The 54351-nt window shown below is 74.0% G+C and carries 48 protein-coding genes and 1 pseudogene; 32 read left to right on the forward strand and 17 right to left on the reverse strand.

What is annotated here, in order from left to right:
• On the forward strand, positions 1 to 1267 hold a 1267-nt coding region (locus F9B16_RS17545; protein ID WP_151541158.1), incomplete at its 5' end, for an aldehyde dehydrogenase family protein.
• 4 nt (positions 1268 to 1271) lie between these two features.
• Here the strand turns inward: F9B16_RS17545 and F9B16_RS17550 are convergent.
• Complete coding sequence (locus F9B16_RS17550) at positions 1272 to 2780, reverse strand: RtcB family protein (protein WP_151541159.1); 1509 nt, start codon at positions 2778 to 2780, stop codon at positions 1272 to 1274.
• Positions 2781 to 2921: 141 nt separating this feature from the next.
• The gene (locus tag F9B16_RS17555) at positions 2922 to 3530 is read right to left on the reverse strand and encodes a TetR family transcriptional regulator (RefSeq protein WP_151541160.1); all 609 of its coding nucleotides are present in this window, start codon (positions 3528 to 3530) and stop codon (positions 2922 to 2924) included.
• Positions 3531 to 3585: 55 nt separating this feature from the next.
• On the opposite strand from F9B16_RS17555, the gene F9B16_RS17560 reads away from it, so the two are divergent.
• Positions 3586 to 4386: a class I SAM-dependent methyltransferase gene (locus tag F9B16_RS17560; RefSeq protein WP_151541200.1), complete on the forward strand. Its 801-nt coding sequence runs from the start codon at positions 3586 to 3588 to the stop codon at positions 4384 to 4386.
• Here the strand turns inward: F9B16_RS17560 and F9B16_RS17565 are convergent.
• On the reverse strand, positions 4311 to 5612 hold the full coding sequence (locus F9B16_RS17565) for an ROK family transcriptional regulator (RefSeq protein ID WP_151541161.1): 1302 nt from the start codon (positions 5610 to 5612) through the stop codon (positions 4311 to 4313). The genes F9B16_RS17560 and F9B16_RS17565 overlap by 76 nt on opposite strands.
• A 67-nt stretch (positions 5613 to 5679) precedes the next feature.
• On the opposite strand from F9B16_RS17565, the gene F9B16_RS17570 reads away from it, so the two are divergent.
• On the forward strand, positions 5680 to 7128 hold the full coding sequence (locus tag F9B16_RS17570) for an ABC transporter substrate-binding protein (protein ID WP_151541162.1): 1449 nt from the start codon (positions 5680 to 5682) through the stop codon (positions 7126 to 7128).
• Positions 7129 to 7170: 42 nt separating this feature from the next.
• Here F9B16_RS17570 and F9B16_RS17575 read toward each other — a convergent pair whose 3' ends face one another.
• Positions 7171 to 8367: an RNA-guided endonuclease InsQ/TnpB family protein gene (locus F9B16_RS17575; RefSeq protein ID WP_151541163.1), complete on the reverse strand. Its 1197-nt coding sequence runs from the start codon at positions 8365 to 8367 to the stop codon at positions 7171 to 7173.
• Between the two features lie 293 nt (positions 8368 to 8660).
• Here F9B16_RS17575 and F9B16_RS17580 point away from each other — a divergent pair, with 293 nt between their 5' ends.
• From F9B16_RS17580 to F9B16_RS17595, 4 genes are all read left to right on the forward strand, one after another.
• Complete coding sequence (locus F9B16_RS17580) at positions 8661 to 9473, forward strand: carbohydrate ABC transporter permease (protein ID WP_225991711.1); 813 nt, start codon at positions 8661 to 8663, stop codon at positions 9471 to 9473.
• Positions 9466 to 10350 (forward strand): carbohydrate ABC transporter permease, encoded by an 885-nt coding sequence (locus F9B16_RS17585; RefSeq protein ID WP_151541165.1) that lies wholly within the window; start codon positions 9466 to 9468, stop codon positions 10348 to 10350. Before F9B16_RS17580 ends, F9B16_RS17585 begins: the two co-directional genes overlap by 8 nt.
• A gap of 40 nt (positions 10351 to 10390) precedes the next feature.
• A complete protein-coding gene (locus tag F9B16_RS17590) occupies positions 10391 to 11764 on the forward strand; it encodes a GH1 family beta-glucosidase (protein WP_151541166.1) in 1374 nt (457 codons plus the stop codon).
• Between the two features lie 117 nt (positions 11765 to 11881).
• Entirely contained in the window at positions 11882 to 15094 is a 3213-nt protein-coding gene (locus F9B16_RS17595) for an acetyl-CoA carboxylase family protein (protein WP_151541167.1), read from the forward strand.
• On the opposite strand, the gene F9B16_RS17600 is transcribed toward F9B16_RS17595, so the two are convergent.
• Positions 15027 to 15875 (reverse strand): ATP-binding cassette domain-containing protein, encoded by an 849-nt coding sequence (locus tag F9B16_RS17600; RefSeq protein WP_151541168.1) that lies wholly within the window; start codon positions 15873 to 15875, stop codon positions 15027 to 15029. The two genes, F9B16_RS17595 and F9B16_RS17600, sit on opposite strands and share 68 nt — an antisense overlap.
• Before the next feature lie 171 nt (positions 15876 to 16046).
• On the opposite strand from F9B16_RS17600, the gene F9B16_RS17605 reads away from it, so the two are divergent.
• Positions 16047 to 17405 carry an NAD(P)/FAD-dependent oxidoreductase gene (locus F9B16_RS17605; protein ID WP_151541169.1) on the forward strand — a complete coding sequence of 453 codons (1359 nt, stop codon included), beginning with the start codon at positions 16047 to 16049 and terminating at the stop codon, positions 17403 to 17405.
• Between the two features lie 6 nt (positions 17406 to 17411).
• Here the strand turns inward: F9B16_RS17605 and F9B16_RS17610 are convergent, their stop codons facing one another.
• The 3 genes from F9B16_RS17610 to F9B16_RS17620 all read right to left on the reverse strand — a co-directional run bounded on the left by F9B16_RS17610 (position 17412) and on the right by F9B16_RS17620 (position 20315).
• Positions 17412 to 18221 carry an SDR family NAD(P)-dependent oxidoreductase gene (locus tag F9B16_RS17610; RefSeq protein ID WP_151541170.1) on the reverse strand — a complete coding sequence of 270 codons (810 nt, stop codon included), beginning with the start codon at positions 18219 to 18221 and terminating at the stop codon, positions 17412 to 17414.
• 100 nt (positions 18222 to 18321) lie between these two features.
• Positions 18322 to 19014 carry an alpha/beta fold hydrolase gene (locus F9B16_RS17615; RefSeq protein ID WP_151541171.1) on the reverse strand — a complete coding sequence of 231 codons (693 nt, stop codon included), beginning with the start codon at positions 19012 to 19014 and terminating at the stop codon, positions 18322 to 18324.
• Between the two features lie 23 nt (positions 19015 to 19037).
• Positions 19038 to 20315, reverse strand: coding sequence for an MFS transporter (locus F9B16_RS17620; protein WP_225991712.1), 1278 nt, complete (start codon positions 20313 to 20315; stop codon positions 19038 to 19040).
• Between the two features lie 281 nt (positions 20316 to 20596).
• On the opposite strand from F9B16_RS17620, the gene F9B16_RS17625 reads away from it, so the two are divergent.
• On the forward strand, positions 20597 to 22600 hold the full coding sequence (locus F9B16_RS17625) for a HelD family protein (protein WP_151541172.1): 2004 nt from the start codon (positions 20597 to 20599) through the stop codon (positions 22598 to 22600).
• A 24-nt stretch (positions 22601 to 22624) separates the two neighbouring features.
• Positions 22625 to 23518 carry a DNA-3-methyladenine glycosylase family protein gene (locus F9B16_RS17630; RefSeq protein ID WP_151541173.1) on the forward strand — a complete coding sequence of 298 codons (894 nt, stop codon included), beginning with the start codon at positions 22625 to 22627 and terminating at the stop codon, positions 23516 to 23518.
• On the opposite strand, the gene F9B16_RS17635 is transcribed toward F9B16_RS17630, so the two are convergent.
• Entirely contained in the window at positions 23497 to 24093 is a 597-nt protein-coding gene (locus F9B16_RS17635) for a TetR/AcrR family transcriptional regulator (protein WP_151541174.1), read from the reverse strand. The genes F9B16_RS17630 and F9B16_RS17635 overlap by 22 nt on opposite strands.
• Positions 24094 to 24176: 83 nt before the next feature.
• On the opposite strand from F9B16_RS17635, the gene F9B16_RS17640 reads away from it, so the two are divergent.
• The 4 genes from F9B16_RS17640 (at position 24177) to F9B16_RS17655 (ending at position 27381) form a co-directional block, all read left to right on the forward strand.
• Complete coding sequence (locus F9B16_RS17640) at positions 24177 to 24575, forward strand: nuclear transport factor 2 family protein (protein ID WP_151541175.1); 399 nt, start codon at positions 24177 to 24179, stop codon at positions 24573 to 24575.
• Positions 24572 to 24982, forward strand: coding sequence for a nuclear transport factor 2 family protein (locus F9B16_RS17645; protein ID WP_151541176.1), 411 nt, complete (start codon positions 24572 to 24574; stop codon positions 24980 to 24982). The genes F9B16_RS17640 and F9B16_RS17645 overlap by 4 nt, the downstream gene beginning before the upstream one ends.
• A 135-nt stretch (positions 24983 to 25117) precedes the next feature.
• Positions 25118 to 26311 (forward strand): acyl-CoA dehydrogenase family protein, encoded by a 1194-nt coding sequence (locus tag F9B16_RS17650; protein WP_151541177.1) that lies wholly within the window; start codon positions 25118 to 25120, stop codon positions 26309 to 26311.
• Positions 26308 to 27381 (forward strand): acyl-CoA dehydrogenase family protein, encoded by a 1074-nt coding sequence (locus F9B16_RS17655; protein WP_151541178.1) that lies wholly within the window; start codon positions 26308 to 26310, stop codon positions 27379 to 27381. The genes F9B16_RS17650 and F9B16_RS17655 overlap by 4 nt, the downstream gene beginning before the upstream one ends.
• Positions 27382 to 27424: 43 nt before the next feature.
• Here F9B16_RS17655 and F9B16_RS17660 read toward each other — a convergent pair whose 3' ends face one another.
• The 5 genes from F9B16_RS17660 to F9B16_RS17680 all read right to left on the reverse strand — a co-directional run bounded on the left by F9B16_RS17660 (position 27425) and on the right by F9B16_RS17680 (position 31686).
• On the reverse strand, positions 27425 to 28282 hold the full coding sequence (locus F9B16_RS17660; RefSeq protein WP_151541179.1) for a 1-aminocyclopropane-1-carboxylate deaminase/D-cysteine desulfhydrase: 858 nt from the start codon (positions 28280 to 28282) through the stop codon (positions 27425 to 27427).
• Positions 28279 to 28923 carry an adenylate kinase family protein gene (locus F9B16_RS17665; protein WP_151541180.1) on the reverse strand — a complete coding sequence of 215 codons (645 nt, stop codon included), beginning with the start codon at positions 28921 to 28923 and terminating at the stop codon, positions 28279 to 28281. The genes F9B16_RS17660 and F9B16_RS17665 overlap by 4 nt, the downstream gene beginning before the upstream one ends.
• A gap of 44 nt (positions 28924 to 28967) precedes the next feature.
• Positions 28968 to 29522 carry a universal stress protein gene (locus F9B16_RS17670; protein ID WP_173092351.1) on the reverse strand — a complete coding sequence of 185 codons (555 nt, stop codon included), beginning with the start codon at positions 29520 to 29522 and terminating at the stop codon, positions 28968 to 28970.
• 76 nt (positions 29523 to 29598) lie between these two features.
• Positions 29599 to 31056 (reverse strand): B12-binding domain-containing radical SAM protein, encoded by a 1458-nt coding sequence (locus F9B16_RS17675; RefSeq protein ID WP_151541182.1) that lies wholly within the window; start codon positions 31054 to 31056, stop codon positions 29599 to 29601.
• A gap of 75 nt (positions 31057 to 31131) precedes the next feature.
• Positions 31132 to 31686, reverse strand: coding sequence for a hypothetical protein (locus F9B16_RS17680; protein ID WP_151541183.1), 555 nt, complete (start codon positions 31684 to 31686; stop codon positions 31132 to 31134).
• A 764-nt stretch (positions 31687 to 32450) separates the two neighbouring features.
• Here F9B16_RS17680 and F9B16_RS17685 point away from each other — a divergent pair.
• The 13 genes from F9B16_RS17685 (at position 32451) to F9B16_RS17740 (ending at position 44945) form a co-directional block, all read left to right on the forward strand.
• Positions 32451 to 33305 carry a helix-turn-helix domain-containing protein gene (locus F9B16_RS17685; protein WP_192808840.1) on the forward strand — a complete coding sequence of 285 codons (855 nt, stop codon included), beginning with the start codon at positions 32451 to 32453 and terminating at the stop codon, positions 33303 to 33305.
• Positions 33306 to 33676: 371 nt separating this feature from the next.
• On the forward strand, positions 33677 to 33919 hold the full coding sequence (locus F9B16_RS17690; RefSeq protein WP_151541185.1) for a DUF397 domain-containing protein: 243 nt from the start codon (positions 33677 to 33679) through the stop codon (positions 33917 to 33919).
• Positions 33920 to 34063: 144 nt separating this feature from the next.
• Complete coding sequence (locus F9B16_RS17695; RefSeq protein ID WP_151541186.1) at positions 34064 to 35050, forward strand: sigma-70 family RNA polymerase sigma factor; 987 nt, start codon at positions 34064 to 34066, stop codon at positions 35048 to 35050.
• 203 nt (positions 35051 to 35253) lie between these two features.
• Positions 35254 to 35919, forward strand: a complete 666-nt coding sequence (gene pcaH, locus F9B16_RS17700; RefSeq protein WP_151541187.1) for a protocatechuate 3,4-dioxygenase subunit beta — start codon at positions 35254 to 35256, stop codon at positions 35917 to 35919.
• Positions 35919 to 36485, forward strand: a complete 567-nt coding sequence (gene pcaG, locus F9B16_RS17705; RefSeq protein ID WP_151541188.1) for a protocatechuate 3,4-dioxygenase subunit alpha — start codon at positions 35919 to 35921, stop codon at positions 36483 to 36485. The genes pcaH and pcaG overlap by 1 nt, the downstream gene beginning before the upstream one ends.
• The gene (gene pcaB, locus F9B16_RS17710; protein WP_151541189.1) at positions 36475 to 37689 is read left to right on the forward strand and encodes a 3-carboxy-cis,cis-muconate cycloisomerase; all 1215 of its coding nucleotides are present in this window, start codon (positions 36475 to 36477) and stop codon (positions 37687 to 37689) included. Before pcaG ends, pcaB begins: the two co-directional genes overlap by 11 nt.
• A complete protein-coding gene (gene pcaD / locus F9B16_RS17715) occupies positions 37686 to 38486 on the forward strand; it encodes a 3-oxoadipate enol-lactonase (protein ID WP_318839244.1) in 801 nt (266 codons plus the stop codon). The genes pcaB and pcaD overlap by 4 nt, the downstream gene beginning before the upstream one ends.
• A complete protein-coding gene (gene pcaC / locus F9B16_RS53880; RefSeq protein WP_318839245.1) occupies positions 38483 to 38863 on the forward strand; it encodes a 4-carboxymuconolactone decarboxylase in 381 nt (126 codons plus the stop codon). Before pcaD ends, pcaC begins: the two co-directional genes overlap by 4 nt.
• A 14-nt stretch (positions 38864 to 38877) precedes the next feature.
• Positions 38878 to 39678, forward strand: coding sequence for an IclR family transcriptional regulator (locus F9B16_RS17720; protein WP_151541190.1), 801 nt, complete (start codon positions 38878 to 38880; stop codon positions 39676 to 39678).
• Between the two features lie 64 nt (positions 39679 to 39742).
• A complete protein-coding gene (locus tag F9B16_RS17725; RefSeq protein WP_151541191.1) occupies positions 39743 to 40903 on the forward strand; it encodes a 4-hydroxybenzoate 3-monooxygenase in 1161 nt (386 codons plus the stop codon).
• 185 nt (positions 40904 to 41088) lie between these two features.
• Positions 41089 to 41682, forward strand: coding sequence for an acyl-CoA-like ligand-binding transcription factor (locus F9B16_RS17730; protein WP_151541192.1), 594 nt, complete (start codon positions 41089 to 41091; stop codon positions 41680 to 41682).
• A 161-nt stretch (positions 41683 to 41843) separates the two neighbouring features.
• On the forward strand, positions 41844 to 44069 hold the full coding sequence (locus F9B16_RS17735; RefSeq protein ID WP_151541193.1) for an MMPL family transporter: 2226 nt from the start codon (positions 41844 to 41846) through the stop codon (positions 44067 to 44069).
• Between the two features lie 102 nt (positions 44070 to 44171).
• Positions 44172 to 44945 (forward strand): phosphatase PAP2 family protein, encoded by a 774-nt coding sequence (locus F9B16_RS17740; RefSeq protein WP_151541194.1) that lies wholly within the window; start codon positions 44172 to 44174, stop codon positions 44943 to 44945.
• Between the two features lie 16 nt (positions 44946 to 44961).
• Here the strand turns inward: F9B16_RS17740 and cphA are convergent, their stop codons facing one another.
• Positions 44962 to 47619, reverse strand: coding sequence for a cyanophycin synthetase (cphA, locus tag F9B16_RS17745; protein WP_151541195.1), 2658 nt, complete (start codon positions 47617 to 47619; stop codon positions 44962 to 44964).
• Between the two features lie 2 nt (positions 47620 to 47621).
• On the reverse strand, positions 47622 to 48455 hold the full coding sequence (locus F9B16_RS17750; RefSeq protein ID WP_151541196.1) for a cyanophycinase: 834 nt from the start codon (positions 48453 to 48455) through the stop codon (positions 47622 to 47624).
• 52 nt (positions 48456 to 48507) lie between these two features.
• On the opposite strand from F9B16_RS17750, the gene F9B16_RS17755 reads away from it, so the two are divergent.
• The 3 genes from F9B16_RS17755 to F9B16_RS17765 all read left to right on the forward strand — a co-directional run bounded on the left by F9B16_RS17755 (position 48508) and on the right by F9B16_RS17765 (position 51885).
• Positions 48508 to 49680 (forward strand): M20/M25/M40 family metallo-hydrolase, encoded by a 1173-nt coding sequence (locus tag F9B16_RS17755; protein WP_151541197.1) that lies wholly within the window; start codon positions 48508 to 48510, stop codon positions 49678 to 49680.
• 65 nt (positions 49681 to 49745) lie between these two features.
• The gene (locus tag F9B16_RS17760) at positions 49746 to 50426 is read left to right on the forward strand and encodes a QsdR family transcriptional regulator (RefSeq protein WP_192808841.1); all 681 of its coding nucleotides are present in this window, start codon (positions 49746 to 49748) and stop codon (positions 50424 to 50426) included.
• Positions 50427 to 50526: 100 nt separating this feature from the next.
• Positions 50527 to 51885, forward strand: coding sequence for an ABC1 kinase family protein (locus F9B16_RS17765; RefSeq protein WP_192808842.1), 1359 nt, complete (start codon positions 50527 to 50529; stop codon positions 51883 to 51885).
• An 11-nt stretch (positions 51886 to 51896) separates the two neighbouring features.
• On the opposite strand, the gene F9B16_RS17770 is transcribed toward F9B16_RS17765, so the two are convergent.
• Positions 51897 to 52742, reverse strand: a complete 846-nt coding sequence (locus F9B16_RS17770; RefSeq protein ID WP_151541198.1) for a siderophore-interacting protein — start codon at positions 52740 to 52742, stop codon at positions 51897 to 51899.
• Positions 52743 to 52933: 191 nt separating this feature from the next.
• On the opposite strand from F9B16_RS17770, the gene F9B16_RS17775 reads away from it, so the two are divergent.
• Positions 52934 to 53395 carry a nuclear transport factor 2 family protein gene (locus F9B16_RS17775; protein ID WP_151541199.1) on the forward strand — a complete coding sequence of 154 codons (462 nt, stop codon included), beginning with the start codon at positions 52934 to 52936 and terminating at the stop codon, positions 53393 to 53395.
• Positions 53396 to 53472: 77 nt separating this feature from the next.
• Positions 53473 to 54351 (forward strand): annotated as a pseudogene (locus tag F9B16_RS17780) (FUSC family protein); the annotation flags it as partial.

Consider the following 54351-nt stretch of genomic DNA (forward strand, 5'->3'; position numbering starts at 1 on the left):
GCCCGGCTGGGCCGCGAGCGCGCCCGCCGAGCGCGGCGCCGCCCTGCACGCGGCCGCCCGCGCGGTCGAGGAGCACGCCGACGAGCTCGCGGCGCTGGTCACCGCGGAGATGGGCAAGCCCGCGGACGACGCGCTCGGCGGAGTCCAGGCCGGGATCGGGACGCTGCGCCAGTACGCCGAGCTGGGCCCCCTGCACGGAGGCCGCAGCCTGCAGGGCGGCTGGAGCGCCGCCGACTTCATGGCCCGCGAGCCGCTCGGGCTCGTCGCCGTCATCACGCCGTGGAACGACCCCGTCGCCATCGCCTGCGGCCTCATCGGCGCGGCCGTGGTCACCGGCAACACCGTCGTGCACAAGCCGTCCGAGCGGACGCCGCACACCGGCGCGCTGCTCACCGAACTGCTCGCCGGCGCCCTGCCCGCCGGTGTCGTCAACATGGTCAGCGGCGACGGCACGACCGGCGAGGCGCTCGCCGCCCATCCGGACCTCGACGCGGTCGCCCACGTCGGCTCCACCCGCACCGGCCGCCGCATCGCCGAACTGACCGCCGGGACCGGCGCGAAGGCGCTGCTGGAGAACGGCGGCGCCGACCCGCTGATCGTCGACGCGGGCGTCGACCCCGCCTGGGCCGCCGCGCAGGCCGCCACCGGCTGCTTCGCCAACGCCGGCCAGATCTGCACCTCCGTCGAGCGGATCTACGTGCACGAGTCGGTCGCCAAGGAGTTCGTCGGCGCGCTGACCGCCCGCGCGCAGGCGCTGCGGACCGGCCCGGGCCGCGACCCGGCCACCGAGCTCGGCCCGCTGGTCGACGAGCGGCACCGCACCCAGGTCCACGAGCAGGTCGAGAAGGCGGTCGCGGACGGCGCGCGGCTCCGCGCGGGCGGCCGGATCCCGAGTGGGCCCGGCTGCTTCTACCCGGCGACCGTCCTGGACGGCTGCACCGACCAGATGGCGGTCATGGCGGAGGAGACGTTCGGGCCGGTCGCTCCGGTCCGCGGCGTCGCGTCCTTCGAAGAGGCCCTGGACAGGGCGAACCGCTCCCGCTACGGGCTCGCCGCGACCGTCCTCACCCGCGACATGGCGCACGCGCAGCAGGCCTGGCGCACCCTGAAGGCCGGCACCGTGAAGATCAACGCGGTGTTCGGCGGCGCCCCGGGAGGCGCCGCCACCCCGCGCCGGTCCAGCGGCCAGGGCTTCGGCTACGGCCCCGAGCTGCTGGACGAGATGACCGCCGTCAAGGTCGTCCACCTGCAGGCGGACGTCCCCTGAGCGATCACCCCTTGACGGTCAGCAGCGGCCGCAGCTCCGCGACCGGCGTCGCGACGCCGCCGCCCCGCAGGCTCGACACCACCGGCCCGATGTCCTTGTAGGCCCACGGCGCCTCCTGCTTGAGGTCGCGGCGCCACGCGGCCATCACGTCGGACCGCCGCGCCACCATCGGGTCGCGGTGGTCCAGCGGCGTCACGACGCGGAACTCGCGCAGGAACGCGTCGAGCTCCGCGTCGTTCCCGCGCGCCGACGCCCCGCGCGGCACCCGGCGTCCGGCGCCGTGGCACGCGCTGGCGAGCGTGCGCGGGTCGCCGTGCCCGCGCAGCACGAAGCTCGCCGCGCCCATCGAACCCGGCACGATCACCGGCTCGCCCCACATCGCGTACGGGCCGCCCGCCATCGCCTCGTGCCCGCCCGCGGGCGTGGCGCCCTTGCGGTGCACGACGCGTTCCCCGTCCTGCCAGAACAGGTTGTGCGGCGCGTCGTACAGCAGCCGCGCGTCCGCGCCGCCGCACTCCGCGGCGAGCCCGGCCCGCATCGTCAGCGACAGGAAGAACCGGTTCCCGGCCGCGAAGTTGGCGGCGTTGCCGAACGCGTCGAGGTACCGGCGGCGTGCGCGCGCGGACCGCTCGTCGAGCAGGAACGGCAGGATCCCGTTCCCCGGACGGGGAAGGCCGCTCGGCCAGCCGGCGCGCAGGGCGTCCAGGGCCGTCGTGTTGGCCTGATGGCCCAGGGACAGCGAGCCGCTGTGCACCATCGTGACGACCGTGCCGGGCGCCAGCCCCCACGCGTGCGCCGCCGCCGCGTCGTGCACCTGCGACACGTACTGGAGCTCGGCGAAGTGGTTGCCGCCGCCGATCCCGCCGATGACGCTGTCGTGGCTGGCGCCGCCCGCGCTGCCGATCCAGTCGGCGAACGCCTCGGCCGTGCCGACCGGGAAACCGGGCGCGTGCATGCGGTCCAGCGCGTCGTCGGCGTCCTCGGGGCGGACGCCCTGCCAGGGCGTGCCGCCCGCCAGCAGCAGGCCGGGCAGCCCGTCCCGCAGCAGCGCCTCCCGCTGGACGGGCGTGAGGGCGATCCGCCGCCCGCCCTCGAAGAACAGGTGCCGCAGCCGGCGCTCCAGGGCGTCCAGCCTTGGCCGGACCCTGTCGGCGCGCAGGGACGTGACCTCCAGCCGCATCCCGCAGTTGACGTCGTTGCCGACGGCCTGCGGCAGCAGCGCGTGCTCGGTCTCCAGCACCGTGCCGATCGGGATCCCGGCGCCCTTGTGGAAGTCGGGGGTGAGCGCGACGCGGGCGACGCGCGGGTCGGGGCCGTCGTAGCCGGGCGTCGCCTCGGCGAGGCGTTCCAGCGTGCGGGCGGTCTCCAGGAGCGCGAGCGCCTCGTCGACGGCGGCGTGCTCGAGCGGGACGTCGTCCCCCGCGCAGATCGCGACGGGGACGCCGTACGGGTTGGGAAGGTGAAGCCAGTGGTCGCCGGTGCGGACGAGCCGCCGGTCCTGACGTGCGTGCATGGGGGGAAGATCCTTCGGGCTGCCGGAAGGCGCGCGACGGCGCGCACAGGAAAGAAGGCCGTTTCGCGCGGAAGGCGCGACGGCCGGGGGAGCGGGGCGGAATGGCCCGCTCGTTCCTCGGGTTCAGCAGCCGCGAGGCGGTTACGACCGTACCGCGCGGCCCCCGGAGGGGCCACCGGTTTTCCCGTAGGCGCCGATGTAGCTCGTCACCATCCGGGCGATGAAGTGCGCGACCTGCTCCGGCGGGCCGGACGGCAGCATGATGTGGCTCATCGTCAGCCGGACCGCCGCGTCCGCGATCTCGACGAGCGCGTCGCGGCCCACGTCCGGCCACTGCCGCAGCGCGTGCTCGGCGAGCCGGGAGCTGGCGGTGAACAGCACCGGCTCCGCCCGCGTCGTCAGCAGCGGCAGCAGGTCGTCGCCGTCCGCGCCGGTCAGCACCGCCTTCTTCAGCTGGTCGTCGGCGGACATCTCCAGCGTGAACAGCACCGCCGCGACCACCGCCGAGTACAGGTCCTCGTGCTCGGACAGGACCTGGTCGATGCCGTCGAGGTAGCGGTCGTTGTCGCGCACGACCACCGCCTGGGCGAGGCCCCACTTGTCGCCGAACTCGTTGTAGACGGTCTGCCGGCTCACCCCGGCCGCGGCGGCGACGTCCTGCATCCGCACCGCCCGGTAGCCGCGCTCGACGAGGAGCGCGGCGGCGGCGTCCAGCAGGCATTCGCGCACCGGACGTTCCGCGCTGCTCATGAGTCGTCCTTCCGGCCGGCGGTCACCCCGCCATTATCCTTGCCCGGTGACGGAAATGGACTACCGGGCGCTCAACCGCGCGCTCTGGGACGAACGGGTCGGCATCCACGTCGCCAGCGAGTTCTACGACGTCGCCGGCTTCCGCGCCGGCGGGACGGCGCTGCGCGACTTCGAGATCGCCGAGGTCGGCGACGTGGCGGGCCGCCGCCTGGCGCACCTGCAGTGCCACTTCGGGCTGGACACGCTGTCGTGGGCGCGGCTCGGCGCGCGGGTCACCGGCCTCGACTTCTCCGAACCCGCCGTGGAGGCCGCCCGGGAGATCGCGGCCGGATGCGGCCTTGACGCCCGGTTCGTCCAGGCGGACGTGTACGACGCGGCCGCCGCGCTGGGGGAGACCTACGAGATCGTTTACACGGGCATCGGCGCGCTGGTGTGGCTGCCGGACGTGGACCGCTGGGCGCGGGTCGTGGCTGGGCTGCTGGAGCCCGGCGGTTTCCTGTACCTCAGCGAGTTCCACCCGTTCAGCGACGTGCTGGACGACGTCGAGGGCTCCACCGTCGCCTACGACTACTTCGACAGCTCGCCGCAGGTGTGGGACGAGCCCGGCACCTACACCGACGGCGGCGAGCACACCCGCAACACGCGGTCGGTGACGTTCCAGCACGGGATCGGCAGGGTCGTCAGCGCCCTCGCCGCCGCCGGGCTGCGCATCGACTTCCTGCACGAGCACGACCACACGTACTTCCAGCGCTTCGCGGCGCTGGAACGGCACGGGACGGTCTACCGGCTGCCGGAGGGCCGCCCGCGCGTCCCCCTGATGTACTCACTGCGCGCCACCCGCCCCGCGGACGGCTGAACCGGGGGCGCGGGCGCCGGGACGGCCGGCTCGCCGCCCCCGTCGAGCAGATGCGCGAGGGGCAGCGTCGCCGCGCCCACCGCGACCGCCTCCGGGCCGAGGTGGCACAGCTCGACGGAGGTCTGCGCGAACGGCTGCCGCAGCGCGTACCGGGCGGTGGCGTCCACGATCCGGCCGAGCATCCGGCCGCCGAGCAGCAGCCCCGCCCACCCCCCGATGATGATCTTCTCGGGGCTGAACAGGTTGACCAGGTCCGCGACGCCCGCGCCGAGGTGCTCGGCGACGTCGGCGCGCAGCTCCGCCGCGGCCGGCGACGGGTCGTCGAGCAGGCCGGCGAGCGCGGTCTCCTCGTCGGCGCCGGCGGGCCCGCCCGCGGCGCGGTAGCGCTCCAGCAGCGCCGCCGCGCCCACGTAGGCCTCCAGGCAGCCGAGCGACCCGCACCGGCACGGGACGCCGCCGACCCGCGACGTCGTGTGCCCCCACTCGCCGGCGCTGCCCGCCGCGCCCCGATAGGGCGAGCCGTCGATCATCACCGCGGAGCCGACGCCGGAGCCGATGAGCGCGACCACCGCGTTGCGGTGCCCGCGCCCGGCGCCGAACCACATCTCGGCCTGGCCGAGCGCGGTCGCGCCGTTGTCGACGAACAGCGGCAGCCCGGTGCCCGCGCGCAGCATCCGCTCCAGCGGCACGCCGTCCCAGCCGATCGTCTGGCAGTGCACGACCGCCTCGGGTCCGCCCTCGGCCGGGCGGTGCTCGACGACGCCCGGGACGCCGACCCCGACGCCGATGACGGTGGACGGGTCGACCGAGGCGCGCCCGGCGACGTCGTCCAGCCCCTCCAGGATGTGGCGCGCCACGGCGCGGTCGTCGTGCCCGCCGTCGCCGAGCGGCAGGTCGGCCTTGGCGAGCGGGGTGAGGTCGAGGTCGAACAGCTCGACCATGACCCGCGTCTCGCCGACGTCCACGCCGATCAGGTGGCCGAAACCGGCCGCGACCTTCAGCAGCACCCGCGGCCGGCCGCCGTCGGACTCCACGCTGCCGGCCTCCGCCACCAGGCCCGCCTCGATCAGCTCGCCGACGACGTTGCTGACCGACGCGGGGCTGAGCCCGGTCTCGCGGGCCAGGTCCTGGCGGCTGAGCGGGCCGTCGAAGTAGAGCCGGCGCAGCAGCACCGAGCGGTTGGCACGGCGCAGATCGCGCACGGTCCTGCGGCGCCGGTCCGGCATCGGGCCCCCTTTCGCGCGGCCGTGCGGCCGCGTCCCCCGAAGGTTCTCAGGTCTTGACCCCGGAATTATGTCACTGCTTAGATCACGACATGAATTAAGGGGTGACATAACTCGCCCGAGTGACGCGCCCCACTCCTACGCGGAAGGCCGAGCCGATGCGCCACCCCACCTCACCGGCGTCCGGACACAGCGCGACCCCCTCCGGCGAACCGCCCGCCGCCGCACCGTCCCGGCCGGCCTCGCCGCGGGGCTGCTGCTGGCCGCCGCGGCGGCGTGCGGCGGCGGCACGTCCTCGGGCGGCGGGAACGGCTCGCCGAAGACGCTGACCTACTGGGCCAGCAACCAGGGCGCCGACATCGCCGCGGACCAGCGGGTGCTCAAGCCCGAGCTGGCCAAGTTCGAGAAGCAGACCGGCATCGAGGTCAAGCTCGAGGTCGTCCCCTGGACCGACCTGCTCAACCGCATCCTCGCCGCCACCACCTCCGGGCAGGGCCCGGACGTCCTCAACATCGGCAACACGTGGTCGGCGTCCCTGCAGGCGACCGGCGGGCTGCTGCCGTTCGACGCCAAGACGATGGCCGAGGTCGGCGGCGCCCAGCGGTTCGTGCCCGCCGCCCTCGCCAGCGCCGGCGCCAAGGGCAAGGACCCCGCCGCCGTGCCGCTGTACTCCACCGCCTACGGGCTCTACTACAACAAGAAGATGTTCGCCGACGCCAAGCTCGACCCGCCGAAGACCTGGCAGGAGATGGTGGACGACGGGCACAGGCTCACCAAGGGCGGCGTCCACGGCATCGCGATCGAGGGCGCCAGCATCCCCGAGAACGTGCACGCCGCGTTCAACATCGGCCAGATGTACGGGGCCGACTTCTTCACCCCCGACGGCAAGCCGCAGTTCGCCACCCCGCAGGCCGTCGCCGCGATCAAGTCCTACCTCGACCTGCTCGGCACCGAGAAGATCGCCGCGCCCGGCAACGCCGAGTACTCGGCCAACCAGTCCATCAACGACTTCGCCACCCACAAGGCCGCGATGCTGATGTGGCAGACGACCACCAGCGGCTTCACCAACCTCGGCATGAAGCCCGGCGAGTGGGGCGTCGTGCCGATCCCGGCGCCGTCCCCGGCCCCGCCGGGCGGGCGGCCGATCACCTCCATGGTCGGCGGCATCAACCTCGCGGTCTTCAAGAACACCGGCAACCGCGACGGCGCGCTGAAGTTCGTGAAGTTCATGACCGGCGACGACGAGCAGAAGATCCTCAACAAGGCGTACGGATCGCTGCCGCCGGTCACCGCCGCGCAGAGCGACCCCGCCTTCGACACCCCCGACACCCGGGTGTTCAAGGACATCCTCGCCTCGCACGCCGCGCCGCTGCCGCAGGTACCGGCCGAGAGCCAGTTCGAGACCGCCGTCGGCACCGCGATGAAGGAGCTGTTCGCCGACGCGGCGGCCGGCCGCCCCGTCACCGACGACAAGATCAAGTCCAAGCTCGAGGCCGCCCAGCAGCAGATGGGCAATTGACATCCTCCCCCTCGTGGACAAGAGGGATTCCAACACGGACCACTACCTGGTGAGGAGGAGGTCGTGCCGAGGTTCACGGTTCGCCGGCCCGCCCAGCGGAGAGCCTCCCCGTGCAGCGACCGCATGTCCTGCGGCCGTGTCGCGTATGTTGCAGGCCGCGTTCACATCGGCATTGGCCCGATGCCCGCAGGCGGTGCACAGGAAGAGCGCTTGGCTCTTACGACTCTCCCTGTCGACGTGCTTGCAGGCGTTGCAGGTCCGCGAGGTGTTGCGCGGGTTGATCTTGACGACGCGTCCGGGAGCCTTGTGCGCCAGCCGCTGGGCCAGAAGTCCCCAGCAGGCCGCACGGATCGAACGGTTCAGACCGGTCTTCTGACTGACATTGCGCCCCGGCGTCTCGGCTGTGCCGCGCGCCGAGCGGGTCATGGCGACGACGTCGAGGTCTTCGATGGCGACCACGTCGAAGCGGCGAGCCAGTTCGGTAGAGGTCTTCTCGACCCAGTCCTTGCGCCGGTCGCGCGCACGGGTGCTCAGCCTCGCGATCGCGGCCTTGATCCTGGCGCGCCGCTTGGAACCCGGACGGGCACGGGAAAGTCGGCGCAGCAGCCTGCCGAGCCGGGACCGCTCGCCGTCGCGCAGATCCGGGACGGTCAGCAGAGCGCCGGTGGACAACGCCGCCGTGACCGCCACGCCGCGGTCCACGCCGACGACCTCGCCCGTGCCGGGGGCCTCGACGATTGCCGGAACGACGGCGAAGGCGACATGCCAGCGCCCGGCTCGATCCCGAGTGACACGGAACGATCTGGCGCTGTCAGGCACGGGCCGGGACCACCGAAAACGCACCCACCCCACCTTGGGCACCCTCACTTCGCCCACTCGGCGCGACAGCCGGCGCACGTCATCGGGCTTGATGGCCACGATCCGGAATCCTTCGTGCCGTCCGGCCTTGCGCCAGGTCGGGCGGCGGTGAGTGCCGGCGAAGAGGTTGCTCATCGCCTGAGTGAAGTCCTTGAGCGCCTGCTGTTGGACGATGACCGAGCCGGCGCGCAGCCAGACGAACTCCATCCGCGCCCGGGTCAATTGACGGCATTGCTCGGCGAACCCGGGTGCCGGCTGACGACCCGGCCTCCAATGCGCGTGCTGCTCACATGCCAGATTCCACACAAACCGGGCGTGCTCGCAATGCTTCAGCAACGTCCGCTCCTGAGCGGGCGTCGGCTGGAGGCGGTAACGCGTCATGAGCGGAACGTTACCGACGGCTACCGACAAAGACCGGAGATGAGAGTGCGGCACTGCGAAATGACCGGGCCATGACGCCTGCGAATGTCTCGCATGGTGGGACGCGGGTAAGTGGGGCCCGAGGGCTCCCCGGCGGGCCGGGGGTCGACGGTGAGCCGCCGGCGGGCCGGACTCGGAACCGGTCGGGTGGGCGGTTCCGGGTTCCGCCTCGGCTGCTGCCCTATCTGCTGCTCGCGCCCGCGGTGGTCGCCGAGCTGATCGTGCATGTGGTACCGATCGCGGTCGGTGTGTGGATGAGCTTCCGCGAGCTCACGCTCTTCTACATCCGCGACTGGGCGAAGGCGCCCGGCACGGGCCTCGGCAACTACCGGGTCGCCGTCGACTTCGACGCCGCCATCGGCAAGGACCTGCTGACCTCGTTCCTGGTCACGGTCGGCGTCACCGTGCTGGCGGTCGGGCTGTCGTGGCTGCTCGGGACGGCCGCCGCGATCCTGATGCAGGACCGGTTCCGGGGGCGCGGGCTGCTGCGCGCGGCGTTCCTCGTCCCGTACGCGCTGCCCGTCTACGCGGCCGTCATGACGTGGGGATTCCTGTTCCAGCGCGACACCGGCATGGTGAACCACGTGCTGGCCGACCAGCTGCACGTCACCGGTGGCGACCGGCCGTTCTGGCTGATCGGCGACAACAGCTTCTGGGCGCTGGTCACCGTCATCGTGTGGCGGTCGTGGCCGTTCGCGTTCCTGGTGCTGATGGCCGGGCTGCAGAACGTCCCGCGCGACCTGTACGAGGCGTCCGCGCTGGACGGCGCCGGGATCTGGCGGCAGATCCGGCACATCACGCTGCCCGCCCTGCGCCCCATCAACCAGGTGCTCGTCCTCGTGCTGTTCCTGTGGACGTTCAACGACTTCAACACGCCGTTCGTGCTGTTCGGCAAGGCGCCGCCCACCGGCGGCGACCTGATCTCGCTGCACATCTACCGGGCGTCGTTCCTCACCTGGAACTTCGGCACCGGGTCGGCGATGTCGGTCCTGCTCCTGCTGTTCCTGCTGCTGGTCACGGCGGTGTACCTGATCGCCACGTCGCGACGGAGGAGCGCCCGTGCATGACACCGCGACCGCCCGCCCCGGACGGCGCCGCGCGCCGACCGATCCGCCGGCCTCGTTCCGCTGGACGCGCCGGATCGTCCTGACGCTGCTGGCGGTGTTCACCCTCGTCCCGGTCTACGCGATGATCAGCTCGTCGCTGAAGCCGCTGAAGGACGTGCGGGGCGCCTTCCACTGGGTCCCCACCGAGCCGACCTTCCGTCCCTATGTCGACATGTGGTCGACGGTGCCGCTGGCCCGCTACTTCACCAACAGCGTCATCGTCGCGGGCGGCGCCACCGCGGCGTCGGTCGTCATCGCGGTCGGCGCCGCGTACGCGGTGAGCCGGTACCGGTTCGCCGGCCGCCGGGTGTTCACCGTGACGGTCCTGTCGACGCAGATGTTCCCGGGGATCCTGTTCCTGCTGCCGCTGTTCCTCATCTTCGTGAACGTCGGGAACGCGACCGGGCTCGCTCTGTACGGCAGCCGCGGCGCGCTGATCCTCACCTACCTGACGTTCTCGCTGCCGTTCTCGATCTGGATGCTCGTCGGCTACTTCGAGTCGATCCCGCGCGAGCTGGACGAGGCGGCGCGGGTGGACGGCTGCGGCCCGGTCGGCGCGCTGCTGCGCGTGATCGTCCCGGCGTCGCTGCCCGGCATCGTCGCCGTCACCGTCTACGCGTTCATGACCGCGTGGGGCGAGGTGCTGTTCGCCTCGGTGATGACCAACGACCAGACGCGGACGCTGTCGATCGGCCTGCAGGGCTACTCGACGCAGCACGAGGTCTACTGGAACCAGGTGATGGCCGCCTCCCTCGTGGTGAGCGTCCCCGTCGTCGCCGGGTTCCTGCTGCTGCAGCGCTTCCTGGTGACCGGCCTGACCGCCGGCGCCGTCAAGTGACCGCCCCCACCGCCCCGCTTCTCACCCCTGAGGGAGACCCGTGCCCATCGACGACCTGACCGCGTTCGGCCCCGACTTCGCGTGGGGCGCGGCGACCTCCGCCTACCAGGTCGAGGGCGCCGCCCGCGAGGACGGCCGCGCCCCGTCCATCTGGGACGCGTTCTGCCGCGTGCCGGGCGCGGTCGCCGGCGGCGACACCGGCGACGTCGCCTGCGACCACTACCATCGCTGGCGCGAGGACGTCGCGCTCATGGCGGCGCTCGGGCTCGGCGCCTACCGGTTCTCGATCGCCTGGCCGCGCGTCCTGCCGGACGGGGGCGGTGCCGTGAACGCGGCCGGGCTCGCCTTCTACGACCGGCTCGTGGACGCGTTGCTGGAGGCGGGGATCGAGCCGCATCCGACGCTGTACCACTGGGACCTCCCGCAGGCGTTGCAGGACCGCGGCGGCTGGCCGTCCCGGGACACCGCCGAGCGCTTCGCCGAGTACGCCTCGGTCGTCGCGGGCGCGCTCGGCGACCGGGTGGCGTCCTGGGCGACGCTGAACGAGCCGGTCTGCGCGGCCTGGCTCGGGCATCTGCGCGGCGTGATGGCGCCGGGCGTCGCCGACGTCGGGCAGGCGGTGCCCGCGTCGTACCACCTGATGCTCGCGCACGGCCTCGGCGTGCAGGCGATCCGCGCCGCGGCGCCCGGTGCCCGCGTCGGCGTGGTCCACCTGCTCACCGACTGCGAACCCGGCAGCGACCGGGACGAGGACGTGGCGGCGGCGCGCCGCGAGGACGGCCATCACAACCGCTGGTGGCTCGACCCGGTCCACGGGCGCGGCCTGCCCGCCGACATGATCGAGGAGTACGGGGTCGAGCCGCCGGTGCGGCCCGGCGACCTGGAGGCGATCGCGGCGCCGCTGGACTGGCTGGGCGTCAACTACTACCGCCGGTCGGTCAACGTCGCCGACCCGGACGGCCCGCCGCCGCACGCCCGGCAGATCACCCCGGACGGCACGCCGCGCACCGGCATGGACTGGGAGATCCACCCGGACCGGCTGGAGAGGATCCTCGTCCGGGTCACCGAGGAGTACGCGCCGCGCAGCGTCATGGTCACCGAGAACGGGTCGGCCTACACCGACACCGTGACCGGCGACGGCGCCGTCCACGACCCGGAGCGGACCGCGTACCTGGAGGCGCACCTGGCGGCGTGCGCGTCCGCGATCCGCAAGGGCGTCCCGCTGGACGGCTACTTCGCCTGGTCGCTGCTGGACAACTTCGAGTGGGCGTACGGGTACGCGCAGCGGTTCGGGCTCGTCCACGTCGACTTCGGGACCCAGGAGCGGACCGTCAAGGACAGCGGGCACCGCTACGCCGAGATCATCCGGGCGCACCGCGGCCTGTCCGCCGGGACGGTCGCGACCGGCCGCTGACCGCCCGCGCCGGGGACCGGGCGGCCCGGGGCCGTGTCCGGGCGTCGCGCGCGTCCCGCCTACAGTGAGGCTCCACCAGGCCCGTGACGGGCGGGCGCCGGGGTGAGGAGGACCGGGGTGGGCGGGATCCTTGTGGCCAACCGGGGCGAGATCGCGCTGCGGATCGTCCGGGCGGCGGCGGAGCTGGGGCTGCGGACGGCCGCCGTGCACACCCGCGACGACGCCGGCTCCCCGCACACCCGCCGCGCGGACGAGGTGCGGGCGCTGCCCGGCGAGGGCGTCGCCGGCTACCTCGACGCGGACGCGGTGATCGCCGCCGCCAAGGACGCCGGCGCCACCGCCGTCCACCCCGGCTACGGGTTCCTGAGCGAGAACGCCGCGTTCGCCGCTCGGTGCGCCGCCGCCGGGCTGACGTTCATCGGCCCGAGTCCTGAGCTGCTGGAGCTGTTCGGCGACAAGACGAGGTCCCGGGACCTGGCCCGGCAGGCGGGCGTGCCGGTGACGCCGGGCACGCCCGGGCCGGTGACGCTCGCCGATGCGGAGGCGTTCGCGCGCGAGCACGGGCCGGTGATGCTCAAGGCGGTCGCGGGCGGCGGCGGTCGCGGCATGCGCGTCGTCGCCGAACCCGGCGGCATGGCGGAGGCGTACGAGCGGTGCCGTTCCGAGGCGCTCGCCGCCTTCGGCAACGGCGACCTGTACGCCGAGAAGCACGTGCCCCGCGCCCGCCACATCGAGGTGCAGATCGCGGGCGACGGCTCCGGCGCCGTCACCCACCTGTGGGAACGCGACTGCAGCGTCCAGCGCCGCAACCAGAAGCTGATCGAGATCGCCCCGGCGCCCGCGCTGCCGCCCGGCCTGCGGGACGCGCTGCTCGACGCCGCGATCCGCATGGCCGCGCGCGTCCGCTACGCGAGCCTCGGCACGTTCGAGTTCCTCGTGTCCGGCGAGGAGTTCTGGTTCCTGGAGGCCAACCCGAGGCTGCAGGTCGAGCACACCGTCACCGAGGAGATCACCGGCGTCGACCTGGTGAAGGCGCAGATCCGGCTGGCGCTCGGCGAGGACCTGGCCGCCGTCGGCCTGGCCGCGCCGCCGGCCGCGCACGGCTGCGCCGTCCAGGTGCGCGTCAACACCGAGACGATCGGGCCTGACGGCGCGCCGCACCCGCACGCCGGGACGCTCACCGCGTTCGCGCCGCCGACCGGTCCCGGCGTCCGCGTCGACACCTACGGGCACCCCGGCTACCGCACGAGCCCCCGCTACGATCCGCTGCTGGCGAAGGTCATCGCCCGCGCGGAGGACCTGCCTACCGCCGCCGCCCGCGCCCACGGCGCGCTCGGCGAGTTCGAGATCGCCGGGGTCGCGACGAGCATCCCGCTGTTGCAGGGCGTCCTGCGGCATCCCGCGTTCACGGCGGGCGGCGTCCCGACGTCGTTCATCGCCGACCACCTCCCGGAGCTGCTGCGCAGCGAGCACCAGCGGTTCTACGTCCCGTCCGCGGAGGAGACCGCCGCGTCCGTCCGAGTCGCGCCGGACGCGCCGCCCGGCACGGTCGCGGTGGCCGCGCCGATGCAGGGCACGGTGGTGAGCGTCGAGGCCGCCGAGGGGGACCTCGTCCGCGCGGGGGCACCGGTGCTGATCCTCGAGGCGATGAAGATGGAGCACGTCGTCCGGGCGGGGGAGGCGGGCGTCGTCCGCGCCCTCGCCGCGGCGCCCGGCACCACCGTCGCGGAGGGCGCGCCGCTGCTGTTCCTCGAACCCGCCGAGGCCGGCGGCGACCACGCCGACGACGAGGCGGAGGCCGACCTCGACGCGATCCGCGCCGACCTCGCGGAGACGATCCGGCGGCACGAGATCGGGCTGGACGCGGCCCGCCCGGAGGCCGTCGCCAAGCGGCACGCGCGCGGCCACCGCACCGCCCGCGAGAACATCGAGGACCTCTGCGACCCCGGGACGTTCGTGGAGTACGGCGCGCTCGCCATCGCCGCGCAGCGGCAGCGCCGGTCTCTGGACGACCTCATCGAGCGCACCCCCGCCGACGGCATGGTCTGCGGCCTCGGCGACGTCAACGGCGGCCAGGCCGTCGTGATGTCCTACGACTACATGGTGCTGGCCGGGACGCAGGGGCACCAGAACCACCGCAAGACCGACCGGATGCTCGACCTCGCGCGGCGCCGGAGCCTGCCGGTCGTGCTGTTCGCCGAGGGCGGCGGCGGGCGTCCCGGCGACACCGACACCTCGATGGTGTCCGGCCTGGACGTGACGACCTTCCACGCCATGGGCCGCCTCAGCGGCGCGGTCCCGTCCGTCGGGATCGCGTCCGGGCGCTGCTTCGCCGGTAACGCGGCGCTGCTCGGCTGCTGCGACGTCATCATCGCCACCCGCGACGCCAACATCGGCATGGGCGGGCCCGCGATGATCGAGGGCGGCGGGCTGGGCGTGTTCGCCCCGGAGGAGATCGGCCCGATCGCCGACCAGGAGCCCAACGGCGTCGTCGACATCGTCGTCGAGGACGAGGCCGAGGCCGTCGGCGTCGCCCGCCGCTACCTGTCCTACTTCCAGGGCCCGGCCGGCGAGTGGACGTGCGACGACCAGCGGATCCTCCGGCACGTGATCCCCGAGAACCGGCTGCGCGCCTACGACGTCCGCAAGGTGATCGGGCACCTGGCCGACACCGGGTCGGTGCTGGAGCTGCGCCGCGCGTTCGGCATCGGGGTCGTCACCGCGCTCGTGCGGATCGAAGGCCGCCCCATGGGCCTGATCGCCAACAACCCGGCGCACCTCGGCGGTGCCATCGACCGCGACGCCGCCGACAAGGCCGCCCGCTTCCTGCAGCTCTGCGACGCGCACGACCTGCCCGTCGTGTCGCTGTGCGACACCCCCGGGTTCATGGTCGGTCCGGACGCCGAGCGCACCGCGACCGTCCGGCACTTCAGCCGGATGTTCGTCACCGGCGCGAACCTGAGCGTCCCGCTCGTCACGGTGGTCCTGCGCAAGGGCTACGGGCTCGGCGCGCAGGCGATGGCGGGCGGCGGGTTCAAGGCCCCGCTCGCGACCGTCGCGTGGCCGACCGGCGAGATCGGCGGCATGGGCCTGGAGGGCGCCGTCCGGCTCGGGTTCCGCAAGGAGCTCGCGGCGGCCGAGGACCCGAAGGCGCTGTTCGAGACGATGGTCGCCGCCGCCTACGAGCACGGCAAGGCGCTCAACGCCGCCACCGTGTTCGAGCTGGACGACGTCATCGACCCGGCCGGCACCCGGCGGCTCGTCACCACGGCGTTCGCGTCCGCACCGCCCACCGCGGACCGGCCGCGGCGCTGGGTGGACACCTGGTGACCGGCGCCGCCCCGGCCAGGTAGGCGGCCCGGACGCACGGATCGGCGCGGACCTCGGCGGGCGGGCCGGCCGCGATCATCCGGCCGCCGTCCAGGACGTGCAGGACGTCGCACACCCCGAGCACCGGCTCCAGGTCGCGCTCGGCGACCAGCACCGCGACGCCCTCGGCGGCGAGATCGCGCAGCAGCACCTCCAGCGCCCTGGCCCGGCGCTCCGGCAGGTCCGTCCACGGGTCGTCCAGCAACAGGACGGAGGGTTCGGCGGCCAGCGCGCGCGCCAGCCCGGTGAGGCATGCCACGCCTGGCGGCACGTCGCGCGCCGCCAGGTCGGCGAACTCGGCGATCCCTACGCGGGCCAGCAGTTCGTCGGCGCGGTCGCCTGCTTCGGCGCGCGCGCGGCGACGGCGTGCCCACCGGTCCCGGGCCGTGCGGCCGCCGTGGTCCCGCAGGGCCGCGTGCTTGCGCGCCGCTGCCCGGACGCTCTCGCCGACGGTCCGCGACCGCCACCGCTCCGGCTCCCGGGACGTCCGGGCGATCCCGCGCCGCGCGCGCTCCCGTGCCGCGCTCGCCGTCAGGTCGGCGTCGTCCAGGTGGACGGTGCCCTCGGCGGGACGGCGCAGCCCGGCGATGACGTCGCACAGGGTCGCCCTGCCCGCGCCGTCCGGTCCGACGAGCCCGGCGACCGTGCCCGGCGGGACCGTCAGCGCGGCGCCCCGGACGGCGGTCACCCCGCCGACCCGCACCGTGACGTCCGCGACCCGCAGTCCCTGAGCGGTTGACATCGGCGCCTCCCGGCCGGTCCGGTGCCCGGCGGCCCGCCTCGCGGGCCTTGTGTGATGTGGATCACTGACGGATCATCACCCTACTGAGGCGTGCGCGCGCGGGCAACGGGCGTGCGCGCGGCGGCGACAGGCGTGCCGGTGTGCGCGCGGGGCGGCGGTCGGAGGGGCGTCATGGCGGACTGGAGGACGCGGAGCCTGTGGCTGTCCCGCAGGCCCTACGAGCCCGCGCCGCCGCTCGACGGCGGCCTGGACGTGGACGTGGTCATCGTCGGCGGGGGCTTCACCGGCCTGTGGACCGCGATCCACCTCAAGGACGCCGACCCGTCCGTGGACGTCGCCGTCCTGGAGCAGCGGGTCGCGGGCTACGGCGCGTCCGGCCGCAACGGCGGCTTCGCGATGACGATGATCGGCCGCAACCTGCACGACCTGGTCCGCAAGGCCGGCCCGGCGCGTGCCCGCGCCACCCGGCTGGCGATGCGCAGCACCCTGCGCGACATCGCGGCGTTCGTCCGCGACGAGGGCATCGACGCCGACCTGACCCGCCCCGGCCTGCTGACGGTCTCGAACGGGCCGGAGCAGGACGAGCGGATCCGCCAGGACCTGGAGGCGTCCCAGCGGCTCGGCCTGGACGACCTGCGCTACCTCAGCGGCCCCGAGTGCCGCTCCCTGGTGGCCACCGACCGGATCCGGTGCGGCCACTTCGAGGAGGACGCGCTGCTGGTCGACCCCGCCGCGCTCACCCGCGGCCTGCGCGACGCCGCCGTGCGCCGCGGCGTGCGGGTCTTCGAGTCGACGCCCGTGCGCGGCCTCGCGCTGCCCGGCACGCACGTCGTGGCCCGCACCCCGGGCGGCGACGTCCGGGCGGACCGGGCGCTGCTGGCGACCAACGCCTACGCGCACGCGGTGCCCGCGCTGCGCCGCTGGCTGTTCACCATCGTCGCCTCGATCGTCGTGACCGAGCCGCTCACCGGCGAGCAGTGGAAGCGGGTCGGCTGGGACGGCGGCGCCGGCGTCGAGGACAAGCGGATCATGCCGCACTTCCACCGGCCGACCCCCGACGGCCGGATCCTGTGGGGCGGGCGCGACGCGCCGTTCGCGCCCGCCGGCCCCGACCCGCGCCAGGACCGGTCGCCGCGGGTGTTCCGGCGCCTGGAGGAGACGTTCCGCTGGACGTTCCCGCAGCTGGACGACGTGCGGATCGACCGCGGCTGGTGCGGTCCCGTCGCCGGCACCGTCAACTGCTTCGCGCACGCCGGGCGGCTCGGCCGCGGCCGCCGCGTCGTCTACGCGCTCGGCTACGCCGGCCACGGCGTCGGCCCCAGCCACCTCACCGCGAAGATCGCCCGCGACCTGCTGCTCGACCGCGGCAGCGAGCTGCTCGACCTGCCGATGGCCGCCAAGCGGCCCGTGCCGCTGCCGCCGGGCCCGCTGCGAGGGCTCGTCCTCAACGGCTCGCAGCGCGTCCTGCAGCGCGCCGACGACGGCGACGGCGGCCCGCTGACCGGGCTCGCCCTCCGCTTCCTGCAGTGACGCCCGTCAGGCCGGCTCGGCGCCGAGCGCCTGGATCCGGTCGTGCGTCCACTCCTTCACACCCGCGATGAACCCCTCGACGTCCGCCGCCTTGCCCGACGCCATCTCGGCGAACCAGTCCGGCACGTACCGCTCGAACCGCCCGTTCCCGATGAGCTCCAGCACCGCGTCGGCGACCTCCCGCGGCGGAAGTGCGTCGGACAGGTCGCTGAGCGGCGGCTCGTTGCCCGGCAGCGAGAACAGGTCGGTGTCGACCAGCGCCGGCTGGACGATGTGCGCCTGCACGCCCGTCCCGTCCAGGTCGACGGCCATGCTCTCCCAGAACGCGGTCAGCGCCGCCTTCGACGCGCCGTACGCGGCCTCGTGCGGCGGGCCGAGCCGCGCCGCGACCGACCCGATCGCGACCAGGTGCCCGCGCCCCCGCTCGATCATCCCGGGCAGCAGCGCGAGCGTCAGCCGCACCGGCGACAGGTAGTTCAGCTGCAGCACGTCGTCGTTCTCGGCGGGCGCCATGTCCTGGACGCGGCGCCGCTTCGGCATCGCGGCGTTGTTGACCAGGACGTCCACGCCGCCGAACTCGGCCTCCACGGCGGCGGCGAGCCCGGCGACCGCGTCCAGGTCCGCCAGGTCGGCCACCCACATCGCCGAGCCGGGGGCGTGCTCGCGGCACCGGGCGAGCGTCTTCTCCAGCAGTTCCCCGCGCCGCGCGACCAGCCCGACCCGCGCGCCCGCCTCCGCCAGCGCCTCCGCCACGACCGCGCCGATGCCGGACGACGCGCCCGTGACCAACGCCGACTTTCCCGTCAGACTCACCATGCCGCCAACGTCACACACGGCCGCGCCGCGCGGCAAGGCGCACCGCCGCCGCCGCGCGAAGGGAGCGTCGCGGCGGCGGCGATGGGTCCGGGCCCGCGTCCTAGATCCAGCCCTCCAGCGACGCCATGAAGCCGTCGAGGTCGTCGCGGTGCACGCAGTGGCCGGTGCCCTCGACCTGCGTCACCGCGAACCCCTTCGCGCGCAGGTCGGCGGCGAGGTCGTCGGGGACCAGCCGCCGGTCGCCCGCGCCCTGCACCAGCGACGGGACGACCGGGCGGTCCGGGATCATGTCCTCCGCCTCGCGCAGCCACCGCGCGGCGCCGACGTCCCACCGCGCGTACCCGTCCAGCTCGGCGGCGATGTCCTCGTCCGCCCACTTCGGGGCCATCTTCCGGATCTGCTCCGCCGTCGCCCGCTTGGTGAAGGCGGCGAACCCCTCGATGTCCGGGTTGGCGTCGCCGCCGATCTTCCATGCGGGGTCGCTGTAGACGGCCTTGGCGGGACGCAGGTCCGCCGCGGCGAGGGAGAGCGACAGCGCGCCGAGCGAGTGGCCGATGGCGACGTCCGCACCCGTGGGCAGGGATTCCACCAGGTCGGCGGCGAACAGCTCGGGGGAGTACTCGGCGGCGTGCGGGCTCTCGCCGTGCCCGCGCAGGTCCGGCATCAGGACCCGGTAGCCGCGGGCGGCGAGCAGCGGCGCCACCCGGCACCAGGTGCCGGCGGACGCCATGATGCCGTGGATCAGCACGGCGGTCCTGTCGCCGCCGCCGGTCTCGTGGACCTTCAGTTTCACGGGGGACTTCCTTTCCGAGGGGGTCAGCGGACGCTCCTGACCGGCAGGATCGAGAGCGCCGCCGCGACGGCGAGCACCGCCGCGACGAGGTAGAGCGCGGGGTAGCCGCCGGGGGTACTGATGATCGCGGACGCGACGAACGGCGCGATGATCTGGGGCCCGGCGTTGGCGATGTTGAGCACGCCCATGTCGCGGGCGGCGTCCTCGCCGCGCGGCAGCACGAGCGTGACCATCGCGGTGTCGACGGCCATGTACACGCCGAAGAACAGGCCGTCGACCGCCATGAAGACGACCATGGTCGTCCAGTGCGGCGACAGCAGCGGCAGCAGCAGCGCCGCGGCCATGCCGGCGCTGGCGGCGAAGACGAACGCCTTGCGCCGGTCCAGCCGGTCCGACAGCGGCCCGCCGACGACGGTGGTCGCCACCGACGTCACCGCGCCGATGAGGGTGAGCAGCGCGACGCCGTCCGCGCCCTTCATCCCGTGCGGCAGCCCGATGTGGTCCTCGAGCATGTACAGCAGGTAGCCGGTCACGCAGAAGTAGGAGAGGATCATCAGGGCGCGTCCGGCGAACACCCAGCGGAAGTCGTGGACGCGCAGCGCCGACAGGAACGAGGCCAGGTCCCGGCGCAGCGAGGAGCCGTCCGCCGCGCGCGGGGGAAGCTCGTCCGGGCGCGGGTCGTGGGTCAGCGTCACCAGCAGCACCGCCGCCAGGACGAGCAGGCCCGCCAGGGTCGTGTACCCCCACGCGACGGCGTGCGTGAACCGGCCGGCGACGACGATGCCGACGAGCAGGCCGAGCGTGGTGCCCGCGCCCGCCATCGCCGACGCGGTGCCGCGCCGCTCCGCCGGCACGCGGTCGGGGACGATCGCGGTGAGCGCCGCCTGGTAGACGTTGCCCATCCCCTGCAGCAGGCACCAGCCGACGACCAGCAGCGCGATCGTGCCCATGTTCCCGAGCAGGACCGCGAACGCCAGCGCGAGCAGCGCGCCGCCGAGCAGGAACGGGTTCCGGCGGCCGAACCGGGAGCGGCTGCGGTCCGACAGCGCGCCGCCGATCGGGTTGAGCAGCGTTGCGAAGGCCGCCCCGATGCCGGTCACGAGGCCGAGCATCGCGACCTTGTGCGCCTTGTCGATGTGCTCGACCTGGGTCGGCAGCAGGATGCTCGCCACGCCGCCGTAGAGGGAGAACAGCATGAGGTTGCCGGTCAGCAGCAGCGGCATCAGCCCGCGCCGGCTCCGTGCCGCGCCGGCCTGCGCGCCCGCCTGAGCGCGGGGAGCGGCGCCGGTGCCGGCGCTCACCGGAGGGTCCCGTTCACGGCCGCGGCGCGGCGGTCGGTGGGGCTCATGGGGGGCTCCTCGGGGGTCGGTGACGCGAGTCACTTATACGTATAAATTCTGTATAGCACCCCTTGGCGGGCACTGGTCAAGATGGGGCGCGATCCCGCCGGGCGGGGTCGGACCTCCAGGTCTCCGTCTCTCCGGGGCCCGGTCGAAAAGGTGTCGCCCTAGTGCTCATGAGGCCGGTAAGGTCGTGGGTTTCGCCGTCCCGCGCCCACCCTCGCCTCTGGAGGTCCTCCGGCATGCCCGCCGAACCGTCGATCCTCGCCGCCGAGCGCGCCCACCTCGCCGAGTCCCGCGCCGCGCTGCGCCGGATGCGCGAGCACGCGGAGTCCTTGTCAGCGGACGTCGCGGCGGACTGGGTGTCCAAGCAGTTCCTGGAGTCGCTGCTCGACCAGCGGGTCGCGGCGCTCGCCGACCATCCCGACACCCCGCTGTTCTTCGGGCGGATGGACCGCGACGGCGACGACGGGCCCGACCTGCCCGCCGTCATGTACGTGGGACGGCGGCACGTCCACGACGGCGACGAGGGCCGCCCCCTGGTGCTGGACTGGCGCGCCCCGGTGTCGCGGGCGTTCTACCAGGCGGGCCCGGCCGAGCCGATGGGCTGGCGGCTGCGGCGCCGCTTCGGCTTCCAGGGCGGCGACCTGACCGCGTTCGAGGACGAGCCCCTCGACGGCGGCGCCGAGCTCGGCCCGTCCCGCATCCTGACCGAGGAGATCGAGCGGCCCCGCACCGGGCCGATGCGCGACATCGTCGCGACCATCCAGCCGGAGCAGGACGTGATCGTCCGCGCCGACCTGCCCCGCACCGTCTGCGTGCAGGGCGCCCCGGGCACCGGGAAGACGGCGGTCGGCCTGCACCGCGCCGCCTACCTGCTGTTCACCCACCGGGAGCGGCTGTCGCGGTCCGGGGTGCTGATCGTCGGCCCGAACCGCGCGTTCCTCGCCTACATCTCGGCGGTGCTGCCCGCGCTCGGCGAGGTCCGCGTCGAGCAGGCCACCATCGACGACCTGCTCGGCGAGCCGCTGGGGGAGGAGCCCGCGGCGGTGTCGGCGGCCAAGGGCGAGGCACGGATGGCGGACGTGCTGCGCAGGGCGCTGTGGCTGCACGTCCGCAAGCCGGAGGAGGGCCTCGTCGTCACCCGCGGCGTCGCCCGCTACCGGCTCGCCGACCACGAGGTGCGGGAGATCGCGGCCGGGCTGCGCGGCACCACCCGCTACGGCAGCGGCCGCGCCGCGTTCGCGCAGCGGCTCGCCCACCAGATCCTCGTCCGGATGGAGCAGCGCGGCGAGGCCCCCGACGACCGCGTCCAGGACCAGGTGGCGCGCAGCAGGTCCGTCAAGCAGCTGCTCGACCAGGTGTGGCCCAAGGTCACCCCCGAGCAGGTCCTCTTCCGGCTGCTGTCGGACGCGGACTTCCTGCGCTCCGCCGCCAAGGGCGTCCTCGGAGAGGACGAGCAGGCCGCGCTGCTCTGGGAGAAGCCCGCCCGGTCGCACCGCTCGGTGAAGTGGACCGCCGCCGACCGCGCCCTTCTGGACGAGCTGGCCGACCTCATCGAGCGGACCGCATCGCTCGGGCACCTGGTCGTGGACGAGGCGCAGGACCTGTCGGCGATGCAGCTGCGCGCCCTCGGCCGCCGCTGCGGCACCGGGTCCGCGACCGTCCTCGGCGATCTCGCCCAGGGGACGACGGCCTGGTCGGCGCGGTCCTGGAAGGAGGTCCTGAGCCATCTCGGGCAGGACGGCGAGGTCACCGAGCTGACCCTCGGGTTCCGCGTCCCCGGGACCGTCCTCGACTACGCCGCCCGGCTGCTCCCGCACGTCGCGCCGGAGCTGGAGAGGCCGCGGTCGCTGCGCGCCGGCGCCGGGGCGCTGGACGTGCGGCGCGTGCCCGACGTGGTGGCCGGGGCGGTCGAGGCCGCGCGGGAGGCCCTGGCCCGGGCGGGCTCGATCGGGTTGATCGTGCCGGACGCGCTGGCGGCGGCGCATGCGGCGGCACTCGCGGAGGCCGGGCTGGACGCCGCGCTGCTCGGACCGGAGTCCGACGGCACCGCGCGGCTGCTCGTCGTCCCGGCGACGCTGGCGAAGGGCCTGGAGTACGACCACGTGATCGTGGCCGAGCCCGCCGCGATCGCCGCCGCGGAGGCGCGCGGCCTGGCCCGGCTGTACGTGGTGCTGACCCGCGCGGTGACCTCGCTGACCGTCCTGCACCGGGACGACCTGCCCGCCGAGCTGGCCCCCTGAGGCCCCGGGCGGTGAAGATGGACCATGACCGTCCCGCATCCGTTCACCGAGACCGTGCACCTGCCCGCGACGCCGCCGTTCGACCTCGGCGCCGCGCTCCGCTTCATGGGCGGTTTCGCGCCCACCGCCGGCGAGCAGTCGATCGACGGCGGGACCCTCACCAAGGCGCTGCGCGCCGCCGGCCGGACGGTCGCCGCGCAGGTCGTCCAGGAGGGTGACGGGGTGCGCGCGACCCTGCACGCCGCCGAGCCGCTCACCGAGGACGTCGTCCGCGCCGCCGCCGACCGCGTCGCGTTCCACCTCAGCCTCGCCGACGACCTCACCGGCTTCTACGCGATCGGCCGCGCGGATCCCGCCTTCGCGCCCGTCCTCGACCGGCTGTACGGCTACCACCAGGTGAAGTTCCCGACGCCGCTGGAGAACCTCGTGTGGGCGATCCTGTCGCAGCGCGCGCCGCAGGCCGCCGCCGCGCGCGGCAAGCACGCCCTGCGCGACGCGTTCGGCGACCGGATCACCGTGGACGGCACCGAGTACGCCGCCTTCCCGGACATCGACCAGCTCGTCACCCTCTCGGAGGGCCGGATCGCCGAGCTCGTCGGCAACGAGCGCAAGGCACGCTACCTGCACGGCGCCCTGCACGCCTGGCACGGCGCCGACGAGGACTTCCTCCGCACCGGCCCGTTCGGCGAGGTCAAGGACTTCCTGCTGTCACTGCCGGGCGTCGGCGCGTGGTCGGCGAACTTCATCCTCATCCGGGGCCTCGGCCGGATGGACGAGACGCCGCTGGAGAAGGCGCTGCGCGGCGCGGCGTCCCGCGCCTACGGGCGCCCGCTGTCGGACGCCGACCTGCAGCGCATCGCCGACGGCTACGCCCCCTGGCAGGGCTACTGGGCGCACTACCTGCGCGCGGCTTCCTGATCCGGCTCGCCGTCCCGCGGCCGCAGGCCGTCGAAGGCGATCCGGAGGACGTCGTCGCTGCCGCCGGCGCGCCCGGCGGCGTAGGAGATCCCGGCCAGCAGCGCGGTGACCTCGGCCGGGCCGATGTCGGCGCGGACGGCCCCGGCCCGCTGCGCCCGCTCCAGCAGGGTGCCGATCGCGTCCTTCACGTCCGGTCCGGTGCGTCCGGTAGCCTCGCGGGCGTCGACGCCCGCCTCGGCCAGCGCCTCGGTGACGGCCTGCTTGGTCGCCGCCTGGGACACGACGCGGGCGAAGAAGCCGAAGAACGCCGCGCCGGGATCGGTGGCCGACGCCAGCTCCCGGGCCTCGCGGGCCAGCCGGTCCAGCAGCGCGACGAGCACGGCCTCCAGCAGCGACTCCTTGGTGGGGAAGTGCCGGAAGACCGTGCCGATCCCGACTCCGGCGCGGCGCGCGACCTCCTCGGTCGAGGCGGAGGTGCCCCGCGCGGCGAACACGTCCTCGGCCGCGGCCAGGACCTTGGCGCGGTTGCGCTGGGCGTCGGCGCGCAGCGGTTTGCCGGACGAGGTCGTCGTCATCACGGCCTTCCCGTTGACAAGTGGAGTGCAGACTCCATATTTTCGGATACGGAGCAGAAACTCCGATTGTACGGGAGAGAGTCATGTCCGAGTTCGCCACCCCCCGCGCCGTCTTCCAGCGGCTGATCGACGGGGTGACCGCGCGGCGGCCCGACGGGCTGCCGCAGCTGTACGCCGAGGACGCGGTGGTCGTGCACCCGTTCGCCCATCCCGCGTCCCGGCTGGAGGGCCGCGAGGCCCTGGCCGCGCATTTCGCACGGTTGGAGACCCTCCCGGTGGAGATGAAGGCCCGCAACGTGGTCGTCCACCAGACCGCCGACCCCGAGGTGATCGTGGCCGAGTTCGAGTACGCGGGCCGCAACACCGAGACGGGCCGGGACTTCGTCGTGCCGAACGTCTTCGTCATGCGGGTCCGCGGCGGCCGCATCGTCGAGTCCCGCGACTACGCCCACCACCAGGCGTTCGAGGAGGCGATGGCGTGAGCGCCCCGACGCCGCGCGAGGTGTTCGCGCGGCTGAGCGCCGGGATCTCCGCCGGCCGCTGGCACGAGCTGGCGGACCTGTACGCCGAGGACGCGGTGGTCGACCAGCCGTTCGCGCTCCCGCCCGCGCCGCCGCACCTGGAGGGCCGGGCGATCATCGGCGAGCACTTCCGCCGGGCCGCCGATGGACCGCTCCAGCTGCGCGCGGTGAACGTCGTGGTGCACGAGACCGCCGATCCGGAGGTGATCGTCGCCGAGTTCGACTACGACGGCCGTATCGCGACGACGGGGCACGAGTTCCGCGTCCCGAACATCCAGGTCCTGCGCGTCCGGGACGGCCTGATCGTGGAGACGCGCGACTACCACGACCACCGCGGCCTCGCGCGCGCCTTCGCCGCCGCTCATTAGGGGACGAGCCGGGCGCGGGCGGTTGACCGACCCCCGTGCCGGTTCTTAGGGTGGACGGGCCATACCGACCGGTTGGTATGTTCGTTCGCGGTGGCCCGTTCGCCACCCCTGTGACCCCGCGCGGAGGTTCGCCCTGTGAGCACTGCACCGCCCGACGCCGACGAGCTGAGCAGGCGCGTCGACGAGTTCCTCGCCGCCCACGACCCGTCGGCCGCCGAACCGCTGGAGTTCCTGCGCGCCCGGTTCGACGCCGGCCTCGCCTGGGTCCACTACCCCGAGGGACTGGGCGGCCTCGGCGCCCCCCGCTCCCTGCAGCCCGCCGTCGACCGGCGGTTCGCCAAGGCCGGCGCGCCGACCAACCACCCCGAGCGCAACGGCATCGGGCTCGGCATGGCCGCGCCGACGATCCTCGCCTTCGGCACCGAGGAGCAGAAGCGCCGCTTCCTGCGCCCGCTGTGGACCGGCGAGGAGCTGTGGTGCCAGCTGTTCAGCGAGCCCGGCGCCGGCTCCGACCTCGCCGCGCTCGCCACCCGCGCCGTCCGCGACGGCGACCGGTGGATCGTCAACGGCCAGAAGGTCTGGACGTCCATGGCGCACGAGGCGCGCTGGGCGATCCTCGTCACCCGCACCGACCCGGACGTGCCGAAGCATCGCGGCATGACCTACTTCGTCTGCGACATGACCGCCCCCGGCGTCGAGGTCCGGCCGCTGCGGCAGATCACCGGCGAGGCCGAGTTCAACGAGGTCTTCCTCACCGACGTCGCGATCCCCGACGAGCACCGGCTCGGCGAGGTCGGCCAGGGCTGGCAGGTCTCCACCACCACGCTGATGAACGAGCGGGTCGCGATCGGCGGCGCCGCCGCGCCGCGCGAGAGCGGGATGATCGGCGTCGTCGCGTCCCTGTGGCGCGACCGGCCCGAGCTGCGCACCCCCGGCCTGCACGACGCCGTCCTGCGCGCCTGGGTGGAGACCGAGGCGGCCCGGCTCACCGGCGAGCGGCTCCGCCAGCAGCTCACCGCCGGGCAGCCCGGCCCCGAGGGGTCCGGCGCCAAGCTCGCGTTCGCCAAGCTCAACCAGGAGGTCTCCGGCCTGGAGCTGGAGCTGCTCGGCGACGAGGGGCTGCGCTACGACGACTGGACGATGCGCCGCCCCACCGAGGTCGACTTCACCCGCCGCTCGCCCGGCTACCGCTACCTGCGCGCCAAGGGCAACTCCATCGAGGGCGGCACCTCGGAGATCCTGCGCAACATCATCGCCGAGCGCGTCCTCGGCCTGCCCGGTGAGATCCGCGTCGACAAGGACGTGGCGTGGAAGGACCTGCCCAAGTGAGCGACCTCCTCTACTCCGAGATCGAGAACGACCTGCGCGCCGGCGTCCGCGAGCTGCTCGACGACAAGGCGCCCTGGACCGGCGTCCTCGCCGGCACCGAGAAGGACGAGCCCTACGACGCGGCGCTGTGGAAGGCCGCCGCCGGTCAGCTCGGCTGCGCCGGGCTGCCCGTCCCCGAGGACCTCGGCGGCGCCGGCGCCACCTGGCGCGAGACCGCCGTGGTGATGGAGGAGCTCGGGCGCGCCGTCGCGCCCGTCCCGTTCCTCGGCAGCTCCGTCATCGCGACGGCCGCGCTGCTCGCGGCGGGGGAGCGGGAGCTGCTCGGCGCCCTGGCGTCCGGGGAGAAGATCGCCGTGCTGGCGGTGCCGTTCGCGACGCCGCCCGGCGACGTCGCCGCGACCGTCCGGGTCGCGGACGGCGCGCTGACCGGCGAGGTCGCCGGGGTCGCCGACGGGCTCGCCGCCGACGTGCTGCTCGTCCCGGCCGGGGACGGCCTGTACGCGGTCGACGCCGCCGACGCCGCCCGCACCGCCGTGACCTCGCTCGACATGACCCGGCGCCTGGCCGACATCGCCTTCTCCGGCGCGCCCGCCCGGCGCGTCGCGGAGGGCGGCGACGCGGTCCGCGCGGCGCTGCTGACCGGCGCGGCGATGCTGGCGTCCGAGCAGCTCGGGCTCGCCCAGCGCTGCCTCGACGACACCGTCGCCTACGTCAAGAACCGGTACCAGTTCGGCCGTCCGGTCGGCTCCTACCAGGGCCTCAAGCACCGGCTCGCCGACCTCTGGACGTCGATCACGCAGGCCCGCGCCGTCGCCCGGTACGCCGCGTCCTGCGCCGCCTCCGGCGACGCGGACCTGCCGGTCGCCGTCGCGGTCGCGCAGGCGCACTGCTCCGCGGTCGCGCTCAAGGCCGCCGAGGAGTGCGTGCAGATGCACGGTGGCATCGGCTTCACCTGGGAGAACTCCTCGCACCTGTTCCTCAAGCGCGCCAAGGCCGACGCGATCGCGCTCGGCACCGCCGACCGCCACCGCGCGTCCCTGGCGGCGCTGGTCGATCTGCCCTCGGCCTGAGACGCCGCCCCGCTCCGCCCCGGCGAGCTCGTCGCCGGGGCGGTCAGCCGGTGACGACCGCCAGGATCCGCACCCCCTCCGGGAAGGCGCCTCGCTCGGCGAGCGCGACGATCCCGAACATCATCTTGGCCGTGTAGACCCGGTCGAGGACGAGCCCGTGCCGGGCGGCGAAATCGCCGATGAAGCCGTCCAGCTCCGGGGTCGTCCGGGCGTAGCCGCCGAAGTGGAAGCCGTGCTCGACGCTCCACGAACCGCGCCGCTCCCCGTACGTCTCGCGCTGGAGCCGCTCCACCTCGGCGTCCATGAACCCGCCCTTGAGCACCGAGAACCCGAGCGCGCGTGCGTCCGGCGGCAGCCCGGCCGCCAGGCCCGCGAGCGTCCCGCCCGTCCCGCACGGGCAGCACACGACGTCGAATCCCGCAGACTCGGCGCCCAGCTCCGCGCAGCCCCGGACGGCCAGGGCGTTGCTGCCGCCCTCGGGCAGCAGGTAGAAGTCGCCCCACCCCTCCCGCAGCGCGGCGATCACGTCCGGTTCGTGCTTGCGGCGGTACGTCGTGCGGTCCATGTGCGTGAGGCGCATGCCTCGGCGCTCGGCGTATGCCAGGGACGCGTTGAGCGGCAGGTGCTCCTCGCCCCGCACCACCCCGATCGTCGCGAACCCGAAGAGGTCCCCGGCCGCAGCCGTCGCCCGCAGATGGTTGGAGTACGCGCCGCCGAACGTCAGCAGCGTCCCGTGCTCGCGGGCGGGCCCGATGTTGTGCCGCAGCTTGCGCCACTTGTTGCCCGGAAGGTCGGGGTGGACGAGGTCGTCGCGCTTCAGGAACAGCCGGAGGCCGCGCCGGGCGAACCGCGCGTCGTCCAGTTCCACGACCGGGGAGGGCGCGGCTTCGGGCAGGATCATCGCGGCGCGGGCAGGCCGAGCTTCTCCCGCAGCGTCCGCTGGACGGCGTCGATGCCGGGCCGCGCGTCCACCGTCACCACGTACTCCTTGCGGCCGAACAGCTCCAGGATCGGGGCGGTCTTCTCCCGGTAGTTCCGCAGCCGCTCCGTCACCGCCTCCTCGGTGTCGTCCTCGCGCGCCACGAGCTCGCCGCCGCACACGTCGCAGCGGCCCTCCTGCGTGGGCCGGTCCGCGATCAGGTTGTAGTCCATCCCGCACTCCGAGCACAGCCGGCGCGCCAGCACCCGGCGCCGGACCTCGTCGTCCGGCAGATCCAGATGGATCACCCCGTCGATGTCGTAGCTCTCCAGGAAGAACTCCGCCTGCCGCCGGCTGCGCGGGAACCCGTCGATGATGAACCCGTAGTTCCAGTCGTGCTGCTCGAGCCGGTCCCGCACGACGCCCTCCACCAGGTCGTCGCCGACCAGCTCGCCCGCCGCCATCGCGCGCCGCACCTGCGCGCCCAGCTTGGTGTGGTTCTGCACGTGCCAGCGGAACACGTCGCCCACGCTGATGTGCACCAGGTCGAGATCGCGCGCCAGCAGCAGCGACTGCGTCCCCTTCCCACTGCCCTGCGCCCCGATGATCACGTACTTGCGCATGCCCGCAGCCTATGCGGCGCGGCCCGGGCGGGCGCGACCGCGGGTCAGCGCGCGAGCCGCAGCGCCCGGCCCAGCCACCGGAACCGCGAGCGGTCGGGCACGTGCTCGGGCTCGTCGCGCAGCGTCAGGCAGTCCGGCAGCGTCCCGATCGCCGGCGGCCGCACGCACACCAGCGTCGCCCGCGCCCGGCGCGCGCAGTGCAGCCGCACCGACGGCCGCAGCAGCCGCGAGAACGGCCCCCGTGTCCCGTGCCCGACGACCAGGATGTCGTCCTCGCCCGCCAGCCGGACCAGGGTCGCCCCCGGCTCCCCGACCAGGGCCAGCGCCGTCATCTCCACGCCGTCGGGCGGACCGCCGCTCACCTCGTCCAGCAGCCGGGCGACGAGCTCGGCGCCCGATCCGCGCAGCGCGTCGGTGATCCCGCAGCCGAGCTGGCCCGCCGCCGAGACGTGCGGCGGCAGCGGCGCGGAATGGGCGACCAGCAGCGGCAGCCGGCGCAGCCGCGCCTCGCCGATCGCCCAGGAGAGCGCGCATCGTGCCCCCGCGGAGTCATCGACCCCGACGACGACGCGCGGGCCGCCCTCCGGTCTCGCGATCACGGTCCCTCCTGAAGGCAACGGACTGATGTGCACTCTAGGGTGCAGGCATACCCGTTCCGACGGAAGTGTTTCCGCTTCAGGAAAGCCGAGTTTCCGCAATCGTCACCGGCGTGTCGCCCGCGGGCCGCTCGCCCGGGGCCGCCGCCGGACGCCCGGCACGGGCGCCCGCCGGCCTCGCGCCGAAGCCGGACAGGACCGACTCCAGCAGCGGCAGCGCCGCCCCCGCCCGCTTCGCGCGGATCACCACGTCCCACGCCGGCTCGAACTTCTTCCACCCGCCCGCGTAGGCCGCGTGCCGGGCCTTGCCGCGCAGCGTGGGCTTCGACGCGGCGCCCCGCGCGATGTTCCGCCACCGGTAGAAGTTCCGGTAGGCGCGCCAGTAGCCGTCCTCCAGCTGCGTGGCGGTCATCCGGGCGGGCTTGAACACGACGGTACGGGTGTCGTAGCGGTCCCAGTCGCGGTGCAGGATCCGCCCGGCCTTCTCCATCCGGGCGTACAGCCGCGTACCGGGATACGGCGTCATGATGTGGAACGTCGCGGTCTCGATGCCCTGGCCGACCGCCCACTCCACCGTCCGCTCGAACACGCTCGGATCGTCCTGGTCCATGCCGAACACGAAGCTGCCGTTCACCATGACGCCGTGATCGTGCAGGCGCCTGATCACCTGCCCGTAGTCCCGGTCGATGTTCTGCCACTTGCGCTGCTCTTTGAGGTTGCCGGCATTGACGGTCTCGAACCCCACGAACAGGCTGCGCAGCCCCGACTCCACCGCCTTCTCCAGCAGCCCGGGCCGCAGCACCGACTGGACCGTCCCCGCGGCCTGCCACAGCCGCCCCATGCCGCGCATCCCGTCGAACAGGGCCCCCGCGAACCGGGCGTTGCCGAACAGGTGATCGTCCAGGAAGTACAGGTGCCGTCCCGGCAGCCGGTCGATCTCGCCGAGCGCGGCGTCCACGGTCTGCGTGTAGAACGACTTGCCGCCCTCGAAGAACGCCTCCTTGTAGCAGAAGTCGCAGACGTGCGGGCACCCGCGGGACACGACGATCGAGTTCGGCACGAGGTACCGGCGCCGGTCGATCAGGTCCCGCCGCACCGGCGGCAGCCCCGCCAGCGTCCGCTCGGACGAGTCGTAGCGCGGCGCCGGCCGCCCCGCCCGCAGGTCCGCGAGGAAGCGCGGCCAGGTGTCCTCACCGGGCCCGCAGAAGATCGTGTCGGCGTGCGCCGCCGCCTCGTCCGGCAGCGACGTCACGTGCAGCCCGCCGAGGCACACGTGCGCGCCCTTGGCGCGGTAGTGGTCCGCCAGCTCGTAGGCGCGCCGCGCGGACGTGATGTACACCTGGATCACCACCAGGTCCGGCTCGTCGGACACGTCGACCTTCTGGACGTGCTCGTCGGTGAGCGTCACCTCGTCGCCGGGGTCGAGGTACCCGGCGAGGGTCGCGAGCCCGAGAGGCGGGAACAGCGAGTACTTGATCGGCCTGAAGAACGGCGAGGACGCCTCCGTCAGGGCGGGCAGGATCATCTTCACGCGCATGCCCCAACGCTCCCGCCCGAAAGAGCAGGCCCTGTGCCGCCGATGTGGAGATCCCGTGGAGGCCCGGCCGGGAGGCTACGCCGCCACGGCGCCGCTCCGCGACAGCCACAGCCAGCCGACGGCCTTGGTCTCCTTGCACGCCACCTGGACGGCCCGGTACCGCTCCTGCTCGACGTAGGGACCGCTGCAGACCACGTCCTCGAACAACCGCTCGCCGGCGAGCAGGCCGAGATCGGAGCCGGACAGGTCGATGGCCTCCTTGAACGAGGGCGCCTCCAGGAGCCGGAAGAGCTCGATCACCACGCGGCCGGACACGCCGTACTCGTCCCATCGGACCGAGCCGGCGGTCACCGCGACCCGCATCCGCAGCCTCGCGACATCGCTCCGGTACAGGTTCCACTGCCGGAGCATCGCGCTGAGATGGTTCGCGAGCGGGTCGAGGAGAAGGTGACCCGGAATCTCCGGCGGCAGGACCACCAGGATCCCGTCGCCGCGATCCTCGGCATGGCAGGCCTGCCACGGAATGCAGGTCATCGCGAGCGCCCGCTGGACGGTCGCGTACATGGCGTGACGCAGTTCGAGCTGGACGATCTCGTCCCGGTCCAGGGCGCTGAACGCCACCACGTCCACCGCGAGAAGGCACGTGTGAAGCCGGGCGGCGGCCGGATGCGGCGCAGTGTGCGGCCGGCGGCCCATGAAATGCGCCGGTGTGACGGAAGCGTCCCGTGACCCTGGAATCCGGTCGCGTGCAAGACGTATCCTCATAGAGGATCGAGGCCTTTCTGGGAATGGCCGGCAGGTCTGCCGCGGGGCTCCTGTAGCAGCAGGGGTCCCGCCACCTTCGGTACGGGTGACCGGCTTGTGCCGCCCTGCCGCCGCGAGGTGGTGGTTCCGCGGTCATCCACTATTATGCAGCCGCCCGCCGAAGTGCCCGTGCCGTCGGCTGATTGCCTGGCGCAGATCTGCGCGCCGCAGATCGCAAGAAACTTTTTCTCCACCTGTCGCCGCGAGAAGTGGCAAACCGGTGCCACGCGTCCTGCGGGAGGGCGCCCGGGCGAGTGGCGTGGTGGAAGTAGGCGGAGCGACCGCTGTCAAACCGCCACATGGTGGTTGCCCGCCTATGGGCGGTGCCGGTGTGACTCGAGTGGCGGCACCGTACCGGCGGGGCGGGGCCGCTCGGCCATCGGCGAGGTACCGGATCGCGTCCCGCCGTTGTCCGACTGCATTCTGCGACCTGGTGCAAATGGGTCTGGCAAACTGCTACGTCGCTGATTTAATGGAGGCACCCTGGAGGGCGGCGAACAGCGACGTTCCGGTCTGCCGGGAAGAGTCAAGGGTGATCTTCACTCGGTGAGTAAGAGGTCGCGATGAGCATGCCCTCGAGATTTGGGCCGGTGGTCCAGCGCGCGATCCTGACCAGCGAGCTCCAGCGTCTCCGGCAGGCGAAGGGGGTGACGCAGGAGCAGGTCGCCGCCGCTCTCGACTGGTCGACCTCGAAACTCATCCGAATCGAGGGCGGCACCGTCGGCGTCTCCACCACCGATCTGCACGCCCTGCTGCGGCACTACGGGATTCAGGACGGAGACCCGGAAGTCGGGAAGCTGACCGAAATCGCCCGCGAGGCCCGGCAGCGGGGCTGGTGGGCGCCCTACCGGCACGAGCTGGCCGCCGATTTCCTTCGCTACCTCGGATATGAGACCGGGGCGTCGGTCATTCGCAGTTTCCAGCCGTTGCTCGTTCCCGGGCTCCTGCAGACCGAGGAGTACGCGAATGCGGTGACCATCGAACTCGTGTCGTCGCCGGCCGAGCGCGACGTCGTGGTGGAGGTGCGGATGCAGCGTCAGGAGGAGGTGTTCAGCCGGGCTGATCCACCGCAACTCATGATGGTGATGGACGAGGCGGTGCTGCGCCGCAGGGTGGGCGGGCAGGTCGACTCCGGTGTGATGCCGCGGCAGCTCCGGCACATCCTCGATGTCCTGGAAAGGCCCAACGTCTCGGTCGAGGTGATCCCCTTCTCGAAGGGGGCGCACTTCGGGATGAAGGGCGAGTTCACCATCCTCGAATTCACTGATCCGCGGGTCAACGACGTCCTCTTCCTCGAGCTGACCGGAGTGTGGGACGTGACCGTCGTGGACCGGGACCCGCGGATCACCGAATACCGGGCGGCGTACGAGAACCTGCGGCAGCTGGCCATGCCGCCCGAGGAGACGGGCCCCTTCATCGAGGAGATCATCGCTTCGATGACGTGACGCCCGGCGGGGCGTGACCGGGTGGTTTCCGTCCGTGGCGCGGGCGTCGGCGAGGTGGCTCCACCCTGCACCCCCAGCCCATCCCAAAAACTCCGCAATTGCTCATCAATGCGCCGAATGTAGGTTTATGGGTGGTGCGTGTCTGAAAATCCTCTTCTATCGGCCCGCGAAGCAGGGATGGCGGCTTCGTCGAAGATGCTGGAACGGGGTTGTTCGTAAGGGTGCAGCGTCTTGGGGGAAGTGCTAAAACTTTGCTGTCGTATGAGCGGCCGCCGTAGGTGGCGGTCGCTCACACGGGTAGTCATCGCGTGACACTGCGGTCAAGAACTACGGGTCCCTTGCAGGGCCTGGCCTGGAAGGATTTGGTGGCTATGGCCCTGCGGTCCGGCTTCGCATCCGGTGGTGCGGTGTTCCCCGGCCTTGCTCGGCGTCCCGAGCGCGGCCCTCGCTGGCGCAAAGCGTCCGCCAGCGGGAGTTCCGGGTGCGTGGAGGTGGCCGGGAGCGGGGCGGCGGTGCTCGTGCGGGACTCGAAGGATGTCGAGGGGCCGGTCGTGGTGATGACGCGGGCGGCGTTCGCGGGGTTGGTGGCGGGGATTCGAGGGCGGGTGGGGTGACGCGGGGCTCTGCGGAGGGGTGAATCCGCAGGTCGGGGCGTAGGATCGTCGGATTGCACGTGTTCTGTCGGTGGGGTCGCCTACGGTCGGGGTGTGAGGCGGCCGTGTGAGCGCCGCCACAGTGACGCCGCCCCAGCGAAGGTGATGACCACCATGGCGAACAGCACCAAAGAGACGGACCACGACTTCCAGGAGCTGGCCGACCCGTACCGTCGGGAGCTGCTCGCGCACTGCTACCGGATGCTGGGGTCCATCCACGACGCCGAGGACCTCGTCCAGGAGACGTACCTGCGCGCCTGGCGCTCGTACGACAACTTCGAGGGGCGGTCGTCCCTGCGCACCTGGCTCTACCGGATCGCGACGAACGTGTGCCTGACCGCGATCGACCAGCGCGGCCACCGCCCGATGCCGTCCGGCCTGGGCGCCCCCAGCGACGAGCCGGAGCGCCCCGTCGTCGCCTCGCCGGAGGTGCCGTGGCTCGAGCCGGCGCCCGACGCGGTGCTCGGCGCGGACGCCGCCGACCCCGCCACGATCGTCGCGGCCCGCGAGAGCACCCGGCTCGCCTTCGTCGCCGCGCTCCAGCACCTGCCCGCCAAGCAGCGGGTCGTGCTGATCCTGCGGGACGTCCTGAAGTGGAAGGCGGCCGAGGCCGCCGAGCTGCTCGGCACCTCCACCGCGTCCGTCAACAGCGCGCTGCAGCGGGCCCGGGCGCAGCTGGAGGAGGCGGCGCCGCTGCGCGACGAGCTGGTCGAGCCCACCGACCCGGGCCAGCGGGATCTGCTCGAGCGGTACGCGAAGGCGTTCGACGACGCGGACGTGGACGCACTGCTGGACCTGTTCCGGAAGGACGCGGTCTGGGAGATGCCGCCGTTCCCGCAGTGGTTCGTCGGCGCCGGCTCGATCGTCCGGCTCATCAAGGCCCAGTGCGCGCCCGAGCCGGGGGAGCTGCGGATGGTGCCGGCCGCCGCCAACGGGCAGCCCGCCTTCGGCATGTACCGGCGGGACGCGGACGGCGTGCACCGGCCGTTCCAGCTCCAGGTGCTCAGCATCGCCGCCGGCGAGGTGGTGCAGGTGTCGGCGTTCTTCGACACGTCGCTGTTCCCGGTCTTCGGCCTGCCCGAGACCCTCTGACCGCCGCCTGGAGGGGGGCAGGGCGGCGGTTAACGCCGCCTGACGTGCCGCAGACTGCGGCCCTGATTTTCCGTTGAGCGGAAACCCGGGTGCGCCGTCGCCGCCGCCGGCTGCCAGGGTGGAGGGCAGTGCGTCGCGCCTGGGGAGATCCGCGCCGCGAACGGGGCGCCACTGGCGGGGCACGTCGAGGAAGGAACGAGCGCATGACGCATCCCCCGTACCTGTATCCGGGCTACAAGAGCACCGTGCTCCGCGCCCCGGCGCAGGAGCTGATCATGCCGAAGCTCGGCCCGGACAGCGTCGAGCTGTCCTCGCCGGTCTTCGGCCACCAGGAGCTCGGACGGCTGGACAACGACCTCACCGTGCAGCACTCCGGGGAGCCGCTCGGCCAGCGGATCATCGTGACCGGCCGGGTGCTGGACGGCGCGGGCCGCCCGGTGCGGAACGCGCTCGTGGAGGTCTGGCAGGCGAACTCCGCGGGCCGCTACAACCACCTGGGCGACATCCACCCCGCCCCGCTGGACCCGAACTTCACCGGCGCGGGACGCTGCCTCACCGACGACGAGGGCCGCTACCGGTTCATCACGATCAAGCCGGGCGCCTACCCGTGGGGCAACCACCACAACGCGTGGCGGCCCGCCCACATCCACTTCTCGGTGTTCGGCACCGCGTTCACCCAGCGGCTCGTCACGCAGATGTACTTCCCGGACGACCCGCTGTTCCCGTTCGACCCGATCTTCCAGTCGATCCCCGAGGAGCGCGACCGCGAGAAGCTGATCTCCCGGTTCGACATGGATCTCACCAAGCCGGAGTGGGCATTGGGGTTCCAGTGGGACATCGTGCTCGGCGACACCCCGATGGAGGCCTGATGACGACGCCGGCGAAGACCACGCAGGCCGAGACGACGCCGTCGCAGACCGTCGGCCCCTTCTACGGCTACGCGCTGCCGTACGAGGCCGGCCCGCGGGTCGCGCCCGCCTGGCGGCCGGACGCGATCACCATCCGGGGCCGGGTGCTCGACGGCGCCGGCGAGCCGGTGCCGGACGCGCTGCTGGAGATCTGGCAGGCCGACGAGAACGGCGAGATCCCGCGGCGGCCGGGCGGCATCGTCCGGGAGGGTCACGACTTCTCCGGGTTCGGGCGGTGCGGCACGGACGCGGCGGGCGGGTTCTGGTTCACCACCGTCAAGCCGGGCGCGGTCGGGGCGGGCGCGCCGTACATCGCGCTGCTGGTGTTCGCGCGCGGCCTGCTGAAGCCGGTCGCGACCCGGATCTACTTCCCGGAGGACGAGGCCGCGCACGCCGCCGACCCGCTGCTCGCCGAGGTCCCCGCGGACCGCCGCGGGACGCTGGTCGCCGAGCGGGAGGGCGACCGGGCGTACCGGTTCGACGTGCGGCTGCAGGGCGAGGGGGAGACGGTCTTCCTTGCCTTCTGAGACGCCGCCGCCCGCCGCGGCCGGGCCGTCCGGCGGCGCGGGGCCGTCCGCCGACGCGGGGCTGCTGTCGCCGGTGCGCGCCGGGACGGAGGCCGAGGCCGCCACGGGCGACGCCGCGTACCTGGCGGCGATGCTCGACGCCGAGGCGGCGCTCGCCCGCGCGCAGGCGCGGCTGGGGATCATCCCCGCCGCGGCGGCGGAGGCGATCACCGCGGCCGCCTCGGCCGGCGGGATCGACGTCGCGGACGTGGCGCGCCGTGCCCGCGGTTCCGGGAACCCCGTCGTCCCGCTGGTCGCCGATCTGCGCGGCCTCGCCGGGGCCGCCGGCGAGCACGTCCACAAGGGCGCCACCAGCCAGGACATCGCCGACACCGGCGCGATGCTCGTCGCGGCCCGGACGCGGCGGGTCCTGCTGGCCCACCTCGACCGGGCCCTGGACGGGCTGGCCGGCACCGTGGCGCGGTACCGCGACACCCCGATGGCGGCGCGCACGCTCGGCCGGCAGGCGCTGCCCACCACGTTCGGCGCGAAGGCGGCGAACTGGCTGCTCGGCTGCCTGGAGGCGCGCGAGCGGCTGGCGGCGGTCGCGCTGCCCGTCCAGCTCGGCGGCGCCGCCGGGACGCTGGACGCCTACGGCGACCGGGCGTTCGACCTGGTCGCCGCGTTCGCCGAGGAGACCGGCCTGGACGTGCCGGTCCTGCCGTGGCACACCCGCCGGACCCCGGTCGCCGACCTGGCCGCGGCGCTCGCGGTGACCGCCGGCGCCCTCGGCAAGATCGCCACCGACGTGTGGCTGCTCGCGCAGAGCGAGGTCGACGAGGTGGCGGAGGCCGCCGGGCCCGGGCGGGGCGGCTCGTCGTCGATGCCGCACAAGCGCAACCCGGCGCTGTCGGCTCTCGTCCGGTCGGCGGCGCTGCAGGTGCCGGCGTACGCGCAGGTCGTCCTCGCGGCGCAGGCCGCGCCGCTGGAACGCCCGGCGGGGGAGTGGCACGCCGAGTGGCAGCCGCTGCGCGAGTGCCTCAGGCTGGCCGGCGGCGCCGCCGAGACCGCCGCCGACCTGGTCTGCGGCCTGGAGGTGTCGGCGGACCGGATGCGCGCCAACCTCGACGGACTGCTGGACGTTCTCGGAGACGATCCCGGCACCGGCGCGGCCTCCGCCCTGGCGGACCGTGCCCTCGACGCGTACCGGAGGAGCCGCGCGTGACCCCGCCCCCACCCCTGAACACCCCGCCCCCGCGCATCCCGCAGTACCGGCTCGACGGGCCGCCGGACGCGCCCGTCGTCGTCCTCGGCCCGTCCCTCGGCACCTCGATGGACCTGTGGCTGCCGCAGCTGCCGGCGCTGACGCGCGCGTGGCGGGTGCTGCGCTACGACCTGCCGGGGCACGGCGGCGCGCCGTCCCCGGACGGCCCGTTCACCGTCGAGGACCTCGCCGGCGGGGTCGCCGCGCTGCTCGACCGCCTCGGGATCGCCGAGGCGGCGTACGCGGGCGTCTCGCTGGGCGGCGCCATCGGCACCGCTCTCGCGCTCCGGGCCCCGGAACGCGTCGCGAGCCTCGTCCTGTGCTGCACCTCGCCCCGCTTCGGCGACCCGGGGCCGTGGCGGGACCGCGCGGCGCTCGTCCGCCGCGAGGGCGTGGGGCCTGTCGCCGACACGGCCGCGAGCCGCTGGTTCACCCCCGGGTTCGCGGGCGCGGAGCCGTACGTCGCGATGCTCCGCGAGACCGACCCGGAGGGCTACGCGGCGTGCTGCGACGCGCTCGCCGCGTTCGACGCCACCGCGCGGCTCGGCGGCGTCTCGGCGCCGACCCTGGTGATCGCCGGGGCCGAGGACGGCCCGACCCCGCCGCACGGCCACGCCGACCGGCTTGCCGAGGGCATCTCCGGCGCCGAACTGGTCGTGATCGACGGAGCCGGGCATCTGGCGAGCGCCGAGCGGCCGGAACCGGTCACCGAGGCGATCACCGCGCACCTGAACCGCACCTGGAAGGGACGGGCATGAGCATCGACGGGGAACGGCACGCCGAGGGCATGCGGACGCGCCGCGAGGTGCTCGGGGACGCGCACGTCGACCGCGCCGAGGCCCGCAAGGACGCCTTCACCGAGGACTTCCAGGATCTGATCACCCGGTACGCGTGGGGCGAGATCTGGACCCGTCCCGGGCTGGACCGCAGGACGCGCAGCTGCATCACGCTGACCGCCATGGTCGCGGGCGGCCACCTGGACGAGCTGGCCATGCACGTGCGCGCCGCGCTCCGCAACGGGCTGACCCGCGAGGAGATCAAGGAGGTCCTGCTCCAGACGGCGATCTATTGTGGAGTGCCCGCCGCGAACTCGGCGTTCGCCGTCGCCCAGCGGGTACTGGCCGAACAGGAGTGACCGTCGGGAGGGCCATGGCTGAGCGCGCGCGCCCGGTGAGCGTGGCGGGCAAGGTGATGGCCATCCTGAACGCCTTCGCCCAGGACGACGTGCGCCTGAACCTGAGCGAGATCTGCCGCCGCGCCGGGCTGCCGCTCGCCACCGGGCACCGGCTGGTCGGGGAGCTGGCCGCCGGCGGGTTCCTGGAGCGGGTGCCGGACGGGACGTACCGCATCGGCACCCGGCTGTGGCGGATCGGCAGCCAGGCCCCCGCCGTCACCGGGCTGCGGGAGCTGGCGCTGCCGCACATGGAGGACCTGTACGAGGCGACGCACGACAACGTGCAGCTCGCCGTGCTGCGCGACGACCGCGTCCTGGTCGTGGAGCGGCTGCGCGGGACGCGTTCGGTGCCGGTCGTGACGCAGGTCGGCGCGACGCTGCCGCTGCACACCACCGGGGTCGGGAAGGTGCTGCTGGCGTTCGCGCCGCCGGAGTACCGGGAGCGGGTCCTCGCCGCCGGGCTGGAGCGGCACGCCGCCCGGACGATCACCGACGCGGACGAGATGCGGCGCTGCCTGGAGCAGGTGCGCCGCTCGGGGTACGCGCTGACCCGCGACGAGATGACGCTGGGCGCCTCGTCGGTCGGCGCGCCCGTCCGGGACGGGACGGGCGAGGTGGTGGCGGCGCTGTCGCTGGTCGCCCGCACCCGCAGCGCGGACCTGCGGCGGCTGCTGCCGCCGCTGACGACGGCGGCGCGGGCGCTGTCGCGGGACGTGGCCCAGCACTGGCGCGGACACCCGGAGACGTTTTCCACCGAGCGGAAGGCCGGCGCCTGAACCAGCGGGTACGCGCGCCAGCATCGCAAGGGGGAACCCCCAGAACGGATGACGAGGAGGCTCGATGCGTACCCAGGTGGCGATCATCGGCGGCGGCCCGGCCGGGCTGCTGCTGTCGCATCTGCTGCATCTGCAGGGGATCGATTCGGTGGTCCTGGAGAGCCGCGACCGCGGCTACGTGGAGCGGCGGCAGCGGGCCGGGATGCTCGAGCAGGGCACCACGGACGTGCTCCGCGAGAGCGGCGCGGGGGAGCGGCTCGACCGCGAAGGGCTCGTCCATCACGGGCTGGAGCTGCGGTTCGGCGGCGCGGGCCACCGGATCCCGCTGACCGACCTCACGGGCCGGACCGTCACGGTCTACGCGCAGACCGAGATCGTCAAGGACCTGGTCGCCAAGCGGCTCGCGGACGGCGGCGACGTGCGGTTCGAGACCGAGGTGATCGGCCTCGACGCCTCGGCGCCGAGCGTGACGTTCCGCGACACCGCCGGCGAGGTGCACACCCTGGAGTGCGACTACATCGCGGGCTGCGACGGGTTCCACGGCGTCAGCCGCCCGGCGGTGCCGGGGCTGCGGACGTTCTCCCGCGAGTACCCGTTCGCCTGGCTCGGCATCCTCGCCGATGTCCCGCCGTCCACCGAGGAGCTGATCTACGCCAACCACGACCGCGGGTTCGCGCTGCACAGCCTGCGCTCCCCGCAGGTCAGCCGGCTCTACCTGCAGGTGCCGCCGGACGAGGACATCGCGGCGTGGCCGGACGCGCGGATCTGGGAGGAGCTCGCGGCCCGGTTCGCCACCGACGACGGCTGGAAGCTGCACGAGGGCCCGATCACCGACAAGTCGATCACGCCGATGCGCAGCTTCGTGGCCGAGCCGATGCGGCACGACCGGCTGTTCCTCGCCGGCGACGCGGCCCACATCGTCCCGCCGACGGGCGCCAAGGGCCTCAACCTGGCGGTGTCGGACGTGATCGTGCTGGCCAGGGCCCTGACGGAGCGGTACGCGTCGGGCTCGGACACTCTGCTCGACGCGTATTCTTCGACGTGCCTGCGGCGCGTGTGGCGGGCCGAGCACTTCTCCTACTGGATGACCACGCTGCTGCACGTGGATCCGGCCGCGGACGGCTTCGCGCTGCGGCTCCAGCGCTCCCACCTGGACTATGTGGCCTCCTCCGAGGCGGCTAAGACGATGCTGGCCGAGAACTACACGGGCCTGCCGATCGGCTAGCGGCGGGCGCCGGCATGCCGGGCGGCCGGGGTGGCGCGCGAAGCGGCGGGGCGGCCCGCGATGCGGTCGGCGCGTGAACGGTGCGCGGCGCGGATCTGTTCCCGCCCGGCGGTGAGATGCACATCACGCAAGCTGGCAGTGCCTGAAATTTTGCCGGACACGCAAGTTCGGTTTACCGTGAGGGCATGACCGAGACGAGCCTGCGCGAGCGCAAGAAGGTCGCGACGCGCCAGGCGCTCAGCCGCGCCGCCGCCCTCCTCGCCGTGGAGCGCGGCGTCGAGGGCGTCACGATCGAGGCGATCGCCGACGCGGCCGGGGTCTCCCCCCGCACGTTCCACAACTACTTCCCGGGCAAGGAAGAGGCGATCGTCGCGCCGCTCACCGACGGGGCGCAGGCCGTCATCGACGCCCTGCGCGACCGCCCGGCGGGCGAGCCGATCTGGGACGCGCTGCGCGAGGTCGTCCGGGAGGTGCTGCTGCCGACCGACACCCGCGACGAGACCATCGCGCTGCTGCGCGTGGTCAAGCGGAACCCGGCGCTGGTCGGCAAGCAGCTCTGCGGCCTCGGCGAGATGCAGCGGCAGATCGCCGAGGTCATCGCCGCGCGCACCGGCACCCACGCCGGCCGCGACCTGTACCCGCACCTGCTGGCGGGCGCCGCGGGCGTCGCCATGCGCACCGCCGTCGACCTGTGGGTGGACGGCCGGAGCGGCGCCGACCTGCCCGAACTGATCGACTCGGCGTTCGCCCAGCTGCGCGCCGGGCTGCCCGGCCCGTAACCGGGCCCTTCCGACCCCCGGCGCCGCGCCGCCGCCCAGCGGCGCCGGGTCCCCCCGCAGGGCGGCGAGCACCCCCCACCACCCCCCTGACCGAGTGACAGCCCGACGGCCGGCCGCCGTGGGGCCATGTCCGCACGCCCCGTTACCGATGGGACGCTCTCTTGGCCACCTTCCTCTACCGGCTCGGCCGGTTCTCGTTCCGGCGCCGCCGGCTCGTCACGCTGCTCTGGGTGGGGCTGCTCGTGCTCTTCGGCGTCGGCGCCGCGGTGCTCAAGGGGCCCACCTCCAACGACTTCTCGATGCCGGGCACCGAGTCCCAGCAGGCGATCGACCTGCTCAAGGACCGGATGCCGCAGGCGTCCGCGGACGGCGCCACCGCGCGGGTCGTGTTCGCCGCCCCCGATGGCAGGACCGTGACCGACCCCGCCGGCAAGGCGGGCGTCGAGAAGGTCGTCGCCAAGCTCAAGGCGGCGCCGCAGGTCGCCTCCGTCGTCGACCCCTACCAGGCGAAGGCCGTCTCGCAGGACGGCAAGATCGCCTACACGCAGGTCACCTACAAGGTGCCCGCGATCGACGTCACCGACGCGGCGCGCGACGCGCTGACCGCCGCCGCCCAGCCGGGCAAGGACGCCGGGCTCCGGGTGGAGATGGGCGGCGACGCGACCGAGGCGATGCCCGAGCAGAGCGCCACCGAGGTGATCGGCGTCGCCGTCGCGGCGGTCGTGCTGATCATCACGTTCGGTTCGCTGATCGCCGCCGGGCTGCCGCTGCTGAACGCCATCCTCGGCGTCGGCATCGCGATGGCCGGAATCACCGCCGCGACCGGGCTCATCGACATGAGCTCGATGACCTCGACGCTCGCGCTGATGCTCGGCCTCGCGGTCGCGATCGACTACGCGCTGTTCATCGTCTCCCGGTACCGGCACGAGCTGCGGGAGGGCCGCACCGGCGAGGAGGCCGCGGGACGCGCCGTCGGGACCGCCGGATCGGCGGTGGTGTTCGCCGGGCTGACCGTCGTCATCGCGCTGGCCGGCCTCGCCGTGGTGGACATCCCGATGCTCACCGAGATGGGATTCGCCGCCGCGTTCGCCGTGGTGATCGCGGTCCTCATCGCGCTCAGCCTGCTGCCCGCGCTGCTCGGCTTCGCCGGCCGCAAGGTCCTCGGCGGCGCGATCCCGTTCCTGCGCGGCGGCGTCTCGCGCCGCGGCCGCCCGCCGTTCGGCGAGCGGTGGGCCCGGTTCGTCGTCCGCCGGCCGCTGCCGGTCCTGCTGCTCGCCGTCGCCGGCCTCGGCGTGATCGCCGCCCCGGCGCTGGACCTGCGGCTCGGCATGCCCGGCGACGAGGCCGCCGCGCCCGCCACCACCCAGCGCCAGGCCTACGACCTGCTCGACAAGGGCTTCGGGCCCGGCTTCAACGGCCCGCTGATGGTCGTCGTCGACGGCGCGAACGCCCAGGCCGCCGGGCAGCGGTTCGCCGGGGAGATCCGGGCGCTGCCGGACGTGGTGACCGTGACGCCGCCGCAGGCGAGCCCGAAGGGCGACACCGCGGTGCTGACCGTCGTCCCGAAGAGCGGGCCGAGCTCGCAGCAGACCGAGGACCTCGTCTCGGCGATCCGCGACAAGGCCGACGGGCTGAAGGCGCAGACCGGCGCCGGCGCGATGGTCACCGGCCGGACGGCCATGATGATCGACGTGTCGGCCAAGCTCTCCAGCGCCCTCGCGCCCTACCTCGGGCTCGTCGTCGGGCTCGCGTTCATCCTGCTGATGCTGGTGTTCCGGTCGCTGCTCGTGCCGCTGAAGGCCACGCTCGGCTTCCTGCTCACCGTCGCGGCCACCTTCGGCGCCGTCGTCGCGGTGTTCCAGTGGGGCTGGCTGTCCGGGCTGTTCGGGGTCGACACCACGGGCCCGATCATGAGCATGATGCCGATCTTCATGATCGGCGTGGTGTTCGGGCTGGCGATGGACTACCAGGTCTTCCTCGTCACCCGGATGCGCGAGGAGCACGTGCACGGGGCGCCCCCGGGCGAGGCCGTCGTCACCGGCTTCCGGCACGGCGCCCGCGTCGTCACCGCCGCCGCGGTGATCATGATCGCGGTGTTCGCCGGGTTCCTGTCGTCGTCCGAGTCGATGATCAAGATGATGGGCTTCGCGCTGGCGGCCGGCGTCGCCTTCGACGCCTTCGTCGTCCGGATGACCATCGTCCCGGCGGTGATGGCGCTCGTCGGCCGGTCCGCCTGGTGGCTGCCGCGGTGGCTCGCCCGCATCCTGCCCAACGTGGACGTCGAAGGTGAGAGGCTTCGGCATCTGCTCCATGACGGGCACGGCGGCGCGGCCCCCGCGCCGCGCCCCGGCGAGGGCGAGCGCGAGCTCGACCCGGCCGTGACCTGATCCGGGGCCCGGGCCGTCCCTCCGCGCGGGGGACGGCCCGGGCCGTCCCAGCAGCCGCCGCCGCGGCCGAGCGCGGCGGACCCGCCCGTCGAAGGACCGCACATGAGCCTCCTCGAACAGCCGTCCCGGCCGGTCTCGTCGTTCGCGCGGCTGCGCAGACCGGGAGGCCAGGGCGGCGGACGGCCGGGCGGGCGGCCGCGGGCGGTCCGCGAGCTGCTGCTGATCGCGGTGCTGTTCACCGTCTACAAGCTCGGGCGGCTGCTGGCCAACGACCGGGTGAGCGAGGCGTTCGGCAACGCGCACCGGATCTGGGACATCGAGCGGGCCCTCGACCTGCCGAGCGAGCTGCACCTCCAGCACGGGCTGCTGCACAGCCAGTTCCTGATACACGTGGCCAACTGCTACTACGCCTACGTCCACTTCCCGGCGATGGCGCTGTTCCTGCTCTGGATCTACCTGCGCAGGCCCGCGCACTACCGGTGGATCCGCCGGGTGCTGGTCGCGCTGACCGCCGGGGCGCTCGCGCTGCACCTGCTCGTCCCGCTGGCGCCGCCCCGGATGCTCCCCGCCACCGGCCTGATCGACACCGCCGCCCGCTTCGGCCCCTCGGTGTACGGGTCGCCGCAGCACGACACGATGGCCAACCAGTACGCGGCGATGCCGTCCCTGCACATCGGCTGGGCCGCGATCATCGCGATCGGTCTCATCGTCACGTGCCGGACGCGCTGGCGCTGGCTGTGGCTGCTGCACCCGATCGCGACCGTCGCCGTCGTCGTCAGCACCGCCAACCACTACTGGATGGACGGGATCGTCGTGCTGGCGCTGCTGGCCGTCGCCGTCCTGCTGCTGCGGCCACCCGTCCCCGAGACGTCCTAGTCCCGGGACGTCCCGGTCAGGGCGCCGCGGGCTCGGCGCCGAGGGTCTCGAGCAGCTCGACGACCGGCTCCAGCTTCTCGTACAGCAGCAGCACCGGCTCGCCGGGCCCGGCCATGTCCAGGGCCGAGGTCAGCGCCCCCTTGAGGTCGCCCGCCGGGTGGTGCAGCACGTCCGGGCGGCCCTCCCGCAGCCCCTGGACGATCAGCCGCGTCATCTCGCCGGAGCGGCGGCCCCGCAGGTCCTCGTCCTCGTAGACGACGACGCGCCCGAACGCGCCCGCCACGGCCCGGGCCGTCTCGGCGACGAGCTCGTCGGACCGGTCGCCGGGCAGCGTCACAGCCGCGACGCCGCCCGCGCCCCAGCGCGCCCCGACGAACGCGCCGACCGCGGCGACCGCCGCCGGGTTGTGCGCGTAGTCCACCAGCACCGGGTTGTCGCCGACCTGGTACACGCAGCCGCGCCCCGGATTGCGGGTGTGCGGCTCGAACGTGCGCAGCGCCTCGGCGGTGACGTCCACCGGCACGCCCAGCGCGCGGGCGGCCGCCAGCGCGGCCAGCGCGTTCGCGACGACGTGCCCGGCGCGGCCGCCGAACGCGCCCGCGACCTCCTCCACCGGCAGCACCCGCGTGCGGCGCCCGCCGTGCGCCTCCGTCAGCCAGCCGTCCTCGACGCAGTACCCGGTGCCGCCGCCCTCCAGATGCCGGACCAGCACCGGCGCGTCCGCCGACATCGCGAAGTAGCACAGCTCCGGTTCGCGGCGCCGCACCGCGGGGCGCCCGGCCAGCCCCGCCGACGGCCCGTCCTCCGCGTTCAGCACCAGGCGGCCGCCGCGGCGGATCTCCTCGGCGACGAGGGCCTTGATGTCGGTCAGGTCGTCCAGCGACTCGGTGTCGTCCATGCCGAGGTGGTCGCGGGTGATGTTGGTGACGACCGCGACGTCGGCGCGGTCGTAGCCGAGGCCGCGCCGGACGATCCCGCCGCGCGCCGTCTCCAGCACCGCCGCCTCCACCGACCGGTCGCCCAGCACCATCTCCGCCGACCGCGGCCCGGACGCGTCCGACCGGTGCACGAGCCGGCCGCCCACGTACACGCCCTCGGTGCTCGTCATGCCGGTGCGGACGCCGTCCAGCTCCAGCATGTGCGCGATCATCCGGACCGTGGTGGTCTTGCCGTTGGTGCCGGTCACCGACACCACCGGGACCCGCGACGGCGTCCCCGGCGGGTACATCAGGTCGACGATGTCGCCCGCCACGTCGCGGGGCTCGCCCTCGTACGGGGCCAGGTGCATGCGCAGCCCCGGGGCGGCGTTCACCTCCAGGATCCCGGCGGCGCCGCGCTCGGCGGGCAGCGGGGAGCCGATGTCGGGCAGCCGCAGGTCGATGCCGCACACGTCCATCCCGACGGTCGCGGCGGCCCGCACGCACATCGCGGCGACCTCGGGATGCACGTCGCCGGTGACGTCCCGGCTCGTCCCGCCGGTGGACAGGTTCGCGTTGCGGCGCAGCCGGACCGTCTCGCCGTCCGCGGGCACCGAGTCCGGGCCGTGGCCCTGCCGGGCCAGCAGCGCCAGCTCGGTCGCGCCGAGCGCGAGCCGGGTCAGCGGGCGGTCGTGGCCCTCGCCGCGCGCCGGGTCGGCGTTGACCCGCTCCACCAGCTCCGCGACCGTGGACGTCCCGTCCCCGGTGATCCGCGCGGCGGTCAGCTCGGCCGCCGCCGCGACCCGCCCGCCGACCACCAGCACCCGGTAGTCGCGGCCCGGGATGTAGGACTCGACGAGCACCCCGCACGCGTCGGCGCGGCCCTCCTCGCCCGCCGCCGACGTGAACGCCGCCACCACCTCCGGCGGCTCCGACAGCTCGATGTGCACGCCCTCGCCCTGGTGCCCCGACAGCGGCTTGACCACCACCGGCGCGCCGATCTCCCGCAGCGCCCGGAGCGCCTCCGCCGGCGACTGCGCCACCCGGCCCTCCGGGACCGGGACGCCCGCGTCCGCCAGCACCTTGTGCGCCAGCCGCTTGTCCGCGGCGATCTCCATCCCGATCGCGGACGTGCCGTCGGTCATCGCCGCCCACACCATCCGGTGGTGCCGCCCGTACCCGAGCCGCAGCAGGTTCAGATCGCCGACGCGGCGGACCGGCACGTCCCGCTCCCGGGCGGCGCGCGCCAGCGCGGCGGTGCTCACCCCGAGCCGGCTCTCCTCGTACGCCGCCGCGATCGGGGCGAGGCCCGGCGCGGGATCCGGCACCGTCCCGGACAGCGCCGCGGTCACCGTCCGCACCGCCAGCTCGATCAGCCGCTCCACCACGTCCCCGCCGGACGGCTCGTCCCGCGGGCATTCGAGGATCAGCTCGTAGTCGCCGGGGCCGCCCGCGCGCACCGTCCGGCCGAAATAGACCTCCCGGCCGATCAGCCCGGACAGCTCCAGCGTCACGTGCTCGGTGACATGGCCGAAATAGGTGCCGCGGGCCATCGCCTCGAGCAGCCCGCCCGGCCGGCCCGCCGAGCAGTGGTGGGAGCGCAGCCCCGGCAGCGCCGCCACCAGCCGCTCGGCGAAACCGGGATGGTCGGTCGTCTCGTGCCCGGTCAGGCCCTGCAGGTCCAGCCACGCGACGGCGACGGGACGGTTCAGATAGACGTTCGGGCCGCCGAGGCGGCGCACATGGTCCAACCGCACGGCTACTCCTCCCCGGGCCCGCGCATCGTGCCGATCGCCGGCAGCCGATCGTGCATCTGGAAGCAGCAGCCGGCGGGCAGCAGGTGCAGGGACACGTCGAACATCGCCATCGGCTCGTCGTCGGACGCGGCGTAGGCGACCGTCGACTGGCCCGCGTCGACGACCGTCACCACCCCGGTCCCGACCACCTGGAACTGCCCGTCGCCCACCACGATCGCGGTGTCCTCGTCGATCCCGACGCCGAGCAGCCGGGTGTCCAGCGCGATGCCGCTGAGCAGCCTCGGCAGCCGCCCCCGCTCGTTGAAATGCATGTCGATCAGCACGTTGTCCAGCAATGCCAGCCCCGGTCCCACCTTCACGCTGGACGCCGCGACCTCGTGGCCGTGGCCGCCGAGGATCATCCAGTGGCCCATCGCGGTCGCGCCGGCGCTCGTCCCGGCGATCACCAGGCCCTCCTGCTTCAGCCGGCGTTTGAGCAGCTCGTTGGTCCGCGACCCGACCAGGGTCCGGATCCGCGACTGGTCGCCGCCGCTGAACAGCACCCCGGTCGCCGCGTCCAGCGCGCGCAGCGTCGCGGCGTCGTCGGCGGCGGCGCGGCCGAGCAGCCGCAGCTCCCGCACCGACGGCACCCCGAGCCGCCCGAACACCGCGGTGTACTCCTCGGCGACCTCCTCGGGGACCTCCGTCGCGGTCGTCACGACGACGATCCGCGCGTCCTCCGCGCCGGCCAGCTCGACGAACGTCTCCAGGGGCCCGGAGCCGCAGGTCCGGTTCTCCGCCCCGCCAATGATCAGCAGCCGGCCCTTGCGTCCGGCGTCCCCGCTTCTCTCTTTCACACCTACCGACTACCCTTGATCACTCCGGGTAGTCTCTCGTTCGCGAGGTGTCATGGGAACGGCCGCGATCGACGGGAACGCGTTGCTGGCGGCGGCCGGGACGGGCCGCGACCGCTACCTGGCGCGGCTGGCCGCGCTGGTCGCCGCGGACAGCGGCACCGCCGACGTCCCGGGCGTCAACCGGGTCGCCCGCCTCGTCGCCGGGCACGCCCGCGAGTCCGGGCTCGACCCCGAGGAGCACCCGCTGCCGGACGGCCGGATCGCCGTCGTCGCCCGCCGCCGCGGCACCGGCCGCGCCAGGATCGTCCTGGCCGGCCACCTCGACACCGTGTTCCCCGCCGGGACGGCCGCCGAGCGGCCCTTCCGGGTGGACGAGGCGCTCGGCCGCGCGCACGGCCCCGGCGTCTGCGACGACAAGGGCGGCCTCCTCGCCGGGATCGCCGCGGTCGAGACGCTGATCGCGCTCGGCGCCGAACGGTACGGGGAGATCGTCCTGGTCTGCTCGCCCGACGAGGAGACCGGCTCCCCGCTCGGCCGGGCCGTCCTCGAACGGGAGGCGCGCGGCGCCGCCGCGGCACTGTGCCTGGAGGGCGCCCGCGAGAACGGCGACCTGGTGTCCGCGCGCAGCGGCGTCACCGACCTGGAGATCGCGCTGCGGGGGCGGGCCGCGCACGCCGGCATCGAGCCGGAGCGCGGGGCGAACGCGGCGCTCGCCGCCGCGCGGCTGACCGTCGCGTGCCAGGCCCTGAACGGCACCCGTCCCGGCGTCACCGTCAACGTCGGCGTGCTGGCCGCCGGGTCCGCGCCGAACGTGGTGGCCGCCTCCGGGCGGCTGGTGGTGGACGTGCGGGGCGACAGGGCCGGGGCGTTCGACGCGGTGATCGCCGACATCCGCCGCCTCGCCCTCGACCACGGCGTGGAGGGCGTCACCGCCGAGGTCACCGAACACGCCCCGATGCCGCCGTGGGAGCGTGGCGAGGCCACCGCCCGCCTCGCCGCCGAGGCCGTCCTCGCGGGGCGGACGGTCGGCGTCCCGGTCCGGGACGCGGCCACCGGCGGCGGCGCCGACGCCAACCTGATCGCCGCGCTCGGCGTGCCCGTCCTGGACGGCCTCGGGCCCGTCGGCGGCTGCGACCACGCGCCGGGGGAGTGGCTCGACCTCGCGTCCGTCGTCCCGCGCACGGCGCTGCTCGCCGCGCTGATCGACCGCGTCGCGGGCGGCTGACCGGCGTCCCGATCCGGCTCCGCTCGCCCGCCGGCGCACCCCTCCCGCTGTGTCATGCTGGGCGGATGAGCGGCAGCTCTGTTCCCCCGAGCGGGCCTCCCGGCCCGTCCCCCGCCCCGGCGCCCGCGCGCCGCCCGGCCGGGCCCGAGGCCGCGCTCGCCGCGGCGTCCGCGCACTACCTGCGGGGCGAGCCGATCGACATGTCCGCGCTGGCCGCCGAGCTGGGCGTCGGCCGCGCCACCCTCTACCGGTGGGTCGGCAGCCGCGAGCAGCTGCTCGGCACCGTCCTGGCGGAGATGACCGAGCGCACCTACCGGGTCGCCGCGCGCGGCGTGCGCGGCACCGGCCCGGAGCGGATCCTCACGGTGCTGGACCGGTTCATGCGGGCGGTGGTGGACGCCGCTCCGCTCAAGGCGTTCACCGAGCGCGAGCCCCGGCTGTTCATCCGGCTCGCGACGATGCCGGGCACCATCGAGGACCGCGCGACCGAGCTGCTGACCCTCGAACTGCAGCGGGAGATCGATCGCGGCGCGCTGGCGGTGCCGCTGCCGACACGGACGCTCGCGCAGGCCGTGGTCCGCATCGCCGACTCGTTCATGTACGCGCACTACCTGGGCGGGAACCGGCCGGAGATCGAGCAGGCCCTCGAGGTGGTGGAGCTGCTGCTGCGGCCCTGCCGGCACGACGCGCCCGCCGGCGCGGGTCGCCGGCCGCGGGACGGCGAGGGAATCTCCGAGCCCGTGTGAGCGCTGAAGTTTTTAGCGGGAATGACTATTTCGTGGCATTCGTCCGCCGTGAGAGGCTGGAGATCATTGGACGCACTGTCGAACGAGGGACGGCCGGGCCGTGACTGACATCCCCCGCCGCGCGGTGACGCGCACCGCGAAACTGGCGACGCTCCCGCTCGGCTTCGCCGGGCGCACCGCTCTCGGTTTCGGCAAGCGGACCATCGGCCGGCCCGCCGAGGCCGTCGCGCTGGAGGTCCAGCGCCGCACCGCCGAGCAGCTGTTCTCCGTGCTCGGCGAGCTCAAGGGCGGCGCGATGAAGGTCGGGCAGCTCCTGTCGATCTTCGAGGCGGGGCTGCCCGAGGAGGTCGCCGCGCCGTTCCGCGCGAGCCTCACCCGGCTCCAGGAGGCCGCGCCGCCGATGCCCGCCGCCACCACGCACAAGGTCCTCGCCGAAGGGCTCGGCGCGGACTGGCGCGACCGGTTCGCCGAGTTCGACGACCGGCCCGCCGCCGCCGCGTCCATCGGCCAGGTGCACAAGGCCGTCTGGCACGACGGGCGGACCGTCGCGGTCAAGGTCCAGTACCCGGGCGCCGCCGACGCGCTGATGAGCGACTTCAACCAGATCTCCCGGCTGAGCCGCGTGATCACGCCGCTGTTCCCCGGCGTCGAGGTCAAGCCGGTCGTCGCCGACCTGAAGCGGCGGCTGCAGAAGGAGCTCGACTACGTCGACGAGGCCCGCGCCCAGACCGCCTTCCACGACGCCTACGCCGGCGACCCCGACTTCGTCGTCCCGGCGGTCGTCGCGCAGTCCGGGAACGTGCTGGTCACCGAGTGGCTGGACGGCACCCCGCTGGCCAAGGTCATCGCCGACGGGAGCCGGGAGGAGCGCGACCGGGCGGGCCTGCTGCTGTTCCGCTTCCTGCTGTCCGGACCGTCCCGCTGCGAGATGATCCACATCGACCCGCACCCCGGCAACTTCCGGCTGCTGGACGACGGGCGCCTCGGCGTCATGGACTTCGGCGGCGCCGCCCACGTCCCGGACGAGCTGCAGTGGTCGATCGGCCGGCTGCTGCGCATCGGCACGCTCGGCGACCCCGACGCGATCGTCGACGCGCTGTGGGAGGAGGGCTTCCTCGCGCCCGACGCGGAGGTGGACCCCGACGAGGTCGCCGCGCTCGTCACCCCGCACGCCGCGCCGTTCGCCGTCGACCGGTTCCGCTACACCCGCGAATGGATGCGCGAGCAGACGTCCCGCGGCCTCGGCCTCGCGTCCGACATGCGGCCGGGCGCGCTCGCCCGCCAGTTCCGGCTGCCGCCGCAGTACCTGGCGGTGAGCCGTGCCCTGGCGGGCGGCGGCGGCGTGCTCTGCCAGCTGGAGGCGGAGGGCGACTACCGCGCGGAGGCCGAGCGCTGGCTCCCCGGCTTCGCCGACGACGACGGCCCCGACCTCGACGACCAGACCCAAGCCACCGCCTGACCCGCCCGCCGTCAGGAGAGGGCGCGGGCCTCTTCCTCCTCGACCTCGCGGTTCCAGTCGCGCTTGCTCGACTGCCAGCCGTCCTCGTCGCGGCCGCGGCGCCAGTAGCCGGAGATCGACAGCCGCTCCATCGGCAGGCCGCGGTCGACGCGCAGGTGGCGGCGGAGCGCCTTGACGAAGTTGGCCTCGCCGTGCACGAACGCGTGCACGTCCCCCTCGGGGAAGTCGAGCTTCTGGACGGCCTCGACGAGCAGGTCGCCGACCTGGCCGCCGTTGCGGTGCAGCCAGACGAGCTCGGTGCCGGCGGGGGCGCGCAGGTCCTGCTCCTCCTCGGGCCCCGCGACCTCGATGAACACGCGGGCGGGGGCGCCGGCGGGGATCCGCTCGAGGGACGCGGCGATCGCGGGGAGCGCGCTCTCGTCGCCGACGAGGAGGTGCCAGCCGGCGTCGGCGCTGGGCGCGTACGCGCCGCCGGGCCCGTTGAAGAAGATCTCCTCGCCCGGCCGGACGCTCGCCGCCCACGGCCCGGCGATGCCCTTGTCGCCGTGGTGGACGAAGTCGATCGTCAGCTCGACCGCGTCGGGGTCCCAGGCGCGGACGGTGTAGGTCCGCACGCTCGGCCACTGGTCGCGCGGCATCTCGGCGCGGACCTTCTCCATGTCGAACGGCTCGGGGTACTCCACGCCCGGCTGCGGGAACAGCAGCTTCACGTAGTGGTCGGTGAACGCGCCGGCGCCGAAGCCGGCGAGGCCCTCGCCGCCGAGCACCACGCGGATCATGTGCGGGGTGAGGCGCTCGGTGCGCAGCACCGTCCCCCGGTTGAGCCTGCGCCCCTTGCGTACCGGTTCCGTGGCCATGCGGACCTCCGCCGAAATGGATCAGTTGTAATTAGGTAACCCTAACCTCTGACGCGTCAGGATTGTTCCTCCGGACCCCGCGCGTTTCGCCACCTGTGCCTGCGGGACGCGTCCGGTGGGCTAACGGCGGGACGCCCGCCGGGGTACGGTCTGCGGGGCGGCTCCCTCTGCGCACGGGATGGGTGAGGCGGTTGGCGGTCAGCAGGCAGACGATGACGGACGAGCAGCGCAAGTCGGTCGCGCTGGAGTACCTCAAGGGGTTCGACAACGGCGGGGTGACGTCCGACGGCGCGCCGCTGCTGGACCTGTTCGCCGACGACGCGCAGGTCTACTTCCCGAAGTGGGGCCTCGCGACCGGCAAGGAGGCGATCGGGCGGCTGTTCGGCGACGTCGGTGCGACGATCAAGGCGATCGAGCACCACTACGCCACGTTCAACTGGGTGTTCTCGGGCGGGGACACGCTGGTGGTCGAGGGCACGAGCCACGGCGAGCACCGGGACGGGCCGTGGCGGGCGGGCGTGCCCGAGTGGGGCGCGGGCCGCTGGTGCGACGTGTTCGAGATCCGCGACTGGAAGATCCAGCGGGTGTTCATCTACCTGGATCCGGACTACGCGGGCGGCGACACGGCCCGTTATCCCTGGCTGAAGGACTAGCGGGGCGCGGCGGGACGTGGCGGGAAGCACACCCCGCCCATATATTTCACAAGTAAATTACTTGTTAAGCTTTAGGGGTGAGCGAGCAGAGCATCGGCGCCCCGGCCGTCCGGATCCGGCCGCTTCCGCTGCGCGGCGTCCTGAGGATCGGGAAGGCCGCCGACATCTGGCACAAGGCCGCGCTGAGCGCGCCCGTCGCGTTCGGCGTGCCGGCGCTGGTCCTGCTGGCGCTCGGCCGGCTCGACCTCGCGCTCTACACCTCCGCCGGGTCGCTGTGCGCGATCTACTCGCACGGCGAGCCGTACGCCTCCCGCGCCCGCTTCATGGCGGTGGTGGTGCTCGGCATGCTCGCCAGCGTCGGGATCGCGCTGGTCACGGCGGCCTCGACCGATTCGGCGGCGATCCGCGTCGCGGTCGCCGCGCTGCTCGCGGCCGCGCACAAGACGCTCTGCGACGCGGCGCGCACCGGGCCGCCCGGCGGCCTCATCCTCACCTTCGTCACGGCGAGCTGCCTGTTCGTCCCGGGCGAGCGGCTCGCGGACGTCCCGTTCCACCTGGCCCTCGGCCTCGCGGGCGGCGCGGTCGCCTGGCTCGTCGCCATGGCGCCCGGGCTCGTCCGGCCTGACGGCCCAGAGCGGACGGCGGTGGCCCGGGCCCTGGAAGCGGCGTCAAGGCTCGCCGCCGCGGACCCGGACGGCGCGGCCCGCGCCCGCCACGACGCGGCCGCCGCGATCAACGCCGCCTGGCACACGCTGCTGCGCGCCGGCGCCCGCACCCCGGCCAGGGCCGCGAACCGGCGGCGACTCGAACGCCTCCTCGTCCACGCCGGGACCGTCGTCGCCGGGACCCCGGACGACCCGGACCGGCTCGCCAGCTGGGCCGTCGACCTGCGGCGCAACCGGCCCGTCCCGCGCCCGCCCGCCCGTCCAGGCGAGGACGGCGAGCTCGCGGGCATC

Origin of the sequence: Actinomadura montaniterrae, assembly GCF_008923365.1 — a bacterium.
Taxonomy (GTDB): domain Bacteria; phylum Actinomycetota; class Actinomycetes; order Streptosporangiales; family Streptosporangiaceae; genus Spirillospora; species Spirillospora montaniterrae.

Excerpts from the sequence above, each read along its gene's own strand:
- F9B16_RS17690 (WP_151541185.1), top strand. The coding sequence starts at position 33,677 with ATGGCCCTGCGGTCCGGCTTCGCATCCGGTGGTGCGGTGTTCCCCGGC.
- F9B16_RS17695 (WP_151541186.1), top strand. The coding sequence starts at position 34,064 with ATGACCACCATGGCGAACAGCACCAAAGAGACGGACCACGACTTCCAG.
- F9B16_RS17550 (WP_151541159.1), bottom strand. The coding sequence starts at position 2,780 with ATGCACGCACGTCAGGACCGGCGGCTCGTCCGCACCGGCGACCACTGG.
- pcaC (WP_318839245.1), top strand. The coding sequence starts at position 38,483 with ATGAGCATCGACGGGGAACGGCACGCCGAGGGCATGCGGACGCGCCGC.
- F9B16_RS17730 (WP_151541192.1), top strand. The coding sequence starts at position 41,089 with ATGACCGAGACGAGCCTGCGCGAGCGCAAGAAGGTCGCGACGCGCCAG.
- F9B16_RS17605 (WP_151541169.1), top strand. The coding sequence starts at position 16,047 with ATGGCGGACTGGAGGACGCGGAGCCTGTGGCTGTCCCGCAGGCCCTAC.
- F9B16_RS17640 (WP_151541175.1), top strand. The coding sequence starts at position 24,177 with ATGTCCGAGTTCGCCACCCCCCGCGCCGTCTTCCAGCGGCTGATCGAC.
- F9B16_RS17755 (WP_151541197.1), top strand. The coding sequence starts at position 48,508 with ATGGGAACGGCCGCGATCGACGGGAACGCGTTGCTGGCGGCGGCCGGG.
- F9B16_RS17635 (WP_151541174.1), bottom strand. The coding sequence starts at position 24,093 with ATGACGACGACCTCGTCCGGCAAACCGCTGCGCGCCGACGCCCAGCGC.
- F9B16_RS17630 (WP_151541173.1), top strand. The coding sequence starts at position 22,625 with ATGACCGTCCCGCATCCGTTCACCGAGACCGTGCACCTGCCCGCGACG.
- F9B16_RS17725 (WP_151541191.1), top strand. The coding sequence starts at position 39,743 with ATGCGTACCCAGGTGGCGATCATCGGCGGCGGCCCGGCCGGGCTGCTG.
- F9B16_RS17570 (WP_151541162.1), top strand. The coding sequence starts at position 5,680 with ATGTCACTGCTTAGATCACGACATGAATTAAGGGGTGACATAACTCGC.
- F9B16_RS17610 (WP_151541170.1), bottom strand. The coding sequence starts at position 18,221 with ATGGTGAGTCTGACGGGAAAGTCGGCGTTGGTCACGGGCGCGTCGTCC.
- F9B16_RS17575 (WP_151541163.1), bottom strand. The coding sequence starts at position 8,367 with ATGACGCGTTACCGCCTCCAGCCGACGCCCGCTCAGGAGCGGACGTTG.
- F9B16_RS17565 (WP_151541161.1), bottom strand. The coding sequence starts at position 5,612 with ATGCCGGACCGGCGCCGCAGGACCGTGCGCGATCTGCGCCGTGCCAAC.
- F9B16_RS17560 (WP_151541200.1), top strand. The coding sequence starts at position 3,586 with ATGGACTACCGGGCGCTCAACCGCGCGCTCTGGGACGAACGGGTCGGC.
- F9B16_RS17660 (WP_151541179.1), bottom strand. The coding sequence starts at position 28,282 with ATGATCCTGCCCGAAGCCGCGCCCTCCCCGGTCGTGGAACTGGACGAC.
- pcaH (WP_151541187.1), top strand. The coding sequence starts at position 35,254 with ATGACGCATCCCCCGTACCTGTATCCGGGCTACAAGAGCACCGTGCTC.
- pcaG (WP_151541188.1), top strand. The coding sequence starts at position 35,919 with ATGACGACGCCGGCGAAGACCACGCAGGCCGAGACGACGCCGTCGCAG.
- F9B16_RS17740 (WP_151541194.1), top strand. The coding sequence starts at position 44,172 with ATGAGCCTCCTCGAACAGCCGTCCCGGCCGGTCTCGTCGTTCGCGCGG.
- F9B16_RS17665 (WP_151541180.1), bottom strand. The coding sequence starts at position 28,923 with ATGCGCAAGTACGTGATCATCGGGGCGCAGGGCAGTGGGAAGGGGACG.
- F9B16_RS17770 (WP_151541198.1), bottom strand. The coding sequence starts at position 52,742 with ATGGCCACGGAACCGGTACGCAAGGGGCGCAGGCTCAACCGGGGGACG.
- F9B16_RS17720 (WP_151541190.1), top strand. The coding sequence starts at position 38,878 with ATGGCTGAGCGCGCGCGCCCGGTGAGCGTGGCGGGCAAGGTGATGGCC.
- F9B16_RS17675 (WP_151541182.1), bottom strand. The coding sequence starts at position 31,056 with ATGCGCGTGAAGATGATCCTGCCCGCCCTGACGGAGGCGTCCTCGCCG.
- F9B16_RS17555 (WP_151541160.1), bottom strand. The coding sequence starts at position 3,530 with ATGAGCAGCGCGGAACGTCCGGTGCGCGAATGCCTGCTGGACGCCGCC.
- F9B16_RS17600 (WP_151541168.1), bottom strand. The coding sequence starts at position 15,875 with ATGTCAACCGCTCAGGGACTGCGGGTCGCGGACGTCACGGTGCGGGTC.
- F9B16_RS17580 (WP_225991711.1), top strand. The coding sequence starts at position 8,661 with ATGAGCTTCCGCGAGCTCACGCTCTTCTACATCCGCGACTGGGCGAAG.
- F9B16_RS17625 (WP_151541172.1), top strand. The coding sequence starts at position 20,597 with ATGCCCGCCGAACCGTCGATCCTCGCCGCCGAGCGCGCCCACCTCGCC.
- F9B16_RS17760 (WP_192808841.1), top strand. The coding sequence starts at position 49,746 with ATGAGCGGCAGCTCTGTTCCCCCGAGCGGGCCTCCCGGCCCGTCCCCC.